This is a genomic window from Paenibacillus sp. GYB003, from assembly GCF_036577625.1.
GTDB lineage: Bacteria > Bacillota > Bacilli > Paenibacillales > NBRC-103111 > Paenibacillus_AB.
In genome coordinates, this window is record NZ_JARBDC010000011.1 from 1 (window position 1) to 57,671 (window position 57,671).

The window sequence follows — 57,671 nt, forward strand, 5'->3', positions numbered from 1 at the left end:
CGAAATATCCGCATATTACGGTCGAGAACGTCGTATCGAAGGAAGACCTTACGAAGCTGATCGCCGCCGGAGAAACGGTCGATTTTTATGTAACCTACAACGGAAACATGGCGGCTTACACGGATCTCGGCGTTTACGGGGACCTTACGCCGATGGCCAAGCAGATGAATTTCGATTTGACCCAATTCGATCAAGGCGCGCTTGACGCGATCAAGGTGTTGTCGGACAAAGGCGAGCTGTACGGACTGCCTTACGCCATAAACCTGAACGCGCTCTATTATAACAAGGACCTTTTCGACAAGTTCGGCGTCGCTTACCCGAAGGACGGGATGACCTGGGAGGATGCGATTGAGCTTGCCAAAAAGGTAACCCGCTTCGACGGCGGCACACAGTATAAAGGGCTGGACGTTGACGGACTTGTCCGTTTGACGTACCCGTTGTCGTTGACGTATATCGACGGCAAGACGAACGAAGTGCAGGTCGATTCGGAATCTTTCAAGAGAGCGTTCGATATCGGCAGACAAATCTACGGCATACCGGGCAACGATTTTATCGCGGCGGGGGCCAAGTCCTACGATCGGTTTTTAAAAGACCGGGTCACGTCCATGATCGCTACGGTCAACTTGTTTTCGCGCATCAAGGAACATCCGGACCTGAACTGGGATGTGGCGCAGTTCCCGAGCTATAAGGATAAACCGAATACGTACGGCATGTACGACGTCCACTTGATGATCCCGCTTCAGACGAGCAAGCATCGCGAAGACCAGATGCGCGTCATGGAAGTTCTGTTTTCCGACGAGGTGCAGACCAAAATGGTCAGAAAGACGGGACGGGTTTCCGCGCTGAAAGATCCGAAATATGCGCAATTGTTCGGAAAGGACATGCCTATTTTGGAAGGCAAGCGCATTGAAAGCATTTTCAAAAGCAAATCCGCCCCAGCGCCCAAATTCTCCTTATACGAGTCGAAAGCGAACGGGGTCATGAATGCGGAGTACACGAAGGTCGTAAAAGGCGAAAAAGACAGCAATACCGCGCTGCGCGATGCCGCCGAAAGTATCCGGCAGCTCATAAACGCCCAGACCGGCAAATAACACTCCGTTCCGCCGCCAAGCCCTCATTGGATGAGGGCTTTTTTGTACGAATCGGCGGCGTCTTCGACTGCCGTGCCCGCGGGGAGGCGGCCGTTTCGCCGAACATCGGCGCCAAAAAGGGCCCGTCCGGAGCAGAAGCTCCGGCGGGCCGCGCCTTCCGCATCGAACGCTACGCGCTGCGGTCTCCCAGAACGAACACTTTGACGTTCTTTTTCACTCCGAACTCGACGGCCTCCTTCAGATCGTTCATGAACACGTCGATGCGCGCCCCCTTGATCGCGGAGCCGGTGTCTTCCGCTTTGCGCAGGCCGATTCCTTCGATCAGCACGGTCGAGCCGAGCGGAATGATCGACGGGTCGACGGCGACCGTGCGCCCTTCCTCCGCTTTGCTGCCGCTGCGCGTAATGCCGTAGGCGGGGTGCGACGGCGTTTTGCCCGTCGACTCCTTCCCCGCCGTATAGGCGGTCAAGGTGGAGCTCAGCACGCGCTGCACGACGGGGCGCTCCCCGCCGGTACCGCCGCCGAAGCCCGTCCCGGCTTGCGGGATGTCGAGCATTTGGCCGACGGTCAGCCGGTTCGGATTTTGCAGCGAGTTGGCCGCGAGCAGCTCGTCCACGGTCAGGCCGAACGCGCGGGATATTTTATATAGCGTATCTCCGGAATGGACTTGATACTGGTAAATGGCGATTTCCGGTACGTCGGCTTCGGATTCTTCCGTCGGCGCGGCGGCCGATTCGGAACTGTCGGCGGCATCCGCCTCCCGTTCCGCTGGCCGGTACGCCCAGCTGCCGCCCCCCTCGTATATCCAATTGTCGGCCATCGCGAGCTCCTCTTCCTGGCTAATATACGCGAAGGCCTGCGTTCCCGCGCTTGCCGCGATGGCGATCGCCGCCGCCGACAAGGTCAATCGTTTCGTCCAGTTTCGCATTCTAGCAACATCCTCCTCGTTTGTTCCCCTGATAGATTTGGATGTTACTAGAGTTGCCCGGATGCGGAATTTCTAAACGTCCCCGCCGTTTCAACGAATCCGGCGCGATGCGGAAATTCACTTAATTACGGCTGTCGGCCGCTAATTGCAGCCTGCCCGCATGCCGAAACCGCCGTCCGACAGAAAAAGGCGGCGATGCCTTCTCGGCATTGCCGCCCGTCTTTCCGTCTTCGCTTTCGTTTCCGCGCTCATGTGCCCGCTCAGTGCAAATTGTCCTCGATCGTTTCCCGGATAAAATCGGTCAGCCGATCTTCGTCCTCGATATCGTCGTACGTCAGCGTAAACCGCGCATACCGCTCGTCGAGGTCGAACTGCTCCTCCAGCAGGCCGAGCAGTCCCCGCGCCCGGCGGTCGATCTCCATGTAAAACTCGACCTCGTCCTCGTGCACGATATAGAACAGCTCCAGCTCCTCCAGGTTGGACCGGTACTGCGGCTTCATCTCGAACTCCTGCACGAACGGAAAGTCCAGGCCGAGCCGCGGCACGTGCATGAGCGACACCTCCGTCGCCCGCAGCCCGAGGCGGGAAAGCGATTCGAACACGGCGCCCACGATCGGATGGGGCTGGATGTGGATGTAGTCTTTGTCCCGCTGGTCGATCGCCTTTTCGACGTCCAGCTCGGTCACGAGCCAAATTTTCGAGCTGCCGATCGTAATCGGCGTCGAGAACGGAATCGGGAAGCTGAACGCGAACTGCCGCTCCTCGCCGGGCTGGATCGTAAAATGCTCGTCCAGATGAAACCGCGCGATGGCGTCGCTCTCTTCGACGATTTGCCCGTCCCTCTCGCGGAAGTAGTTGGAATACAGGCAAAAATGAATTTTCGTGATTTCCTGCGCCAAATTGCCCCCGGTGACGTACACCGTGCCGTGCAGCTCGTCGCCGACCCGGACCCCGTGGCCGTTTTCCAGCTCCGCATTGACTTTGACCCCGCCGATGCCGACGCTGGCCATCATTTTTTTGAAAAAGGACATGGACTACCGCTCCTCTGCAGCATAAGTAGACGAATGGACCTATACCTAATGGTACGGATTTTGACTATAATTGGCAACGCTTTTTTAGAGGGCGCAGGCTCCATTCGGGCGAGTCCGCATCGGCCGGCGACGGTTACCCCGCAACGTCCCGCTTCGCAAACATGATCCAGGCGACAAGCTGGAACAGCAAGTAGTAGCCGGCCAGCATGGCGACGGAAAACGGCAGCGTCATTTCCGGACGGAGCGGCGTGCCGTCCACATGCTGGCTCAAGTCGACGTTGGCGAACAGCACGTATTTGACCCATTCGTATCCCGACAGCAGGCCGACCAGCGTATTGCCCATCAGGATGAACAGCAGCGAAAAGGCGATCGCCATCGACGAGCTGCGGAACGAAGCGGAAATCATGAACGCCATCGTGACGTACATGATCAGCTGGACGACGCCGAAGCCGTATTGTTGCAAAGCGTTCAGCAGCATCGAGCCTTCGTGCACGCTGCCGTCGGCGCCGATCCGGACAAGCGGCTGCGTCAAGCCGTCGCTCCCTTCGAGAGCCGCCCCGAGCGCGAAAGCGACGGCGAAGCACAGCACGAGCAAAAACAAGGCGAACAGCAGCGTCGCCGCATATTTGCTGAGCAGCACCTTCGTTCTGGACGCCGGCCCGACGAGCAGCAGCTTGATCGTCCCCCACGAAAATTCCGCCGCGACCATATCGGCGGCCACGACGACCGTCAGCAGCGTCACGAGAACGATGAGCGCCGACGACGCGTTCACGACGGTCCAGAGCGAATTGTCATACGGATTGATGTCGTGCTCGATATAATAGTCGTTCAGCTTGATGCGCTCTTCCATCCCCTTTCGCGCTTCGGGGTTCGCCGCGATTTCCTTCTCGGCCATGTCCTGCTTGAGCCGTTCGTTCGTTTGAGCGACTTCCTGCTTCCAGTCGGCGCTAGCCGCGCGCTTCTGCTCCTCCCATTTCAACAGCCCGGCCAGCAGCGCGAGCGCCGCGAGCAAAATGCCGACCATCGCCCATGTTCGCGGCCGGCGGTATATTTTCAAATTTTCGTTGCGTACGAGCATGCCGAAACTAGACAACTTGCTCCCCCCTCGTCAGCTCCAAAAATTGATCCTCCAGCGAAGCGCTCGCCGCCCGTATGCCGTACACGTCGATGTCGGCCATGACGAGCCTGCGGTTCAGCTCCGGAATGAGCCCCCGCTCGGCGGCCACCTCCAAAGCCCCGTCCCGTACGGTCATGCTCCCATCGGGCAGCCCGAGCGCGGCGGCGAGATATTCCATCGCCCGCTCGGGGTCGTCGACCTCGATCCGGACCGTTTGCTTGCCGGCCGCGCCCTTCAATTCGCTCATGCTGCGAACGTCGACGAGCTTGCCGGCCTGGATGATCGCGACCCGGTCGCACATCAGCTCCATCTCCGACAGCAGGTGCGACGACACGATGATCGCGATGCCTTCCCGCTGCGCCAGTCCGCGCAAATAATCACGCAGCTCGCGAATCCCGGCCGGATCGAGCCCGTTCGTCGGCTCGTCGAAAATGAGGACGGACGGCTTGTGCAGCAGCGCCTGCGCCACGCCGAGCCTTTGCCGCATGCCGAGCGAGTAGCGCTTCACCTTCTCGTGGATGCGGGTTTGCAGGCCGACCAGCTTGACCACTTCGTCGATCCGCTGTTTCGTCACGCCGGCATGCCTTCTGGCAAACAGCTTCAAATTTTGGTAGCCGGTCAAAAATTTATACATTTCCGGGTTTTCCACGATCGCCCCGATATGCGTCATCGCCAGTTCGAAATGGTTGCGCACCGATATCCCTTTGACGAACACTTCGCCCTTCGTCATCGAGATCAGTCCGACGATCATGCGGATCGTCGTCGTTTTGCCGGCGCCGTTCGGCCCGAGGAAGCCGAACACTTCCCCTCTCGGCACGTCGAACGTCAAGTTGTCGACGATCGTGCGACCGCCGATTTTTTTCGTTACGTTGCGAAGCTGCAAAACCGCTTCATCGTTCATTGTCCAAAAAGCCTCCTTGCCGTCGTTTGGTCCAGTATACCGGACCCGGCCGTTTTGTCGAATGGTCTCGGGTTCGGGCGGAAACTGGACCAAAGTCTAAAAAGTCGGGGACGGCGCCGGCTGGAGGAATTAAAAAAAGTCTGTCGACGTATTTCGAGAATGAGCGAAAACCGACGGCTTCCGAAACGTAACGGACACCACGGCGCTTATTTCGCGAAAATCGGCCGTTTTCCGATCGTAACGGACACCACCTGCGCTTATTGGCTCCGAACAGCCGTCCAAATGGGAGTTTTTCGCCAAAAAGCTGCGCCTGTGTCCGTTACAAAAAAAATAAGCCGAAATGAGGCTCATTAGCGGCCGCCATGTCCGCTAGACGCTTGGAACCGCCCCGCAGCAGGCCGCAGCTTCCGCCGAGAGCCATGTCCGCTCGCAGCCCGCCCGCGCGCCGCCCAAGGGCATGTCCCGACGGCGTCCCTTGCTCGCCCCCCCGCTACAACTCCCGACGGCGCCGACGCAGGCCTTACGAGCCGTTATCGCCGTTTCCGGCAGCAGGAAACCCGCTCCGGCTTTGCCGCTTAAACGAAGGTCGGGACGGACGGTCTTTTCTGTGCAAACCGATTTGCACGCCGAAGCGACGGCGCATCGGGAAACGAGCTGGAAATGCTCCCGCTAATTTCGGTCGTTCCCGTTTCCGGGCAAAACAACGGGAAAACGTCCCGCTAAAATCGTCCATACCGTGCATTTCGCCGATATGTCGCCATTTTAACCGGAGGTTTTCCCGATACTTCGAAACGTTACCTATAGGAGAGCGAGTTAACAGGAGGTTTTCCCGTTCGTTCGATTCCATTGACCCGGCGGGATCAGGACATCGCCCATGTCCGTTAGAGCTTTCCGCCGGCCCAACTTCCGCCCGATAACAAAATATTACCCGTCCCCGAACGTAATCCGGATATCGAGCAGCTCCGAACGGCTGCCGATTCGCAGCGGCGGTCCCCACGTGCCGAAGCCGCACGAAACGATCGCATGCATCGCGCCTTTGCGCATATAGCCCCAATCGAGCTCAAACAGTCGTCTCGTGATCAGATGGCCCGGCATGAGCTGACCGCGATGCGTATGCCCCGAAAGCAGCAGATCGACGCCGGCCTCCGCCGCTTCGCCCAGCTCGCGCGGCTGATGATCGAGCAGCACGATCGGCAGCGACTTGTCCGCATCCGCCAGCAGCTCGCTTACGGCGAGTCTGCCGCCGGAACCGGGGGCGAATCGCGCGACCGCCGCGTCTTTGCGGCCTGCGACGCAGAACGCCTCCCCGATCCGGACGACGCGGTCGACCAGCACCTCGATGCCGATCGCCTTCATCCGCTCGACGTACTCGTCGATATGTCCGCCGATATATTCGTGGTTGCCGAGCGAAGCGTATACGCCGAGCGGGGCTTTCAGCGAGCGCAGGACGTCCGCCATCTTCTCGCGGACGAACGGCTCGATGCTGTCGTCCAGCACGTCCCCCGGCAGAAGAATGAGATCGGGCCGCAGCGCTTCCACCTGACCGATGAGCCTGCGAATATGCCGCTTCCCTACGATCGTCCCGAGATGCAAGTCCGACGCCGCCGCGATGCGCAGCTCCTTGCGCCCCCCGGCCCGCTTGGCGACAGCGATGTCGTAGCGGCGTACGACCGGGCTCCAGGCGTTGCGGGAGCCGACGGCGACCATGACGGCGAGCAGCAGCAGGACGACCGTCCCGATCGCCCGCACGGCAGTGTCCGCCTCCACGCCGCCCAGCCGCAGCAGGAGGAAAGCCAGGTCCGCAAACGGCAGCGTCAGCAGCGAGTACATGAGAACGGCCAAGCCGTAAGAGCCGATCAGCTTGACCCCAACGTACAGCCGGTACGGCAATGCGCGCCGAAGCAGCATGGCGCCCAAGTAGCCGTAGGCGAGCCAGGCGTACGCGATCCAGTAAACCCAATCCGCCGATTCGGTAACGGCCGCGCGCCAAAACGCGAAGCCGTTCCAGCCGATATAGGCCGAAAACGCCACATAGGCCGATAAAATCGCAACAATAAGCAGTACCGTGCGGCTTTTCAAAACGTCCCCCGTCCCTTCAACTCTTTCTCCTCCCACTATTTTCTCACAACAGGGAGCCGGGGAAAAGTTTCGCAGCGCGTCACGGCCGCAGCCGCTCGTCCTTCGTGAACCAGAGGCGGTCGCTCAATCGTCCGAGCAGCATCGCGGTCAAGGCGGCCGACGAGGCGAGCGTAAACATGATCAATATTTGATACCGCACCGCCTCGATCGGATCGGCGCCGGCCACGATCATGCCCGTCATCATGCCCGGAAGCTGGACGAGCCCGACCGTCTTCATCCCGTCGATCGTCGGAATCATGCTGGCGCGCACCGAACGCTTGCTCGCTCCCCGAATCGCCTGCCGGGCGGTCGCCCCGAGCGCCAGCAGCGCCTCGATCTCGCCTCTCGACGACTCCATTTCCCGCTTCATCTGGTTCAACAGCAAGCCGCATACGATCATCGAGCTTCCGATCGTAATGCCGCTCACCGGGATGATGTACTGCGGCGTCGGGCCGATGATCCGGAAGCCGAGCATGAGCGCCATCGTGACCGCTTCGGTGCACGCCAGCGATATGGCGATGCGCAGCCGGATACCGGGTATATGCCCGGCCCGCGCGCCGGCGTTCCGGGAGGCGACTGCAATCATGACGGCAACGATCAGTACGATGAACAGCGGATGATTCGCGTCGAAAACGAAATGCAGCACATATCCGACCAGCAGCAGCTGGACGGCGGTGCGGATCGTGCCGACGGCGATATCTTTTTCCAAGCCGAGCTTTTGCCGCAGCGAAAGCACCACCGTAACGGCCACGAAGACGAGCGTGGACGCGAGCGCCCAGTTAGACAACGGCCCCTCCCCCCTTCCCGGCCTGCGGAGACTCGATGAAGCGGCGGGCCTGCTCCGTGGCCGGGCCCCGGAAAAAATCCGCGGTCCGGCCCGTTTCGAGCAGCCGATTCTCATCCATATACCATACCGTATCGCTTATAAGACGCGCCTGCTCCAGATCGTGCGTCACCCATAGCACGGCCGTCCCCCTGTGGCTCGACCATTCGCCGATCCATTGTTCGACCGCCCGCTTGCTCGCAGGATCGAGCGCCGCGGTCGCCTCGTCCAGCAGCAGCGCATCCGGCTCCAGCAGCAGCGAGCGGACGAGCGCGGTACGCTGCTTCTCGCCTCCCGACAATTCCGCCGCCGGCTTCTTCAGGTCGAGCGCCTCCAAGCCGACGGCGTTCATGCAGCGCCGCGCCAGCCCGGCGTCGAACGGCCGCGCGTGCAGCTCGCTGACCGTTCTCAGGTTTTGCTCCACCGTTCCCGGCAGCATCACCGGCTGCTGGGCGACGTAGCAGACGCGCTTGCGCCAGTCGGCGGGCTTCCACTCCCCGGCGTCGCGCCCCGCCAGGCGGATCGTTCCTTCGCTCGGCGCGTCGAGCCGGGCCAAAATCCGCAGCAGCGTGCTTTTTCCTTGCCCGGAGGCGCCGAGAACGGCGATCCGCTGCCCCGGGGCGATGTCCGTCGTAATATCCCGAAACAAATAATCGCCGGGCCGGTCCGGGCGAAGCTTCGACAATCGTTCCATCCTAAGCAGCGCGTCCAATCCGTCACTCTCCCGCATCCGTCGTAAGCAAAGCGGATCGGCCTCCTTCGGGGTCGATCCGCTTTCGCAGCCAGCTCTATTGTAGCAGAACGCCCGTTATCGTTCACGGCCTAACCGTAACGGAAGCCATGCGGTTAACCGGTTTCAACCTTTCGTTTTTTAAGCTTCCTTTCAGCATCCGTTCACATAAGCGTCATAATGGTCTGTCATAATGCGTTAGCAGCGGAAAAAGAAAGAAAGGCCGGAAGCGATCATGAAACGAAATTCGAATATCCAGCTGATTCAAGCGTCCCGCGGGGCCGCCGTTTTTTTGGTTATGCTGTTTCACGCCTCCCAAACCGGGCAGCGTTATTTCGGTTACGATTTTTTGGGCGTAAGCGGAATGGGGCGGTCCGGCGCCTATACGTTTTTTTTCGTGCTGACCGGCTATTTGATGGTCGCGATTTATCGGCGGGACTGGGGAAAGCCGCAGGCGTTCGGGACGTTTTTGCTGAAGCGGTTCAGCCGCATTTACCCTTTATATTGGCTCGTTACGGCCGCGGTTATCCCCGTTTATTTCATGATTCCTTCGTTCGGGCTCGGGTTCGAACGGGAGCCGTCCGCCATCGTCCGCTCGCTGCTGCTGTGGCCGCAGTCGCACGGCCCGATTCTCGGCGTCGCCTGGTCGCTGAGCTATATCGTCCTGTTCTATGCGGTATATTCGCTGGCGTTTCTGATCAAGGAAAACGTGCTTGTCGCGATTTATTCGTCCTGGATGACGATCATCGCGCTTCATATGGCCGGGTTGATCGATATCAAGGAGAACGAGCTGCTGCAGTTTTTGTTCGCCCCTTATCATCTTCAGTTCGTCATCGGAATGATGGTCGCCGTCTTGGTGCGGCGGTTCGACATCAAGCGGTCCGCCTGGTGGATCGCCGGCGGTGCTGCGGCCTATGTCGCTTTATGGGTCATGAGGCATGCGCTCGGAACGATTCCGCTCGGCGATTTTGCGCATACGGCAGGATCGGCCATGCTGCTGATCGGCATCGCGGCGAGACGAGACAAGGAACGCCGGCTGCTCAAGCCGCTCGCCGCGATGGGCGACGCGTCTTACTCGATCCTGCTCGTCAGCCTGCCGGCGCTGTCGATCGCGTTCAAGCTCGCCCGCGCGGCGCATGCGCCCGAGACGATCGGCGCGCCATGGGCGATCGCCGTTTGCTTGTCGGCCGCGCTCGGAAGCTGCTTGCTGTTTTACCGCTGGGTCGAAACGCCGCTCAACCGGTTCATTCGCGAGCGAATGATCGACAAAGCTCCGGCCGCGCGACCGCTGCTGGACAGGCCCTACTCCCGCTAAACCCGCTGCATCGCATGCGCTATCGTTCGATGGCGCATGTTTTTTTGCCCATGCCGGGCGGTTGACTTAATTGGTTGTTGTACTTATAATTGTTTAGACAACAAATCGAGCCGAAAGCGGTGATTCGAAATGGCGAACGAGCCGACCTCCTCCGGCATTTTGGACCGGTCCGCCGGTTTTATGATGGGCCTCACGTCGCGGAAAATGTCCCATCTGTTTACGAACCGATTGAAGCCGTACGCCATCACGCCGGAGCAGTGGATGGTGCTGTACTGCGTTCAAGAGCGCGAGGGAATGATTCAAACCGAAATCGCCGCCCGTTCCGGAAAAGACAAGCCTACGACCGGACGCATTCTCGATGCGCTCGAGGCGAAAGGGTTCGTGACGAAGCGGACGGGTCCGACCGACAGACGGTCGTACCACGTGTTCATAACCGAAACGGGCCGCGAGCTCGTTCGGCAAACGGCGCCTATCGAACGCCAGGCCGTGAAGGACGCTACATCCGTCTTGAGCGAGGCCGAATACGAGCAGCTGCTCGCGCTGCTTCGCCGCATCGGCGATCATATCGATCAAATTACCGCCAACGAATAGGAGATGCAGCCGGAATGCCGGATCGACAACAAGAGCTGCACCTGCAGCGAACGGGCGAGGCGGGACCGCGATTGTGGACCCGCTCGTTCGTCGTCATTACGCTATGTTACTTTTTACTGTTCCTCTGTTTGCAAATGCTGCTTTCCCCGCTCCCGACCTATACGAAGGAGCGGTTTCATCCCGGCGATTTCACGGTCAGCCTCGTGACGAGCGTGTTCGCTTTGGCGGCGATCGTCGCCCGAATCGTAACCGCCCGATTGATGAAAAAGGTGCACCGGAACGTGCTGCTGTTCGGCGGACTCGCAGTCGGGGCTTTGGCCACGGCGGCGTATTCGTTTGCCGATTCCGTTCAAACGCTGCTCGCTCTTCGCGTTTTGTTCGGCATCGGATTCGGGGTAGGCAGCACGATCATGCCGACGATCGTTTCGCAAATTATTCCGCACGACCGGATCGGCGAAGGCATCGGCTATTTCGGCTTGTCGACGAGCCTTGCCATGTCGTTCGGACCGATGATCGGCCTGTCGATGCTCGACGAGTACGGCTTCGCGTCGCTGACGGCGCTCGGCACCGTCTCGGTCGCGCTGATCGTTCCGCTGCTGCTCGGCTTCCGTTCCATTCCGGCGCAGCCGGCCAAGCCGCGTCCGTCCCGGACGGCGACCGGAAGCAAGACGCCGTTTAACTACAAAATCATCGTTCCGGCTCTGCTGAACACGCTGCTTTCGGTTACGTACGGCGGCCTCTTGAGCTTCATCGCCCTGTTCGGCAAAGAAGCGCAATTGCCGCAAGTCGGCCTGTTTTTTTTGTTCAACGTATTTACGGTATTGATCATTCGCCCGATATCCGGCCGGCTGTTCGACAGCAAAGGGCATGCGGCCGTACTGCTGCCGGCGTCGGCATTCGTTTTCGCCGGCCTGACGATTCTTTCGTTCGCGCACAATACGGCTTTATTGATCGTTTCCGCCCTCGTGTACGGCATCGGCTTCGGTGCGATTCAGCCGACGCTGCAGGCGTGGATGCTGCGCGATTCGCCGCCCGAGCATCACGGCTCCGTGAACAGCCTGTACTACAACGCGCTCGATTTCGGCGTCGCCGTAGGCGCCATGGTGCTCGGCGTCATCGCGTCGCACAGCTCCTATGCGCTCATGTACCGGTATTCGGCTTGCTTCATGATCGCATTTTTTGTCGTCTACCTCGTATCGGTTGTTGTTCGGGGAAAAAAGAGCGGCCGCGAAGCCGCCTCGGCTACGAAAGCTTCGTAAGCCGGGGCTTTTTCGTTTCGCACTTAATAAACTTAAATATTGACCATGTATACGTAAAGAGCTACAATGGAAAGTCGAAGAAAGGAATGAGTTATGATGAAACAATATCGAATATTGCTGTTCTATAAATATATTCCGATCCCGGATCCCGAGTCGTTCGCCGCCGAGCATCTCCTCTTTGCGAAGGAGCTTGGCGTCAAAGGCCGGATCCTGATCGCGAGCGAAGGCATCAACGGCACGCTGTCGGGGACGATCGAACAAACGGAACGCTATATGGCGCACATGCGCGAAAACCCGCTTTTCGCCGATATGGTATATAAAATCGACGAAGCCGACGGGCACGCGTTCAAAAAGCTGTTCGTGCGCCATAAGAAGGAGCTGGTCACGCTGCGCTACCATCGCCGGCTCGACCCGATGACGGAAGGCGGCGAGCGTCTCGCGCCGAAGCAGTTTCACGAATATATGCAGCGCGACGACGTCGTCATTCTCGACGGCCGCAGCGGGTACGAGTACGATCTCGGCCATTTCCGCAACGCGATCCGGCCGGACGTCGATTCGTTCCGCGAATTCCCGGAATGGATCCGGGACCATATGGCGGAGTACAAAGACAAGAAGATTTTGACGTACTGCACCGGCGGCATCCGCTGCGAAATGTTGACCGCGGTGCTGAAAGAGGAAGGGTTCCGGGACGTCTATCAGCTCGACGGCGGCATCGTTACGTACGGTCAAGATCCGGACGTTCGGGGCCGAGGCTTCGACGGCAACTGCTACGTGTTCGACGAGCGCGTTTCCGTGCGGATCAATCAGACCGACGAGCATGTTCTCGTCGGCGAATGCTACCATTGCGGCGCGAAGACGGACCGGTACGTCAACTGCGCGGACGACAGCTGCCACCGGCAGCATCTGTGCTGCGATGATTGCCTGACGGCGAAGCGCGGCTACTGCTCGGCCGAATGCGAGGCGCACGATCGTGCGGTCGCGGCGAGCGGAGCGTAAGCAAGCGAAACGCAAAACCCCCGAAAGGATTCTCGTACCGGAGAATGCTTTACGGGGGTTGTTTTTTTGCTTGAATCGATTTGAAATACCGGGAAAAGCCCCCGGTAAATGACCTTCGCACCTACATCCCGCTAAGCTTCTCGACAAGCCGGTGCGTCTCGATCACGCGGTCCGCGCTGACGAGACAATCGCCCGGCCGGTCGAGCGAGGCCAGCACATGGTCCACAATGCCGGCAAAGCCGCGGCGATGCGAAACCGAGTCCCAGCTGCCGAACCGCAGGGCGCGTTCGCCTTCCGTCTTGTCCCGCAGCACGCCCGATTCCATGTTGACGATTTCCGCGGACCGCCCGCCCCCGTGCAGCTCCAGCTTCTCGAGATCCGCACCGGCTCTCCGGTTCATACTGACGAGAGCGGCGGCGCCGCCGAGACGCAGGCTGCCTGTCGCGTGCAGCAGCTTTCCGTCCGCGTCCGTTTCGCTCAGCCAGCCCGTCACGTCGTACGGCCGAGCGCCGAGCCACAGCAGCAAATCGATCGTATGGATCATGTCGTCGTACAGCGTTTGCTTGGCGGAAAGCTTCTGCCGGCCGGTCCGATGCTTCTGCGCGATGCACAGATCGAAGCCGCCGGCTTCCTCGAGCCATCGCTTCGCCTCAACGTACATCGGGGCGAACCTGCGGTTGAAGCCGACGGCGAGCAGCTTGCCGCGCTTCAGCGCCAGCTCCGTCATCCGCTCCGACTCGTCGATCCGGTACGAGAGCGGCTTGTCGACGTAAACGTGCGCGCCGCGCTCCAAACAGCGGGTCACGATATCCGCATGCGTCTCGGTCGGACTGTGCACGAACACCATGTCCGGCTCGCGCGCAAGCACCTCGTCCAGCTCGGTCGTGCCCCCCGGCAGCCGATACGCGCTTCCGACGCGCTCGACCGTTTCCTTCGAACGGCTCATGACCGCGACGATGTCGATGCCGGGCAGCGAAGCCATCGCCGGCAAATACGCTTTCACCGCGATATCTCCGAGTCCGACGATCGCGATCCGTTTGTTCATGCTTGTTTCCTCCATCCGGCAGTCCCGCCGCCTGAGCGGCGCGCCTTTTTTCCCGAGTCCAGCAGCACGTTCGTGCCGATCAGCCCCGCCACGGCGAACAGCGCGGCGCCGACGCCGAGCGACACGCCGAACAGCTGCACCCAATTCGGCAAGCCGAGGGCGAACCGGTACGCCGCTCCTCCGAGCAGCGGTCCGGCAAAGCCGGCCAGCCCCGTAATCGCGTAAAAGACGGCGATGAACGCCGGGCGTTCGCTTTTCGGCGTATCTCCGACGACGAAGTTGAACATCAGCTGATTGAAGCCCCCGACGCCGATGCCGATCAGCAGATGAACGAGCAGCAGCACCGCATTGTCCGGGGCGACCGGCAGCAGCCCCCAGCCCGCGCAGGCGGCGGCGATAACCGGCAGCGTCCAAAACAGCAGCGTTTTCGAGCCGTATTTCGCGTTCAGGTTGCCCCATATAAAATAGCCGGCCATCATCGCCACGTTTTGCGTCATCGTCGCGATCGCGACGAGGTTATAGCTCGCATGCATGACGTTCAGCATCACATACGTGAAAAACGGAACCGCCAGCCCTTGCAGAAACAGCCAGAGCGAGATGAACAGCATCGCCTTCAGAAAAGGACGATGCCGGAGCGGACCGGCCAGCATGGCGAGCGAGCCGCTTTGCTCCGATTTCTCGAACGGCGGGTTCGGGTAGCGGAGAAACAGGACGATGTCGAGCGCCGCGCAAACGGCGGCGACCGCGTACAGCAGCCGGAAGCCGTCCGGCTCGGGCAGCCGATCGAGCAGCTGGCCGAACGCCAAAATGGCGATGCAGCCGCCCGCCCACAAAATCGTATTGCGAATGCCGAAGTAGCGCCCGCGCACTTTCGCCGGCACCATGTCGGCGATGAGCGACGTCCAAAACACCGAGCCGATCGCCTGTCCCATAAACGCCAGGATGCAGACGGCGATATAAACGGGCACCCCGCTAGGCTTCGGGAGCAGCATCGGCACGATGCCGGCGACCAGCCACAGCACGCGGTGCGTCCCGCATAATACCGAAAAAAGCAGCTTCCGGTTCGTAAACCGCTGGATCAGCAGCGCCCCGGCGATTTGCAGCATATTGGCGAGGCTCGGCACCGCCAGCACGATGCCGACCTGAAGCGACGAGGCGCCCAAATAGAGCAAATAGCCCGTCACGAACGGTCCGCCCAGCAGTTGAAACATAATGATCGCCGGTATCCCCTCCAAGGTGGCGGCCGTCATGCCGCTTCGGTAAGAGGATCTTTTCCGGCCCGTCCGGCGTCCCGTCATCAGCCCCATGGCCTGTGCCCCGCTTTGCTCAAGTTCCTCCGTCCCAGGCAGCCGAGTAACTGCATCTTCAAACGATTTCGCCCATATGCTATAATAGATAGCGTATTTTGGCGAACGCTCGACTAGATATGGAGGAACTCAGTAGAATGAAAAACAAATGGATACTGCTGATCGGCCTGCTCGCGTTTTGTGCGTTTTTCATTTCCAGCATCGTTCGGGAATCGCCCTTGCTGCTTTATATCGCTAGTAGTATCCCGATTTTTATCGTTCCGTTTTTGCCCGACCTGAAGACGTCCCAGCGGCTTCATCCGCAGCGGAAGGGCGTCGACATCGTCAAGTTCGGCGGCAGCGCCGGCAAGCCCGATTGGCTCGTCGTCTCGTTCAAGCCCGGCACCGTCTACTGGACCCGCAAAAAAACGTTGGTCATTTCCTACGAAGACGCCCCGTTCGTCGAAACGGTGCCTACCGATGATTATACCGCGGCTTTGACCGTGTTGAAATACGATTTGCGCGTCCGACCGAAATCGGGGCGCATCTCCGTATCGCTGGCCAATTTGTCGGAACGTGTCGCCGGCCTGCCGTATACGGTGAACGAAGTGAATCGGCTCGTCATCCCGCTCGGCGACGCGACCGAGTTGGAGCCGGCGAACCCCCCGGCGTCCGTCGCCTCCCGCAGCGTCGAGCTGCAAGCTTGACGAAAGCGCCGATCCGTTACAGCCTAAAGCCCGCCTTCCGTGGCGGGCTTTTTTTAACGTTTCAAAGCGATGAAGTTCGGTCAATAGCTGGCCGCGGCCGCCTGGACGACCGATTGCATCGGCAAATGGTACGGGCACTGCTTCTGGCAAAGCGGCGTTTCCTTGCACGGCTCGTAATCGGCGCACGACATGATCTTCTCTTTATGCTTTTCGTAGAAGCCGTCGCCCTTCGCAAGCAGCCCGAACTCCCGGCGCACGACGCTGGAGATCATGACGTCGGGAATCGGGATGCCGAGCGGGCACGAGCAATAGTTGCATCGCCGGCAATTATGCGCGCCCAACTTCTGCGCCAGCCGCTCCAGCTCGCGGCGCTCTTCCTCGTCGACTTCCCTCTCCATCGCCGCTATGTTTTGCTTCACTTCGTCGACGCTCACCATGCCCGATATGATCACGTGCACGTCCTGGCTGTACGGATAACGGATCGCCTTGTCCACCGGACGAATAAATCCGCCCGACAGCGGCTTCATCGCCACGCGGGCCATATCGCGCTCGACCATTTCCGGAATCAGCTCGTTCAGCGCGAACGGCTGCGCCAAATTCAAATGAAACAGCACCTGCTCGAACCGTCCGTTCCGGATCCACTTCGCCAGCAGCTCCGGCCGGTGTCCGGTAATGCCGATATGGCGCACTTTGCCCGCTTCCTTCGCCTCGAGGGCGGCGCGGTACGCCCCGTCCTCCTCCATCGCCGCCTTGAACTCGTGCACGTAATTGACGTAATGGATTTGCAGCAAATCGATAACGTCCGTCTTCATGCGCGTCAAGCTTCGTTCGATTTCCGCTTTGGCCGAAGCGTAGTCGCGCTTGTTCGTCTTGGTCGCCAAAAAATATTCGTCACGCCGGTGCGAGATGGTTTCCCCGATTATTTCTTCGCTGTTCCGATAGCCCGCCGCCGTATCGATATAGTTGATGCCGTGATCGAGCGCGTAATTGAGCGCTTCGCGAGCTTGCTCCAGCGGAACGCCGGGCAAATTCATCGCTCCGAATCCGAGCGACGACACGTTGTAGCCGATTTTGCCGAATGGCCGGTATCTCATCGCCGTACTCCTCTCCGCCGAAAACTAGATTCCTCTCTGTATTTTAGCACATGCGGTCAACAAAGCGGCAGCGATATTTTAAAGCGGGTGCCCTGCCCGACGTCGCTGTCGACCGCGATATGGCCGCCGTGATTTTTGATGATCCGGTAGCAAACGGCCAGTCCGAGCCCGGTTCCTTCCAGCTTCGTCGTGAAAAACGGGTCGAACAGCTTCGACTGGGTATGGAAATCCATCCCCGCCCCGTTGTCTTGAACGGTGATGACAACCTGCGAGTTTCGTTCGGCCGCCGAAATGCGGATCATGCCTCTTTCCCGCCGCGCTCCGCCGTCGATCGCCTCGAGCGAGTTGCGCACGATATTGAGCAGCGCCTGCTTCATCTGCTTGACGTCGACGCAGACGACGAGCCCGGGATCGATCGGAGAAAGCTCGATGTCGCACCCTTTCAAAATCGCCTCGCTGTCGAACAAAAGCCGCACTTCCCCGAGCAAGCTGTCCACATGAACCAGCTGTTTATCGGGCGTCGACGGCTTCGACGAATTCAAAAACTCGTAAATGATATCGTTCGCCCGGTCGATCTCCTCGATGACGATTTTCGCGTACTCCTCCTTGCCGAATTGCACGAGCTGCGGCCGCAGCAGCTGAATGAAGCCGCGAATCGATGTAAGCGGATTCCGGATTTCGTGCGCGATCGCCGCGGCGATTTTGCCGAGCATGGCGAGCTTGTCGTTTTGGTAGGCGGACTGCTCGATCTTTTTAAATTCCGTCACGTCCTTCACGCTGATCAAAATATCCCCGTCCAGCTCTTCCCCGTACGTGGCCGTGACCAAGTAATGCCGGCCGTTCTCGTCGATCACTTCGTGATAGCGCAGCCGGTACAAAATCATTTCGCGGTACAGCTTGACGATAAGCCTCCGATACGTGCGGGACAGTCCGGAAAACGAGGCGAGCCCCTTGATGTCGAGTCCGATGATCGACTTGCGCGGCACGCCCAGAAAACGTCCCATCAGCACGTTGACGAACGAAATATAGCCCTCGCAGTTGAACAAAACGATGCCGCAATCCATATGCTGCAGCACGTTTTCGTACTTGCTGGCGACCGCCTGGAACGAGCTGTGCGTCCTCGCGAGCGTATCCTTCAGCTCCTCGAGCGCCCGTTCCCGGTTCGGCACGTGCTCGAACTTGAACCGGTAATGCGCCAGCAGCTCCATCAAAAAAACGAAGGACAGCCTGTAATAGCGAAGCGCCTCCTCCGGTTCCACACTGGCGGTGATCGTATGAATGCTCTGCTCGTGCAGCTGGACGATTTCCTCCGGCGCGACCGTTTGCAACGCGGCGCCCAATGCCGCCGCCGGATGATGAGAGCCGCTGCTGCCGTTTTCGAAAAATTGGGTCAGGGCTCGCAAGTATTGCTTCCTCAACTGAGACATAAGCACACCTCTACCTGATTGTTAACGTGCAGCCGGCCTTTGCCGGACGAAATCCCCGGCGAGCTACCAGTATCATAGAGTCAATCCGCCGCTCCCGTCAATCGCAAATAAGCGCTAAAAAGTGGGAACGATGTCGAAAAAATACAAAAGCGTCCCGCAGTCCCAAAGCGTTGGAACTACAGGACGCATTCCGCCAACAAAAGTCGACAGCTTTTAAGCGCAGAAGACTCTTATCGTCTATCCTCGTCTCTTTTATTCTCGTTCTCTTGTCTCTTTTTTTCGTCCTCTTGCTTCTTTTTCTCTTCTTCTTGCCGTTTTTTGTCGTCTTCCTGCTTCTTCTTGTCGTCCGGCCGGTTCTTGTTCTCTTCGGCTTGCTTCCTCGCTTCCGCCTGCTTCCTTGCTTCTTCCTGCTTCTTCTTCTCTTCCTCGAGCTTTTTCTTCTCGTCCTCTTGCTTCTTCAGCTCTTCCTGCTTCTTTCGTTCGTCCTCCAGCCGTTTGCGTTCCTGCTCCTGCTGCTGTCTTTTTTTCTCTTCTTCCTGCTTCTTTTTATCCAGCTCCTGCTGTCTTTTTTTTTCTTCTTCCTGTTTGTTCTTGTCGTCGTTTTTAGACGGCGGCGGCGTCCCGGTCCTTTGTCCGACGTTCGTCGCCCCGCCGGTCGCACTTTTGTTGTCGTTCTTGCTGTCGTTCTTGCTGTCGTTCTTGTTATCGTTCTTGTTATCGTTCTTGTTATCGTTCTTGTTATCGTTCTTATTATCGTTCTTGCTGTCGCTCCTGTTGTCGCTCCTGTTGTCGCTCTTGCCGTCGGTTTTGGACGGAGACGCCGTTACCGGCTTCGAGGACGGCTTGTTTTTTTCCTTGACCTTGGCGTCGAGCTCGCCGTTTCTCTCCTGCTCCAGCAGAGCGGACAACGTTTCTTTTTTCGGCAAATTGCTCGAGTTGATCAGCTTGCCGATTCCTCCCGCCTCTCTGGCGATTTTATGTACCGAATCGTCCTTCAGGGCGTTCAGATCGATTTCGTTGCCATTGTCCTTGGCGCTTAAATAAATGGCGTATTTGCCCGCGGAAACGCCTTTGGAAAGCGCCTCCTCGCGAATCGTCGGCGGCGTTACGAAGGATGTGACCTGGATATTCGAAAACGTTGTCGGATGGGTCGTCTCGATATGCTTCGAGACCGTATCCATTACGATTTGCCCGAGGTTGCTCTCGTCTAGTTTCGCTTCCTCGTATACTTTCGTGCTGGATATGATGATATCCCCCTCGTCTTGCTTGAGATACCCCTTTTGCTCGATTTGACTCATAATAACTTCCGTAGCGGCCGATAGCGGCTTCCCTACGACGTCGATGCCCGACAGCAGCAAAGTGCCGTCGTCGTTTAATCCTCGCGCCTCTTGTACCTCGCTATCCTTATCGATGCCGAGCTCCACGCTCGGGTTAATGTCGAGCGTCACGTAAGCGACGATCGGCTTGACCCCTTCCAAATTGCCCCCCAGACCGGTAAACAGTACGATGCAAAAGAGGACAGCGGCGCTCAAAGCTAATACGGCGGATAAAACGGGCCTTTTCAGGCGAAACGGAGGAGCGGAGAACAGCACTTCTTCTCCGATTTGGCATGCACGTCCCATACGGGGAATTTTCTTGAATTGACCGTCCGGTGTTAGCACGACCAGATCCGCCTCGGTCAATTCCATCACAATGCCTTTATGCATGCTCGCTCACTCCCCTCCTTGGTGAACTTCCGGGATATTCAGGTAATGCTTCAAATACGGGTAGGGCCCGCTGTGGATGAGGGCGACCGCGATAATAAACTTCCGGTTGCGCTCCAGCGTCTTTCGGGACACGTTGACCTGCTCCAGCAGCTCCTTGATCGGCAGCATTTTTTTGACGAGCACGATCGACATCATCGTTTGATCGCGCGCCAAAAGAGCCCCTATTTCGAATAACGCTTCTCTGGAATCGCTATGTTTGGGAGAAGCCTCGACCAGGTCGCCAAACGAAATCCCGAAATCCTGCAAACAGCGGTTGAAGTCCACAATTTCACTTCGGCGTTCTTCAATTGTCTTTTCCTTTTCGTATTGTTCAATCGCCTGATGAACCTCGACCGGATTGACAATACTGTCCTCATCATCCTCCACTTCGAATGAACTGTACGGGATTTGCCCGGTAAAACGAGACTCTTTGCGTATGAAATCGATCAGCCTTCGACGTATGACGGTTTCGGCGAAGCTCAAAAAAGACCTTCCCGACTCCGGCGAAAACTGATTGATGGCTTCGTTGAAGGCGCCGAGCGCGATGCTGAACTCGTCGTCTCTGGACGGATCGATATATCGTTTGCAAAAACGGCTCGTTACTTTGGCTACATAAGGCTGGTAATCGGTAATGAACTGATTGCGCAGCCGGATGTTCCCCTCCTGAATTTGCAGTACTTTTCGTTCGGGCGAATCGGGTATATCGGAATGATCGTGAGACTGGCGTTTTCCGAGAAACTTCTTGAATAAGACGAGCAGCAAACGTTCCACCTCACACTACATGTTTCGAGTTGACCCCAGTAGATATGGGGGTAACGCCAACCCGATTCTTGTATTATACCATACATTTTTACGGCTGTAGAAAACGCGCCGTTCGCGCGCGCATATTGGGGCCCTCAGCCGTTCCGCGGCGCCGGTCGGGCCGCAGGCGGGGCATAGGCCAATCGAAGCCGTCCGCGGCGTCAAGCCCGGCGGGACCGCGAAACGTCCGCCTTCTAACGAAAGACGCCTCTCCCGGAGGAGAGGCGTTTGGGGTGTCACCGTTACAAATTGCCGCCGGACAACGCTTTTTTGCGCATTTTGTTGCAGCGTTCGCTCAGCGCGGTCAGCCGCTTTATCAGTTGCGCCTCCCATTCGTCGTCCTGAAGCAGCCTCGCGACGGGCAGCAGATCGAGCGCCATGTCGATCTGGTTCAGCACGACGTCGGCCGGCTCCTCGGATTCGACGTTCACGCAATTTTCGTACAGCCCGCTGCCCGACTTGTCTTCCACGTAATCCTGGAAATCGACCTCCGGCGCTCCGTCGCCGTGGGCGTATTCGGCCAATATTTCATACTCGCTTTCAACCATATAATGAACTTCGACGCGATGGCAAACGGGACAAAACAACAGCGGAACGTTATGGATATGCGTTCCGATATGCCGCAGCGTTCCTTTCGTGCCGATCATGCTCGCTCCGCAGCAAAAGCTCATCGCCGCGCATCCTCCTTCTAGGTCGCCCGAAGGGCTTACGATTTTATCCTTAACGTATTCGACCCCGTCAGCGAAAATTCCTTTTCTCCGCACCCGCCATTATCAGGAAATTTGGCCGGTTCGAAGTCCGGCTCAACGAAAAAAAAGGACGCGAGCCGGTCCGCTTCTCCTGCCAGCGAACCTTCCCGCGTCCCTGCTTGCGGCGCCGTAACCGCGCCGTCAGCCTTGTCCGTACGTTTCCTTGTACTTGTCCGCACTCCACAGCTTGTCCAGCTCGGACACGTCGTCCATCTCCACGACGATCATCCAGCCTTCGCCGTACGGGGATTTGTTGACATGCTCCGGCGAATCCTCCAGGCTGCCGTTGACTTCCACGACTTTGCCCGTTACCGGAGCGTACAGCTCGGATACCGTTTTGACCGATTCGACGCTGCCGAACGGCTCGCCGAATTCGACCTTGTCGCCGACCTTCGGCAGCTCCACGAAGACGATATCGCCGAGCTCGCTTTGGGCGAAATCGGTAATCCCGATCGTAACGCGGTTTCCTTCCACTTTCGTCCATTCGTGCTCTTCGCTGTACTTCAGCTCTGCTGGTACGTTCACTAAACATTCCCTCCCGGAATATGCGGACTCGTCCGACTGCGCGGACGTCGGGCGTTGTCCGACGAAGCTGAAATCGTTCCGCCGGACAAGCGCTCAGCGGTCCTTCGATTATTCTTTCGGCCCCAAAATTTTATGGAGCCGTTGCTCCACCATGCCGATCGCTTTCTCGCCGGCGCCGAAGAAACGCATTTGGCCTTCGCCGTCGAACAAATAGTAAGCCGGCACGTATTCGTTCTGATACGCATCGGTTACCGCGTGATCGTTGTCGATCGCGATCGGATGCTTCATCTCGTACTGCCCGATCGTCGCCCGAACCGTTTCGAGATCGGTATCCTTCTCCGAACGGGGCATATGAACGCCGATCATTTTCAAATTGTACTGCTCGGCATACTTGTCTCTCCATTCGTTCAAAACAGGCAAGCTTTCTTTGCACATATAGCAGCTGACCGCCCAAAAATGGACGAGAACCGGCTGTCCTTGCAGCTGCGACTTGCTGACTTCGCCGTTGACCCATTCGGTAACGCCCTGGAATTCGGGCATTTGCTCGCGCAAACGCATCGGCATCGTCGTTCCCCCCTCGATTCGTAATGACGCGCTTCCTTCGGAACCCCTTCTTGCAAAAACCCCCCACCTGCATGCGGCAGACAAGGGGGAGCTTGTACAACGTTAAAGGTTAACTTGCTTGATTACTTCGCAACCAGATGCTTTTGCCCCGGTTTCCAGTTCGCCGGGCACAAGCCGCCGGATTGCAGTGCTTGCAGCACGCGGATCGTTTCGTCGACGCTGCGGCCTACGTCCAGATGGTTGACGACTTGGTATTTCAATTCGCCTTCCGGATCGATGATGAACAAGCCGCGCAGAGCGACGCCTTCTTCTTCGATCAGAACGCCGTAGTCGCGGGCGACCGACTTCGTGTAGTCGGCGGCGAGCGGATAGTTCAGGCGGCCGAGGCCGTTCGAGTCGCGCGGCGTGTTGATCCAGGCGCGGTGGGAATGCTTGCTGTCCGTGCTGACGCCGAGAATTTCAGCGTCCAGGTCTTGGAATTGCTCGTATGCTTCGCTCATCGCGATAATTTCCGTCGGGCATACGAACGTGAAGTCGAGCGGGTAGAAGAACAGGACGAGCCATTTGCCCTTGTAGTCGTTCAAGGACACTTTGCCGAATTCTTCCCCGTTGCCCAGCGCGGTTTCCATTTCGAAATACGGCGCTTTTTTGCCTACCAAACGTTCTGCCATGATTGGTACCTCCTTATAATGGTGGATTCCTTGCCGATCGGGCAAGCATGTCCTATAGATGCAGTGGATGCATTATACGCGCGGACGCGTTCACGAGTAAAATCGTATCATCCTGAATTCGGAAAGTCAATAACGATACAAAATCGTAACTAATATTTATTATTAACAAATTGAAATTTCAAGCCGAAGCAAAAAAACATCCCTCCGACGACTTGCGGAGGGACGTTCGATACTCCATTTGACGCTTACTTGCTCATGGCGGCCACGATCAAATCTCCCATCGCGGTCGTGCCGATCGCCTTGCTCTTGTCGACGGCGATGTCGCCGGTGCGGTGACCCGCGTCGAGAACCGATTTGACGGCGCGCTCGATAACGTCGCCCGCCTCATGGTAGCCGAACGACAGCTTCAGCATAAGCGCCACGGACAAAATCGTCGCGATCGGGTTGGCGATCCCTTGGCCGGCGATATCCGGCGCGGAGCCGTGAACCGGCTCGTACAGGCCGAAGCTGCCTTCGCCGAGCGAAGCCGACGACAGCATGCCGATCGAGCCCGTCAGCATCGCCGCTTCGTCGCTCAAAATGTCGCCGAACATATTTTCGGTGACGATGACGTCGAAGCTGGACGGACGGCGCAGCAGCTGCATCGCGCAGTTGTCGACGAGCACGTGCTCGAGCTCGACGTCCGGATAGTCGGGCGCGATTTTGTTCACCGTTTCGCGCCACAGGCGGGACGTCTCCAGCACGTTCGCCTTATCGACCGAGCACAGCTTTTTGCGGCGGGTGCGGGCGATTTGGAACGCCTGATGGACGATGCGCTCCACCTCTTTCACGTTGTACACGCAGGTGTCGACCGCTTCCTGGCCGTTGTCCGTATCGCGGCGGAACTTCTCGCCGAAGTAAATGCCTCCCGTCAGCTCGCGCACGACGATCAGGTCCGTCCCTTCCAGCACTTCCGGCTTCAGCGTCGAAGCTTCCTTCAAGCAGTCGAAAATGACCGCCGGGCGAATGTTCGAGAACAGTCCGAGCGCCTTGCGGATGCCGAGCAAGCCCGTTTCCGGACGAAGCTCCTTCGGGTTGTTGTCCCATTTCGGTCCGCCTACGGCGCCGAGCAGCACCGCGTCGGCGCGCTTGCATTTGTCCAGCGTATCCTGCGGAAGCGGGGTCCCCGTTTCGTCGATCGCGATGCCGCCGAACAGGCCGGTTTCCGTTTCGAACCGGTAGCCGAACAGCTCCTCCGTCTTTTTGAGCACTTTGAGCGCTTCCGCAACGACTTCCGGTCCGATGCCGTCGCCGGGCAAAACCGCGATTTTTTTCGTATCAGCCATTATGAGTCACTCCTACAAAAGAATGGTATTGGTTCGGATGCCTGCTCCTGCCATACTCCCATTCTTGCATATTTCGGTCGGCAATACAAAGATATAAAATCTATCGTTCCTATAGGTAAACGCAATAACAACCCCGAACAGGCCGTCTCCGCCGTTACTTTTCGGCATGAAACGTTAACGACGTAGAATCGTCCCATGAAATGGAGTACAATACCCTATAAGTGCACGTGCATAGAAGGGAGCGTTCCGAATGAATTACACCTTTTCCAGCTTTGCGCACGGTCTGAAATCGTCGGCGGTGCGCGACATTTTGAAGCTGACCCAAGGCAATTCGATCATTTCGCTGGCCGGGGGACTTCCCGCCGAAAACTATTTTCCGATCGACGCGGTCCGGGAAGCGTTCGAGCGCGTCTTTGCGGAGGGCGGCAAAAGCTCGCTCCAATACGGTCTTACCGAAGGGTACTCGCCGCTTCGCGAAGCGATCTGCAAACGGATGGCGGCCCAAGGCGTCTCCGTGAAGCCGGAAAACATGCTGATGACGACCGGCTCGCAGCAGGCGATTTACTTGCTCACCCGCGTTTACCTCAGCGCAGGGGACGTCATTCTCGTCGAAAACCCGACGTATTTGGCGGCTTTGCAAATTTTCAAGGCGAGCGGCATTCAGGTCGTCGGCGTCGAAGCCGATCAAGACGGCATGCTGATGGACGATCTGGAGGCGAAGCTGAACCGGTACCGTCCGAAAATGGTGTACGTCACCCCGACGTTCGCCAACCCGACGGGCAAAGTATGGAGCACGGAGCGGCGCAAAGGACTGCTTGCGCAATGCCGGTCGAACAACGTGCTCATTTTGGAGGACGACCCGTACGGCGAAATCAAATTCGACGCGAACGCGACCTATCCGTCGATTTTCTCGCTCGACGAGCATCCCGAAGACAGCGCGGTGCTATATACGAGCACCTTCTCCAAAACGGTCGTTCCGGCGCTCCGCACCGGCTGGATCGTCGGCGATTCCCGCGTCATCGCGCAAATGGCCAAAGCGAAGCAGGCGGTCGACCTGCATTCGAGCACGCTGGATCAGCAAGCCCTGTACCAGCTGCTCGCTCATTTCGATCTCGATGCGCACATCCAGACGATCCGCGACGAATACCGGACCCGGATGCAGCTGATGAAGTCGCTGCTGCAGGACGCGCGCTTCTCCGACTTGCGCTGGGACGAGCCGCAGGGCGGCATGTTTTTTTGGGCCATGCTGCCGGAGGGCATCGACGCGTCCGAGCTGCTCAAAAAAGCGGTCGAGAAAGGGGTCGCCTTCGTCCCCGGCGTCGACTTCTACGCCGAAAACCCGCGCCGCAACACGCTGCGCCTGAACTTTACGCATACGGACAACGCCAGCATGAAAATCGGCCTGGACCGGCTCGCCGAAGCGCTGGTTGCTTATAAGCAGAGCGTGTGAGGAAATTTTGTTTGCAGCAGCGTCTGCCCGTCGTGCGCCGCTCCGCTTCATCCGACCGGGTGCCGGGCAATCGGTATCGAATAAGAAAGGACGAGCTTGCATCAAGCAAGTTCGTCCTTTTTATTACCGCGCGTCCTTCTCCACAAACTCGATCCGATTGCCGAACGGGTCGTTCACATGAAAACGGATCGCGCCCGGCAGCGGCGCATCCAGGGCGATCGGTACGCCCAACGCCTCCAGCTTGCCGCGCAGCGCTTCGATTCCGTTTACCTCAAACGCCGGATGCGCTTTGGAAGCCGCCGTGAAGTCGGACTGCACGCCGACGTGCAGCTGGTGCGCTCCGCATTTGAACCAAACGCCGCCCCGGCCGCGCAGCGCCTCCGGCTTTTCCATCTCCTCCATGCCGAGCCATTCGCCGAAAAAACGTCTCGCCTCCCGCTCGCAGCCGGGCGGGGCCGCCAGCTGGACATGATCGATGCCTATGAACCGATGCGTCATGACGGATCACCTCGTTGTTTCATTTAGTGAAACTAATTACCGTATTGCGAAACAACTATATGATACCATATGCCCCCATTCTCGTCACACGTATCCGTTCGATATATCGTTCGATAACGGTTCGGCCCAATAATGCTCCAGCATCACGAACGGAACGAGTCCGACCGACCTGGCCAACCGAATCGAAGCTTCGTTCGTCTCCAGCGTTTGGTAACGCGGCGTCAGCCCTTTTGCCAACACGTGTCCTACGGACGCGCCGACGACCCGCTTCGCCAGCCCGCGTCCTCTGTGCGTTTCCGCCGTATGGACGGCGCCGATTTCCCAAATGCTCTTATAGTTCGGGAATGCGAGACAGGTGCTGACCGGCCGCCCGTCCTCGCGGATCGTGAAGGACGCCGCCCCCGCGCGAAAATAGCGCTCGATTTCCTCCCGCTCGTAGCCGTTTTTCATCCAAAACGGCATCAAATCGTCGTCGGGCTTATCTCCGGCGACTACCCGAGCATCCGACGCATGGACATAGCGGTCTCCCGCTGCCGCGGTGTACGAAACGTAAGCTCGCGTCCGCTCCAGCCGATACAGCCCGGCCAGCATATTCGCGTGCTCCGGCCTGTTCAGCTTGAACACCGGCTTGGACCCGGCGGGTGCATGCCGGACAAGCTTGCGGAACAGCGCCTCGTCCTGGCAATCGATCATGACGATATAGTCTGCGTCGGGGTATGTCCGCCGATCGTAGGCGGACGCTTCCGTCGGCAGCGCAAGCAGCACCCCCGCCTGCCCGCGCTCCTCCAAAACGCGGCACTCGATCGTTTCCCCGTGCGCCTCGAGCATTTTTAGCGGCGTTACATTCGCCATCATTCGCCTTTCCAAAAGTTCGATCGCCCTCGAGTCCGGAGCCATGCAATCCCTCGCTTGGTTTTAGAAAAAAATATACATTATAACGCATGATTATTCAACGGAAACGCATCCGCGCGATCGACAAAAGCCAAAAAGCCCCCCGCCCGAAGGCGAGAGGCTGCGCAAAACGATTTACTTCACGATCACCCGGATCGACACCGTCTTTCCTCCGAATTTGGCGCTTACGGAGGCGGCGCCTTTTTCGTAGGCGGTTATCGTGCCGTCCATCGCGTCGGCCGTGTTTTCGCGGGAGCTTTTCCACTCCGCGAGCTCGGCGACGTCTCCGGTCGTGCCGTCCTTGTACGTGGCGGCGAGCGCGATTTTCTTTTTCTCGCCGACGCTCATCTCGATCGTTTTCACGCTCGTCTTCAAATATTTCAAGCTGTCGACTTCAACCGCGACGGAAACGCTCTTGCCGCCGAACTTGGCCGTAACGGCCGTTTTGCCGTAGCCGGCCGCCGTCACGAGACCGCCGGCGTCGATGTCCGCGACTTTATAGCTGCGTGCCGTCCACTCCGCTTCGCCGGTCACGTCGCGCGTCGAGCCGTCGGAGAACGTCGCCGTAAGCGTCAACTGCTCCGTGCCGCCCGATTTCAGCTGCACGTCGCGTTTGCTTGCGGTCAGCTTCACCGCATAGTCCACTTCCAGCGGAATGTTCAGCGTCTTGCTGCCGTATTTGGCGACGAGCGTCGTTTTGCCGCGTTCGTATGCCGTCACGAGACCGCCCGTCACATCGGCGATTTTCGACGACGTTACGGACCAGACCGCCTTGGACGTCACGTCCTCCGTCGACCCGTCGGCATACGTCGCCGTAAGCGTCACTTGGGCGGTTTGCCCTTTGCGCACGATAACGCTGCGGTGGCTGGCGGTCAGCTTGTCGGCCAGCTCGACCTGGGCCGACGCCGTCACGCTCTTCTCGCCGAACTTCGCGGTAATGGTCGCTTTCCCCGACGCGACGGCCGTCACGACGCCGCCCGATACCGTGGCGACCGACGCGGACGAGCTCGTCCAATCCGCATCGCGCGTAACGTCCTTGATCGTGCCGTCTTTATATTTTGCAGTGACGGTAAGCTGCTTGTTCTCGTCTTCCTTCATGACGAGCGTCTTGTCGCTGATCGTCAGCGTATCGAGCGCTCCGACGCTGACCGTAATCTTGACCGTCCGTTTGCCGTATTGCGCCGTAATGGTCGCTTCGCCCCGGTCCACCGCGATAATCGTTCCGTCCGAAACGGTGGCGAAAGCCGCGTTGCTCGTCGTCCAGACCGCTTTGTCGGTCACGTCCTCCGTCGTCTCGTCCGCGTACGTCGCCGTCAGTTTCACATGCACCGTATCGCCCGGCGATACGTCGAATTTCGTCTGATCGGCGGTCAGCTTCGCGGCCGGATCGACCTCGACCGGAACGGTTACGCTTTTGTCTCCGTACTTGACCGTAATCGTCGTTTCCCCGGAGCCGATCGCCTTGACGCTTCCTTTGGTGACGACCGCTATGCTTTGATCGTTCGATATCCACTCCGCTCCGTCGGTCACCGTTTCGCTCGAGCCGTCGGCATACGTCGCGTCCAGCTTCACCGTCTTCGTATCGCCCTTGCGCATGGAGAGCGACTTCGGCGAGGCGGTCAGCTTCCTCGCCACGCTGACGTCGACGATGACGGTCGCCGTCTTGGAGCCGTATGTGGCGGTAACGGACGCCTGCCCGGATTTGTAGGCGATAACGCTGCCTTTGTCCACGCCGACCACGTCGCCGTTATCCGAGCTCCATTCCGCCAAATCGGTGACGTCCGCCTTCGCCCCGTCCGCGTACGTCGCTTCCAGCTTCAGCTCGCCCGTTCCGTTCACTTTCAGGAACAGATCGCTTTTGTTCACGGTCAGCTTTTTGACGATTTCCACGTACGTCGGGATCGTCACCGTCTTGCCGCCGTATTGCGCCGTAATCGTCGCCTGCCCGCTCCGAATCGCGGTGACGAGCCCTTTATAGACGCTCGCCACGCCGTCGTTGTCGGTGCTCCATTCCGCCTGCGCGGTCACGTCCTCCGCGTTGCCGTCCGCGTACGTGACGGTCAGCTTCAGCTGGTGCGAAGCTTGCAGCTTCAATTCCAGTTTGGCGCTGTCCGCCTTTAGCGATTGGGTCGTATCGACGCTGACCGGGATCGTCACCGATTTGTCGCCGTACGTGGCCGTAATCGTCGCTTCGCCTTTTCCGTAGGCTTGGACGACTCCCTTCGACACGTAAGCGACCGATTCGTCGTCGGAAAACCAATCCGCCTTGCCCGTTACGTCCTCCGTCTTGCCGTCCGCGTACGTGGCGGTCAGCGTGATCGTTTCCGACTTGTTTTTGCGCATCATCAGGTCGGTCGCGCTCGCGTCGAGCTTTCGCGCCACTCCGGCGTCGACCGATATTTTCACGGACTTGCCGCCATATGTGGCCGTAACGTCCGCTTGTCCGACCGAGCCCGCGATAATGAGCCCTTTATCCACTTCGGCCACCGCATCGTCGCTGCTCTCCCAGTCCGCCTTGTCGGTAATCTCGGCGGTGGAGCCGTCCGCATAGGTGGCCGTCAGCTTCACCTGCTTCGATGCGTCGGGCTGCAGGAAAACGTCGGTAACGTCCGCCTCGAGCTTGCGGACCGTTTCCACGCTGACCGTGATCGCGGCCGTTTTGCCGCCGTACTGCGCGCGAATCGTCGTTTGCCCGGAGCCGTATGCCGTAATGACGCCTTTGAAAGCGTCGGCCACGCTTCCGTTGTCCGACGACCAGGTCGCCTTCTCGAACACGTCCTCCGTTATGCCGTTCTCGAACATCGCCATCAGCTTGACCGTTTTTTGCGCGCCGACGCGCAAGTCGACGCTCGTCGGATCGGGATCGAGGCGGCGCACCTTATCGACGCTGACCGGGATCGTGACCGTCTTCCCGCCGTACGTTGCGTTGATGTTCGTTTCGCCCGCGGCGATCGCCGTCACTTTGCCGTTGATGACGTCGGCCACGCTGTCGTTCTCGGTGGACCATTCCGCATTCGTCGTGACGTCGGCCACGTTGCCGTCCGTATACGTCGCGGTCAAATTGATCTGGTCCTCGCCTCCGACCCGCAGCGACAGCTCCTGCTTGTTTTTGCTGAGGCTTCTTACTTTCTTCACGACGCTGACGTTGACGAATTCCGTCTTGCCCATGTAAGTCGCCTTCACGAGCGCGGTGCCTTCCGCCTTGCCGACGATCGCTCCCGCATACGCGGTCGCCACGTTCGAGGCGCCGTCGACGCTCCAATCGGTTTTGATCGTCACGTCCGCCGTCGCGCCGCTTACGTAAATCGCCGTCGCCGTAATCGTATACGTATCGCCTACGGATATGTTGACCTCGTTTTTGGAAAGCACGAGGCGGGATATTTCGTCCGCGGCGAATACGCTCCCCGCGGCCGGGCCCAAAACGATCGAGACAATCAAAGCAAGCTGGACAATGAATCGATGTACCGTCTTCCCGAAAATCCAGTCATTTCGCGTTTTTCGCTGCCATGTTCCAGTCAAATCCGCCATTCCTTTCTCCCATCCTCCGAAACAACAAGAGGTTTTTATTTGGTCGGCCGTCGCCGCATGCGCCCGTTTCGCGGAAAAAGCCGCTTGCGCCGCGCCGCGCGACGCCGCCTCGAACCGGATCCGATCGATGCCCCTTTCGCGCTAATTTCCTTCTTCATATATCGACACCATGCCCGAAAAAATTTAGTCTCTTATTTCCAGAAAAGCTGCAACCTTTTTCCTGCGACCAGCGTCTAATATAGTTACTGTTTTCTATGACTTCCGAAGGTGGGCGTATCCGTGGAAGCGGCCGTACCGCGCAAACATTGGTTCGATTATGTCTTGACCGGAGCCCGGACGCTGTGGTTCGTGTCGGGCGTATGCTACATCGTCAACAACCGCGACGATTACGCGGTCATCCCGTGGCTCGTTTTGCTACTGCCGTACGCGCTCGCTTACGCGGTGCCGATGGCTTTGTTTTTGAGCGCCAAAGCGCCGCGCGCCCTGGCGGTTATGGCGGAACTGGCGCTAAGCGGCGGCTTCTTCTGCATCGTCGAAGCATACGGGGACGGGCAGTTCAATTTCTACAATTTTTCTTCCGTCATGCTGGGTTATATGAGCGCCGGGCGGACGGCCTTCTTCTCGGCCGTCGTCACGATCGTCGCCATTCCCGCGCTGACCGCGCGGGATATCGGGACTGGAGCGAGCACGGCGATCGAATTGGGCGTTTTGTTCGGAAGCGGGTTTTGCTTCCAGAAGCTGATCCGCTCTTTCCGACAAATCGAGCGCATGTACGGCATGATCGAAAATCAAAATCGGGCGCTGGAAGTGTACGGCAAACAAATCGAAGCCCTCGCATTGGAGCAGGAACGGAGCCGGCTTTCCCGGGAGCTTCACGATACGGTCGGCCATACGCTGACTACGGCCATTACGGGCATGGATGCCGTAAGCCGCCTGATCGACGATAAACCCGGCGAAGCGAAAGCTAGTCTGAGCGAGCTGCTGCTGGCGACGCGAAGCGGTCTTGACGAAGTGCGCAGACATATTCACCAAATCGCTCCGGTCGGCGGGGAGCGCTCGCTGGCGGTCGGCCTTTCCCGCGCTGCCGATCGGTTCGGGGCGCACACGGGAATTCGGGTACGGTTCATCATCGAAGGAGACGAATACGACGTCTCGGAACAAATTCGCCTGACCGCGCTGCGCTGCGTGCAGGAAGCACTGACCAACGCCGGCAAGCACGGCAACGCTTCGGCGGTGAACATCGCGCTCGCTTATTCGGCGGATTCGGTTCGAATCCGGATTGCCGACGACGGCAAAGGAGTGGATCCGCTGATCGAAGGATTCGGTCTGAAAGCGATGTCCGAACGAATCGCCAATCTGAACGGGGCGCTGACCATCGATTCACATCCTGAGAACGGGACGGTTATTGTATGCACGCTGCCAACGAATCGCCCCCGGTTATCCGGGTACTCGTAGCGGAAGATGAAGCCATCGTGCGGAACAGCTTGCGCATCATTCTCGATTCGGCGCCGGAGATCGAGGTCGCCGGGACGGCGGCGAACGGCCGGGAGGCGCTCGATGTCGCGATCGCGCTGCGCCCGGATGTCGTGCTGATGGACATCCGCATGCCGGTCATGGACGGCCTCGATGCCACCGTAGCCATCAAGTCGAGATTGCCGGAAACCAAAATCGTCGTTTTGACGACTTTCCACGATATGGACTACGTCGTCCGGGCTTTGCATGCAGGGGCCGAAGGGTATATTTTGAAGGCGATCGACCCTTTGGATTTGACGGCCGCCATCGGGCTCGTGCATCGCGGCGAAACGATGATTACGCAGGAGGTCGCCAAGGCGCTGTTCGCCGGCCCGTTCCGATCGGCGAAGCCCAAGGAATCGGAGTACGGGCTGACCGAAAGGGAGCTTCAGGTGCTGGCCCATTTGGCGGAAGGAATGGCCAACCGGAATATCGCGGAGCGGATGCACTTGTCGGAAGGTACGGTGAAAAATTACATATCCGGCCTTTATGCCAAATTGGGCGTGCGCAACCGGGCGCTCGCGGTGAAAAAAGCTTCCGAGGAGCGGCTGCTTTAAGACGAACGTGTGACTTTTTTTGGCCGAACGTCACTACCCGGCGTGACTTTCCTGGTTTACCTTGAAGAAGCGAATCCATCTTCGTCTTCAGGAGGAACCGAACCCCAATGAACCGTCGTACGTCTTCCCGTTCGTCCGCTTCGGCATCGGCCGCCCGGCCGAGCCGATTGACGCATCCCGCCGCAGCCGTCGCGCTCTCCTTCGTTTTTATGGCCGTCGCCATCCTGTGCGCCGAGCTGCTATCTTCTTTCCTCGGCCCCGCGCTGTCCTGGCTTCGCGATCGCGGCGAGCAGTCGGCCGTCCATTCCGCCCTGGCGAAAACGATCACCCTGTACAGCCTGTTCGTGCCGCTCCTCCTTCTTCTTTGGGCCTGGCTAGCCCGATTCGAACGCCGCCTCTTTCGCACGCTCGGCTTTTCGCGGCGCCGTTTGCCGTCGTACGGAACCGGCTGGCTCGTCGGCCTGCTCATGATCGGCGGCGCAGTAGGGCTGGCGACGGCGCTGCAAGTCGGACGCTTCGTCGCCGTTGCCGGCCCGGCGGAAGGCTGGTCCGCGCTTGCGGGGGTGCTGCTCGTCTATGTCGGATGGGCGGTTCAAGCGTCCGCCGAAGAAGCCCTGTATCGCGGCTGGCTGCTTTCGGCGATCGGCGGTCGCGCATCGTTCAAGATCGGCGCGCTCGTATCGTCTTTATGCTTTGCGGGGGCCCATGCCGTAAACAACGGCTTTTCCCTCCTCGTCTTCATCAACCTGTTTCTGTTCGGGCTGTTTCTCGCTTTGTACCGGCAGGCCGACGGCACGCTCTGGGGCGTGTGCGCCTGGCACACGGTATGGAACTGGGCGCTCGGCAACGTCTTCGGGGCCGATGTGAGCGGAAGCGCTCCGGAAGGCGGCCGTCTGCTCCATTTCGTGCTTGCCGGACCGTCCGAATGGCTGACGGGAGGTCCGTTCGGACTGGAGGGCAGCCTGGCGACAACGGCCGTCTTCCTGATCGGCATTGCGTGCGCAGCCTGGCGGCTTTCCCGGAGCCGAAACGAAAACCCCCGATCCGTTCGATGAACGGATTCGGGGGTTTTTCGCTCAGATCAGCGACATGCCGTGGCGGCCGGAGGAGCCCGGCGATTTGCGCTTGTCGATCAGACGGTTGATCGCGTCGATGTACGCTTTGGCGCTCGCCTCCAAAATGTCGGTGCTGACGCCGCGGCCGTGCACGGAAACGTCGCCCTGCTTCAAGACGACGTGAACGTCGCCGAGTGCGTCTTTGCCGTGCGTAACCGATTTGATCGAGTAATCTTCGAGCTCGACCTCTTCTTTCGTCGCCTTGTCGATCGCCTTGTAGATCGCATCGACGGAGCCGTTGCCGATCGCCCCTTCCTCCAGCATGCCGCCTTCGGCCTGAACGATGCGGACGGTCGCCATCGGCACCGACTGGTTGCCGTACGAAAGCTGGATCGTATCGAGCACGTACACTTCCGGCGTCTGGACGAGCTTCTCCTCGAGCAGCGCGCGAATGTCCTCGTCGGTGACGTTTTTCTTCCGGTCGGCGAGCACCTTGAACTTCGCGAACGCTTCGTTCACCTGGTCCTCGCTCGGCTCGTAGCCCATATCGATCAGCTTCTCGCGGAACGCGTGGCGGCCGGAATGCTTGCCGAGCACGAGCTTGCTTTCCTTCAGGCCGATCGTGTCCGGGGAGATGATTTCGTACGTCGTCTTCTCCTTCAGCATGCCGTCCTGATGGATGCCGGATTCGTGCGCGAACGCGTTGGCGCCGACGATCGCCTTGTTGCCGGGAACGATCATCCCCGTCAGCTTGCTGACGAGCCGGCTCGTGCGGGCGATCTCGTTCAGCACGAGCGACGTCTTCGCTTCGAACAAATGCTGCCGCGTCTCCAGCGCGAGCGCCACTTCCTCGATCGCGGTGTTGCCGGCGCGTTCGCCGATGCCGTTGATCGTGCCTTCGATTTGGTCGGCGCCGTTCAAAATGGCGGCGAGCGCGTTGGCCGTCGCCATCCCCAAATCGTCGTGACAGTGGGCGCTAAGCTGGATTTTTTCGATGCCGGGCACGTTTTCCTTCAGCGTCCTGAAAATGTTGCCGTATTCGCTCGGGTACAAATACCCGACCGTATCCGGAATGTTGACGACCGTCGCCCCGGCTTTGATGGCCATTTCCGTCACTTCGCACAAAAAGTCGAGCTCCGTCCGGCCGGCGTCCTCGGGCGAAAATTCGATTTTGCCAAAATATTTTTTCGCGTATTTGATCGCCGCCTCCGCCGTTTCGAGCACTTGATGCTTTTCCATGCGCAGCTTGTGCTTCCGGTGGATCGGCGACGTCGCGAGGAATAGATGCAGGCAAGGGTCCTGCGCGTTTTTCAGCGCTTCTCTCGCCGCTTCGATATCCTGCTCGCGGGAGCGGGACAGCGCCACGACGCTGACGTTTTTCACGGCGCGGGCCACCGCGTCGACCGCGGCCAAATCGCCCGGCGACGCCGCCGGAAAGCCGGCTTCCATCCGGTCGACCCCCAGCTTCTCGAGCTGAAGGGCGATTTCGACCTTTTCCTGGGTATTCAAATTGACGCCCGGAGACTGCTCCCCGTCGCGCAATGTCGTGTCAAACACGTAAATTTTCCGCATCCTGTCCACCTCCTATGTCGGAATCGGGGCGGCAGCCCCACATAACACAGAAGTTCAATCCCCCACGGATGGGGGATTGAACCCGTTTGTCGCTCCCGTTCAAAGAGCCGTTGCCTTCGTTAAAGCGCTAAAGCAGCGATCGGCGGCGGCGCTTGCCGAAAAACAAGCCGCCGGCGTCGTCTTACTTTTTGATCCAGTGCATCATTTCGCGAAGCTGACGGCCGACCGTTTCGAGCTGATGCTCGGACTCGCGGCGGCGCGTAGCGGTGAAGAACGCGCGGTTCGATTGGTTTTCGAGAATGAAGTTGCGCGCGAACGTACCGTTTTGGATATCTTCGAGCACCTTTTTCATTTCTTTCTTCGTTTCGTCCGTTACGATGCGAGGCCCGGTTACATAGTCGCCGTACTCGGCCGTGTTGGAGATCGAGTGGCGCATAGCGGCAAGACCGCCTTCGTACATCAGGTCGACGATCAGCTTCAGCTCGTGCAAGCATTCGAAGTAGGCGATTTCCGGCTGGTAGCCCGCTTCCACGAGCGTTTCGAAGCCGGCTTTCACGAGAGCCGACGTACCGCCGCAAAGAACCGCTTGTTCGCCGAACAGGTCGGTTTCCGTTTCTTCGCGGAACGTCGTTTCGATAACGCCCGCACGGGTGCAGCCGATTCCTTTCGCATAAGCGAGGCCGAGATCCTTCGCTTTGCCGGAAGCGTCTTGGTAAATGGCGATCAAGCCCGGAACGCCGAAGCCTTCGACGAACACGCGGCGAACGAGGTGACCCGGCGATTTCGGAGCGACCATGAACACGTCGGTGTCCGGAGTCGGAACGATTTGGCCGAAGTGAATGTTGAAGCCGTGCGAGAAGACGAGCGCTGCGCCTTTTTTCAGGTTCGGCGCGATTTCTTCGTTATATACTTTCGCCTGCGTTTCGTCCGGCATCAAAATTTGCACGAGGTCGGCGCGGCTTGCCGCTTCCGCGACGGATACGACTTCGAAGCCGTCGTTTTTCGCCTGTTCCCACGAGCGGCCTTGACGAAGACCGATAATGACTTTTACGCCGCTGTCGCGCAAGTTTTGCGCTTGAGCGTGGCCTTGGCTGCCGTAGCCGATAATCGCGACCGTTTTGCCGGAAAGCACGCTAAGATCTGCATCTTTTTCATAATACATCGTTACTGCCATTGGATAAGTTCCTCCTTGATCTTATTAACAACCCTGTAAGTGGGCGTCCGAACGGGCGAACGAGTCGGTTGCCGTTTCGTACATCGGGGGCTCGTCCGCTCGGACCCCCACTTACGGATTGCCTATGTTCGAGTGCAGCGAGGGCGCGAACGCATGCGCCCCAGCCGTCTTACTTCGCCGCGCCGCGAATCATCGCGGTGACGCCGGTTCTGGAAAACTCGCGGATGCCGTAAGGCTTGAGCAGCTCCGCCATCGCGTCGATTTTGTGCGTATCGCCGACGACCTGCACGACGAGCGACGACGGTCCGATGTCGACGACGGCGGCGCGGAACGTCTCGACGACGCCGAGAATTTCCGGCCTCATGCCCGGTTCGGCGCTTACTTTAATGAGCGCCAGCTCGCGGGCGACCATCGGGTGCGAGCTCAGATCGACCACCTTGATGACGTCGATCAGCTTGTACAGCTGCTTCTGCACCTGCTCCAGCGTCCGCTCGTCGCCGGTCGTCACGATGACCATCCGGGAAAGTCCGGGTTCCTCGGACTCTCCCACGGTAATGCTTTCGATATTGAAGCCCCGGCGTCCGAACAAGCCGGAAACGCGCTGCAAAACGCCGGGCTGATTGTTGACCAAAACGGATATCGTATGCTTCGTCTCGCTCATTCCGAATCCCCCAGTAACATCTGACTTAAAGTGCTGCCCTGCGTAACCATCGGGTAGACGTTCTCCCCTTTGCGCACGACGAAGTCGATGACGACCGGACCCGGCGTTTCAAGCGCCTCCTGCCATGCTTTGCGGGCTTCTTCCTTGTTCGTCGCCCGCAGTCCTTTCACGCCGTACGCCTCGGCCAGCTTCACGAAGTCCGGGCTGCCCGCCAGGTCGATATGGCTGTACCGGTTGTCGTAAATGATTTCCTGCCACTGCCGTACCATCCCGAGCACCTGGTTGTTGATGATGACGACTTTGACCGGAATGTTGTTGATGGCGCAAATCGCCAGCTCCTGGGCGCACATTTGCATGCCGCCGTCGCCGTTGATCGAGACGACCAGCTTATCCGGATTGCCCATTTGCGCGCCGATCGCGGACGGGAAGCCGAAGCCCATCGTGCCGAGTCCGCCGGACGAAATAAGCGAGCGCGGGTGCTGGAACTTGTAAAACTGCGCCGCCCACATTTGATGCTGTCCGACGTCGGTCGTTACGATCGCTTCGCCCTTCGTCGTTTCGCTGATCATTTCGATAACGAACTGCGGCTTCAGCTCCTCGTCCGAATCGCTGTACTTGAGCGGGAATTGCGTCTTGAGCAGGGCGATTTCGGCGATCCATTCCTTCGAGCGGGCCGGCTTCGCCTTCAGGTTGGCCAGCTGCAGCACCGCCTTGACGTCGCCGACGACCGGAATGTCCGTCTTGACGTTTTTGCCGATTTCCGCCGGGTCGACGTCGATATGGGCGATCGTCTTCGCGTTCGGCGCGAAGCCGTCCAGCTTCATCGTCACCCGGTCGTCGAAGCGCGAGCCGATCGAGATGAGCAGATCCGCGTTTTGGATCGCATGGTTCGCCGTATACGTGCCGTGCATGCCGGGCATGCCCATCCAAAGCTCGTGCGCGCTCGGGAATCCGCCCAAGCCGAGCAGCGTCGTCGTGATCGGAATATGCGTCTTGTTCACGAACTCGACGAGCTCCGGCGCGGCGTTCGCGTAAACGACCCCGCCGCCGGCGATGATGACCGGACGCTCCGCTTCCTCGATCGCCTGCAGCAGCTTGTCGATTTGCAGCTTGTTCGGCTGCACCGTCGGATTGTAGCCGCGAATGTTGACCGAATCGGGGTAAACGAACTTCGTTTTATGCGCCGACACGTCCTTCGGAATATCGATCAAAACCGGACCTTTGCGGCCCGTATTCGCGATGTGGAACGCCTCGTGAACGATGCGCGGCAAGTCTTCGACTTTGCGCACCAAGTAGCTATGCTTCGTAATCGGCATCGTGATGCCGGTAATATCCGCTTCCTGGAAGGCGTCGGTCCCAATGGCGCTCGTAGCTACGTTGCCGGTGATGACGACGAGCGGCACCGAATCCATATAGGCGGTGGCGATCCCGGTGACCAGGTTCGTGGCTCCCGGTCCGGACGTCGCGATGCAGACTCCGACTTTCCCGGTAGACCTCGCATATCCGTCGGCGGCGTGGATCGCGCCTTGTTCGTGGCGGGTGAGCAAATGCTTGAAATCCGGATTGCCGTGCATCGCGTCGTAAATGTACAACACGGCGCCGCCCGGGTAACCGAAGACGCAATCCACTCCCTCCAAAAGCAGCGAACGAAGCAAAATCTCCGAACCGGAGATGACGTCCGGCTGAAGCAGCTTATGGCGAAGTTGTTCCTTAGACAGTGTAGCTTCCATTTGAGCACACATAAGTGACCCTCCTCTCAAAGTTTAGACAAACGAGTGCGCGCAGGAACGAACAAAAAAACCCTTTCGCCCGCGGCGCACGAATGCGCGAACGGGACGAAAGGGTTATCTCTTCCGTGGTACCACCCAAGTTTGCCGCATGCCTCACGACATACAGCCTTAGCAAGTGCGGGACGCCTCGAGGTCGTCCGATACTTGCGGCACGGTAACGTGTGCCATCCCGATTTCCCCTAATAGCGCGGCATCCGGTCGGGACGGCCGTCGTTCAGGGAAACAGCTCCGAGGTGAGCTCGTCGACAAGGGATTATGGCTTAGGTTTCAGCACATCCTTAAGCTCTCTGGTACATAAGAGCCCTTATCACTTCGTCCTCTTCATAGCCGATAACGCAATGGTTTGAATAATGTTAGGTTTAATTATAACATTCGCGCCCGAATAGTCAATACCTTTGTTTTTCCCCCGGCGGCCCGGACTTATCACGAATCGGACGCGCCGGCTCCTTCCGCCGGCGAAGCGGGATGACCCGGCTCGCCGCCGCTGCAGGCCGGTTAACGGTCTCATGGGGCGGGGCCGCTAATTCGGCGACGGCAAGTCGCATTGCTTCATGCCGCCGCAAAACGAAAAAACCGCCCTCCCGGGCGGCTTCGATTGGCGTTACGCGTTCACTTTTTGCTTCGCGGCGTTGGCCAGGCTCGTGAATGCTTTCGAGTCGTTGACGGCCAGATCGGCGAGCATTTTGCGGTTCACTTCGATGCCGGCCAGCTTCAGGCCGTGCATCAGCTTGCTGTAAGACAAACCGTTCAAGCGGGCGGCCGCGTTGATCCGCACGATCCACAGCTTGCGGAAGTTGCGCTTCGTTTGACGGCGGTCGCGGTACGCGTACATCAGCGATTTGAGCACTTGCTCTTTCGCCGTTTTAAACAGTCTATGTTTGGAGCCGTAATAGCCTTTCGCGAGCTTCAATATTTTTTTGCGACGACGTGCGCGGACGATACCGCCTTTTACCCTTGCCATTTGTAAAATACCTCCTGATCGTTATTGAGCCTCGGCCGGCTCTCGGACATGTCGAATTTGCGCTTATTTCAGGTTGGCGATTTGCTGCTTCAGGCGAGCCACGTCGCCGGACGCCATGATCGGCGATTTGCCCAGGCGCTGCTTTTGGCTTTTGCCTTTGCCGAACATCAGATGGTTTTTGTACGCTTTGTATCTTCTGACTTTACCGGTACCGGTAACTTTGACGCGGTCTTTCAAGCTGCTGTGCGTTTTCATCTTAGGCATTATGGGAAGTCCTCCTCGTAGAAATTAGCTTTGCGGTTTCGGCGACAAAATCATGATCATGCTGCGGCCTTCCAGCTTCGGCCGGCGTTCGACGATCGAGTCGTTCTCGACTTCGGCCGCCATCCGCTCCAGCACCTTTTGCCCGATGTCGGCGTGCGTAATTTCGCGCCCGCGGAAGCGGACGGTCAGCTTCACTTTATCGCCGTCAGCCAAAAATTTAATGACGTTGCGAAGTTTGGTCTGGAAGTCGTGCTCATCGATCGTAGCCGTCAGACGAATTTCTTTGATTTCGACGATCTTTTGATTTTTGCGGGCTTCCTTCTCTTTCTTCTGCATCTCGTAGCGGTATTTGCCGTAATCCATAATGCGGCAAACCGGCGGTTTTGCGGTCGGAGCGACATTCACGAGATCGAGATTGGCGTCGGCCGCAAGCTGCATCGCCTCGCGGAACGGCTTGATGCCGAGCTGCTCTCCGTCGGGCCCGATAAGACGTACTTCCTTCGCGCGAATTTCGTCATTGATCAAATGGTCCTTACTAATCGTATTCCACCTCCTAGTAGTCCCCCAAAAGCGACGTGAAGCTTCGAAGGTTCGTCCGGGTACTTTGGGGTGCCCCCGGAAAACCCGTCAAACAAACAAAAAAGATGCGGACGACAAACGCCCACATCTTACGATGACAATAGAACACTGCAAAGGTTCCGTTCCGTCGTATATACCCGCCGATCGTGTCGGCCAAGGTGAGAAGCGGGCGCTTCTGCTTGTTTACGCTATGAACACCTTCATACTATACCATTGCCGCTATTATTTTGTCAACTTACACCTGCTTGCTCTTCACGTCTTCGAAGCGGATGACGCGGGTATGCTGCGTATGGCTCCACTGCTTGTTGTTTTGCGTGAAAAACGCGTACAGCGTAATCGGCCACCACGACGCCAAATAAACGGGGTACAAAATGAGCGACGCGTACATTTTCCACGACTTCACTCTCTCGAACGCCATCGCGAGCGGGAAACCGAGATAGACGAGCATCGTGACGACGACCATCAGCCAAGTCGGCAAATAATCGTAAAGCGACGTAAAGTGGCGCGTTCCCGGCAATGCGACGTCAACCCACAAAATGGCGCTGAAAATGAAGCCGAGCAGCACGTTGTAGACGTTGAACGTGTAAATGGCGGTGTCGATCTTCGCCCAGCTGCGCTCCCTGATGCCCTGCCACAGCAGCGGGAAGAAGTACCGGCGCGCGACGTCGAAATGTCCTTGCATCCAGCGAAGCCGTTGTCTGGCCGACGCCTTGAACGTCAGCGGCTTCTCGTCGTACACCTTCGCTTCGTAGCACATCGTCGGATTGATGCCGCGCTTCACGCAGCGGACCGTAAATTCCAAGTCCTCGACGAGGCTCGTCGCGCCCCAGCCCATTTCCTTGAGCAGGTTCGATTCGAAGCACATGCCGGTGCCGCCGAGAAAGTTGGCCAGCTTCAAATTCGTGCGGGGCAGCTGCCACAGCCGGTTGCAAAACCAGTACGTGATGGCGTAAGCGGCCGTAATCCACGAATCTCCCGGGTTTTTCGTGTCCAAATAAGCTTGAACGACTTTCGAGCCGGAGCACAGCTCGTTGTTCATATGCTGCAGGAAGTCCGGATTGACGAGGTTGTCGGCGTCGAGAATGACGACTCCGTCGTACGACTTCGGCATTTTCCAAAGCTCTTTCAGCATCCATTCGATCGCGTACCCTTTGCCGCGAAGGCTCGGATTGTTGCGGACGCAAGCGTATACGCCCATCTGTCTCGCAATGTCGGCCGTGCGGTCGGTACAGTTGTCGCAAATGACGAAAACGTCGTACAGTTCCTTCGGGTATTCGAGCTGCTTCAAATTGTCGATCAGCGCCCCGACGACCTTCTCTTCGTTGTGGGCGGCTATAAGCACCGCGAATCGTTTTTGGGCGTTAAAGTGCGCCGTCCGCTTTTTCCGGTAAAACCCGAAGAACGAGAAAAACAGCGAATATCCTCCGAGTAACGCCAGAAGCACCTGCACGGCAAGAATGATGATGTCCAGCATGATGTTGACCCCCTTACACCCGAATGTTCTCTCTGCAATATGGTTCGGTGTATGTTTTTGGTTTTCTGACGTAGCCGAATATGATTTTCCCCTGTTTGCAGCCATTTGTCAAAATCGTTATTCCGCTCGATTCTGTCGGATTGATGAGGAAAATCGGTATTGCGGCAGGAGGAAACGAAGGACTCGCGGGTTCCAGCAGATTCCTTCTTATTTTCATCCAATTGCGCTAATTTTACTATTCGATTACAGAAATGTTACAAAACCATTATTTGCCGCGTCGGGCCGTCGTCCCCCCTATTATACTTGGCAGCCCGTCCGGAACACAACCTCATGAAGGTCCTATTTTTGTTCATACAGTTCGGACCGATTCGACTTTTCCGGACGACTTCCCGCTTCTTGCGCCGGCGGCGTAGCCAGGAACCGGCATTACCCGACAGCCGGCAGCGCCAGGGATGCGCTGCCCGAACAAAACGGGGCAGCCGCATTCGAAAAAAAGCGGTCTACCCATAATAACGCACAATCCCCCCGAATGGTTACAAACAATATTTCGCCCGACCGGATTAAAGCGTTTTCGATCCGACTTTCGCATTTCCTTTCGATCCGCAAGGCCGATTTTATATTCCCCTAACAATTGTAGCTTACAATTAGCGCGAATATACTTTCGAGCCGCATTTTGTCCGGGAGGGATGAACCGCATGAGCCGCGTAGTCAGTTGGCTGCAAATTCGGGAGCAGCAGCTCTTCTATATCGTCAACCGTAAAATGAGGCATAGCGCCCTGGACCGTTTTTTCGCCGCCGCGACCCATCTGGGCGGAGCTTCGGTCACGATCGCCGCGACGCTTCTCGTCGCCTTGTTCGGAAGCGGGAGCTGGCGCCTGGCCGGGCTGGAAAGCTTGATCGCGCTGGCGGTCAGCCACGTGCCGGTCGCCGTCGTCAAGCGGACGTACCCGCGCAGACGCCCGTATCTCGTCCTGCCGGAAACGAACATTTGCAAAAATCCGCTCACCGACCACTCGTTTCCTTCCGGTCATTCGACGGCCGTATTTTCCGTCGTCGTGCCGTTCGTATGCGCCGCCCCGGCGCTCGGCTTCGTTCTGCTGCCGCTCGCCGGGCTCGTCAGCCTGTCGAGAATTTATTTGGGGCTGCACTACCCTTCGGATTGCGCGGCCGGCATAGCGCTCGGAACGTGCGCCGGTCTCGGGGCCGTCGCCTGGTTCGCTTGAATCGGTCCCACACCGGCTTTATCGCCCCGTTTTTACCAATCGAGGCAAAAACCGGATATCCTTTTCGCCGGTTCAAGCATCCGATTGCCATTTGTGGTATAATATCCTTGTACGTGCCCGTATTCATTTTTATTTCCTGAAGGTCAGGTGACGATCTTTGCGAAAGAAACGGATCTTGCTGCTTTCCGAAGGATTCGGAGCCGGTCACACGCAGGCGGCGCACGCTTTGTCCGTCGGGCTCCGCAAGCTTTCGCCCGATCTGCAGACGCGCGTTCTGGAGCTCGGCAGCTTCCTCCATCCGACGCTTGCGCGTTTCGCGGCATCGGCTTACCGGAAAACGATCACCTCTCAACCGAAGCTGTACGGCTATGTCTACCGCAAGCAGTATAAAAAATCGCTGAACCGGCTCGCCCGAATGGCGCTCCATCGGCTATTTTACGGACAGACCCTGGAAGTGATCAAGCAGCTCAGGCCCGATACGATCGTCTGTACCCATCCGTTCCCGAGCGCCGTCGTGTCGCGGCTGAAACGCGCCGGGCTATCCGTTCCGCTGTGCACCGTCATTACGGATTACGACGCGCACGGCACGTGGATCAATCCCGAAGTCAACAAATACCTCGTTTCGACCGAGGAAGTGAAGCGCAAGCTGCTGCAGCGGGGCGTTCCGGATTCCCATATCGAAGTGACCGGCATTCCGGTGCACCCGAACTTTTGGCAGCATCACAACAAGGAAGAGCTGCGGCTCCGGTTCGGCTTGCAGGCGATGCCTACCGTTCTCGTGATGGGCGGCGGCTGGGGACTCGTGCAGCATGACGACATGCTGCAGCATATGGCCCAATGGCGCGACCGTCTGCAGTTCATTTTCTGCATGGGCAGCAACAAAAAGGCGCTCGAGCGCCTGAAGGCCGATCCGCGCTTTACGCACCCGAACATTCGTCTGCTCGGGTTTACGCGGGAAGTCGACAAGCTGATGGACGTCTCCGACCTGCTCATTACGAAGCCGGGGGGCATGACGTGCACGGAAGGGCTTGCGAAAGGACTGCCGATGCTGTTCTACAGCCCGATTCCGGGCCAAGAGGAAGAAAATTGCCAATACTTTACCGAGATGGGGCTCGGCGAGCCAATCAAATCGCTGGCGACGCTCGACTACTGGTTCGAAAAGCTGACCGCCCCGTCCTCCGGTTCGACACGGCCGCATGGCGCGGCGCTCGATCCGATCGCGTACAATCCGAGCACATGCCACCAAGCGATCATGCAAATGTTGTCGTAGGAGCGACCCGGATCGATTTAAGGAATTTTCAACAATAAGAAAAGCTTCCGATCGAAGCCTTTTCTTGGCGGCAGCTTGTTCTTGGTAAAGAAGCTCGCACTCCGTTTTAGCACTTGGTTCTTTATCGATAAAAAAACGTCCCGTTTCCTGTCGGAGAAGGGACGTTTTCGTTTTCGGGGACGCGAAATCGCAGTATCCGCTCCGCCGTCCGCTGTGGTATTCTGGGGCTAGACTCGCGATGGGCGAAGGGGAGCGAACGCATCGATGGATTTCACTTGGGGGCAAATCGCGCTGGCCCTGCTGGCCGCCGTCATGACCGGATTTTCCAAAACGGGCGTGCCGGGCGCGGGCATATTCGGCGTTGCCATCATGGCCGCCGTCTTCCCCGCGAAGCAGTCGGTCGGCATGCTGCTGCCGATGCTCATAACGGCCGATATCGTCGCCGTCTCGTATTATCGGAAAGCGGTCGTCTGGAACCATTTGATCGTGCTGATCCCTTGGGTGCTGGCCGGCATCGTCGCCGGATTTTTCGTCATGGACCGCATCGGGGACGGACAGCTGTCGGTCATTCTGGGAGCGCTTATCGTCGCCCTGCTGGCGCTTCATATGGTCCGGGACCGGCTGGAGCGCAAACTGAACTACCCGTTCACGCAGACGGCGTATTTTCAGGCCGCGCTCGGCATTTTGGCCGGCTTTACGACGATGGTCGGCAACGCCGCGGGAGCGATCATGACCGTCTATTTGCTGTCCAAAGGGCTGCAAAAGAAAGAATTTATCGGAACCGGGGCATGGTTTTTCCTCGCCGTGAACGTGCTCAAAGTGCCGTTCAACGCATATCTCGGCTTGATTACCGCCGACACGCTCGTATTCGCCGCCTGGATGGCGGCGCCGATCTTGATCGGCACCTGGGCCGGCATCCGGCTCGTGCCGCGCATCCCGCAGCGATGGTTTCAAGCCGCCATACTGATTTTGACTTTGCTCGGAGGGCTCAGGCTGCTGTTCGCCTGACGTGAGGCGACAAGCTTGTCCGGCCGAAAGCCGGATCGCGGCCCCTCCGCGAAGCTTGGCGGCGATACGAGCCCGCCTTTGCCGAAATCTTGCGCTTACGGCTGCCGTTCGGCGAGCGCGAGCGACGCCTCGTGCTCCGCGAGCGCTTCTTGGCCGATAACGGCTTCCAGACGGTAAATCGGCATTTGCTGCTCGTAAAATTTGCTTTCGTACTCGGTCATCACGTTGTCCGGGGCCGGGCCGTCCTTATGAAGATCGAGCGAAATGCGGCGCAGCCGGATGTTGAGGTCGGCGAACGAATTCAGCGAAAACTCGAACAACGGCCGGGAATCGGTCTTGAAATGAATTTCCCCGCGGCTGTCCAGCAGGCGAACGTATTGGCGCACGAATCCGGCATGCGTCAGCCGCCGGCGGGCATGCCTTTTTTTCGGCCACGGGTCGCTGAAGTTCAAATAAATGCGGCGCAGCTCGCCCTCGTCGAACACGTCGGCGATCCGCTCGATATTGAACAGCGCGAGCGCAAGGTTGTCCGGGGCGCTTCCGTCTTCGCGGCCCGCCGCGGCCCGCGCCTTCTCGCTCGCCCGGCGGATCAGCTCGTCGTACATGTCGACGCCGATAAAGTTGCAATCCGGGTGCAGCACGCTCATCTCGCTGATGAATTTCCCTTTCCCCATGCCGAGCTCGACATGGATCGGCTTCTCGTTGCCGAACCTTTCGGCCCAGCGTCCTTTCCATTCCGCCGGATTCAAGACGACGAGATCGTGCTGGCTTTCGATCGTCTCGCGTATCCCTTTCCTGCCTCTCAAACGCATGCGGCTCTTCCTCCACGAATTCGTTTGCTACGTATACGAATACTCATCTTAGACGATTTCCCCGCAAAAGAAAAGAGCGCTGCCGTCGCCGCCGGGCCGGGCCCGGCGGTGATCAAGCGGCGCTCTTCGCAAACGAGCCTGCTTTTGCGGTTCGATTAAACGTCCAGCGAATGGTAATGCACGTGATCGCTGTGCGGGATCATTTTGCGTTCGAGCACTTTCCGCACTTTTTTCTTCGCGCTGAGCGCCACTTTGCTTTCCGGACGGAACCGGATGCCGCCGCCGAGCGCCATCGCTTCTTTAACCGTCAGTTCAATCGTAATCGTTTCGTCGCCGTTCGGAATTTCAAACGCTGCGTTCATGGACTTCACCTCGTCAAAGTATTTGGTACAAGTATGCCCTGAATCGACGAATCCCAGATCGAAAGCTGCGAAAAAGTGCTGCGGATTCAAGCGCTTTCTTCATGTTCAATAGTAACACATCATGTAAGGTTTCGCAAGAGAAAACGGCGTAATATCAAGCCTCTTTTTGCATCGGAAGCTTGCCAAATTGCAGCAAAATCGGCGTCGAAGCGGCACCGTCAGACACGGTGCGCGCTCCGGTATTGGGACGGGCTCGTCTTCATTTCCTTCGAAAAGACGCGGCTCAAATAAAACGCGTTCTGATAGCCGCACAGCTCGGCGATCCGCTCGAGCGGCTCGTCCGTTTCGGCCAGCATTCGCCTCACTTTGTGCAGACGGACGCCGGTCCAATATTTGACCGGGGAGATGCCCATTTCCTTCTGAAATTTACGGGTGAATTGCGACTGGCTCAAGCCGACGAGCGCGGCGACCGATTGCATCGAGATGTTTTGGCAGGCCCGTTCGGTAATGTAGCGGACCGCTTCGTCGATCACCGGATCCCGCGGCCTTCGCTCCTTGCGCCGGGCCGCGCGCTCCCCGATATATTGGTACAGCATGTCGCAGATCAAATGCTCCAAGTAGTGCAGCGACACATGGTCGCGGCCCTCGCGCAGCGCCGTCAAAGTCGACAGCAGGCGGGCCGTATCGCGAAACGGGAGCTTGCCGGAATGCGGAAACTCGAGCGGCCCTTCGGGCGACGAAACGCCGAGCCGGAACTGCAAATAATGGAAATCGAGCGTCCCGATCGCCTCCCGGCGAAACGGCACGCCCGGCGGACAAAGCACCGCTTCGCCCGCTTTCGCTTCCCCGGACTCGCCCGCCACTTCGAACTTGAACGTTCCTTTTTCGCTTGCGATGATCGCCCACCCGACGTACGTTTCCTCGGGCAGCCGGAAGCTCGTCCGGTTTTGGGAATAGGAGTGGGCGAGCAGCTTCGCCTCGATTTTCGTTATTTTCGCATGCAGCAACGTTCATCCCTCCGCACCTGCAAAAAAGTATAAGCAAATCAGCAATCCAATGCATGTTCTTCATCATTATAAAGGTATACGATACAAACAAGAAACGGTAACCAAACAAAAAAGTGAAGGAGCGAGCGGAATGAGCAACACGTTGACGTATGCCGGGCTGGACGAATTCAAACAAAAAGGGTATCTCGTGCTGCGGGGGGTGTTCAGCCGGGAAGAAACGCAGCTGTGGAAAGCCGAAACGAACCGGCTGCTACACCTGGACGACCGCATGATCAACCCGCTGAACGTTCGCGTCGGCTTCCGCAAAGTGGGAGACGCGAACCGGGTCGAAAAGTTCGATCCGCTCGTCGACATTTCTCCGGTTTTCGCCGAGCTTGCGAAAGACGAACGGATTTTGACGCCGCTGCGCGACATTTATCTCGACGAACCGCTGCTGTTCAAAGACAAGCTTATCTTCAAGCTGCCCGGGATGAGCGGTTACACGATGCATCAGGACGCGGCCTGGTGGCAGGGCTTCCCGATCGAAGGGCTCGTCTCGGTCATGGTCGCGGTCGACGGCGCTTCCCGCGCCAACGGCGGACTCGAGCTGTTTCCGGGCTATCACGACCGGCTCCGGTCCACGCCCGGCGAGCTGCGCAACTTAACCGAAGCGGAAATCGCCGAAATCGATCTCGCCGCGGGCGAGCTGGTCGAAACGGAGCCCGGCGACATCATTCTGTTCCATTCGTTCACCCCGCACCGCAGCGGCCCGAATACGGCCGATTACAGCCGGACGCAGCTGTACTTGACTTATTCGCCGTCCAAAAACGGCCAGCTGTATAAAGCGCATTATCAGCACTTCGTCCGGTACGGCTCGCGAAATAAAACGGACGATACGATCAGGCAAAGCTACTTTTTGTAACGAATCGGACGGAAACCGGCGTACCCCGCCGGTTTTTTCGTTCGTTTTGCGGACGTACAAAAAAGTATATGCACATTGCGGATTTAATGAATGTTCGAGGCGGCCGCGGCGGTTGTATGATGAGGAGGAATGGCCGAGCATTCAACTATTTGAATCGGAGGGGTGCCGCATGAGTGAACGGAACCGATGGAAAGCCGGAACGGCAAAGAAATGTATGGCGTTGGTTATGTGCGGCCTTTTGTCGCTCATGCTGCCCGCGTGCGGGGGGACGGGCGGAGGAGGCGGGGACAGCCCGGGAAACGCGGCGGGGAGCCAGGCGGGAAGCGCGGCGGAAGGCGGCGGCGGAACAAGCAAAGGACCGGTCAAGCTCGTCTTTTACTCGACGGCGGGCTGGACCCGGGAAGCGTTCGACGAGCGGTTCGGCGACGCCATGCGCAAACAGTTTCCGAACTATACGATCGAGTACATCCAGTCGGGCCAAGGAGCGACGCTCGCCGATTTGGTGGCCGCCGGTCAGCAGATCGACGTCTTTTGGCAGGCGGTCGACGTGACGATCCAGCAAATGCAGGAGTATAAGCTCGAATACGATATGAGCGGGCTGATCCAAAAGCACGGGCTCGATCTGAGCGCGCTCGAGCCGTCGTCCGTCGACGCGGTCCGGGCCATGTCGGGCGGTAAAATGTATGCGCTTCCACTGGTTATCAATACATCCGTCCTGTATTACAATAAAGATTTGTTCGACAAATTCGGCGTCGCTTATCCGAAGGACGGCATGACGTGGGACCACGTCATCGAGCTGGCGAAACGAATGGTCCGAACCGAAGGCGGCCAGCCGTATTACGGACTCGGCACGTCGATCACGCACAATTTCAGCCTGAACCCGCAATCGGTCCCTTACGTCGACCGCAAGACGGAGCGAGCGACCATTACGACCGATCCGCGATGGAAATCGATCTTCGAGGTGATCGTGGAAGCGTACAAGACGACCGGCGGCGGATCGATGGGGCCGCCCCAGTTCGTGCAGAACAAAAACATCGCCATGACCGAAGGGCTCGCCAACCTGTTCCTGAACCTGGACATGACGACGCTGAACTGGGATCTCGTCACGTACCCGACCTACAAGGAGGCGCCGGGCAAAGCGCCGCAGCCGTACCCGACCTTGTTCGGCATTACGGCGACGAGCAAATTCAAGGACGAGGCGTTTCAGGTGCTCCGGCATATGCTGACCGAGCGGGAGCAGCTGAGCTTGTCCGAAAGGGCGATCATCCCCGTGCTGAAAAAAGACAACGTGCTCCAAGCATTCGGCACGAAGAGCAAATATCAGGGGAAAAATTTCAAGGCGATCGTAGGCCGTACCTTTTCGCCGATTGCGGAAAAAACGAAATACGACTCCAAGGCTCAGCCGATCTACAACAAATACGTCCCGAACGTGGCGAAAGGAGAGCTCGACCTGAACTCCGCCTTCCGCAAAATCGATGAGGATATGACGAAGATGATCGCCGAGGAAAAAACGAAATGATCCGGCACGGGCTCGCTCGGCGGCCCGAATGCCGGAAAGCTTCGCTTGCCGCCGCGGCTTCTGGTACAATAGATGACGGGGCTACCCGCAAGCTTAAGCAAAGGAGCTCGAACGTTCGATGACCGCAACGACTTCCGCCGTAAAGCCCCGCCTGTGGGGCGACAAACGGTTTCATACGTGGAACGCCGAAATGCGCGAGCAGTTCGGCACGAAAGTGTTCAAAGTGATGCTCGATGCCGGCTTTACGTGCCCGAACCGGGACGGCCGCATCGCGACGGGCGGCTGCACGTTTTGCAGCGCCAGAGGGTCGGGCGATTTCGCCGGCAGCCGCCGGGACGATCTCGTCACCCAGTTTAACAACATTCGCGACCTCCAGCACCGCAAATGGCCGGAAGCGAACTATATCGGCTATTTTCAGGCATATACGAACACGTATGCTCCGGTCGAGGAACTGCGCGAATATTACGAAGTGATCCTGCAGCAGCCCGGCGTCGTCGGCTTGTCGATCGCCACGCGGCCCGACTGCCTGCCGGACGACGTGGTCGATTATTTGGCGGAGCTGAACGAGCGCACGTACTTGTGGGTCGAAATGGGCTTGCAGACGGTGCACGAGAAAACGTCCGCGCTCATCAACCGGGCGCACGATACGCAGTGCTACCTGGACGCGGTCGCCAAGCTGCGCCGACGCAACATCCGCGTATGCGCGCATATCATTTACGGGCTGCCCGGCGAAACGCACGAGATGATGCTGGACACCGCCAAAGCGGTCGCCGCCATGGACGTGCAGGGCGTCAAAGTGCATCTGCTCCATCTGATGCGCAAGACGCCGATGGTCAAACAGTACGAAGCGGGACTCGTCCGCTTCCTGGAAAAGGACGAATACGTGAAGCTCGTCGTCGACACGCTCGAGCTGCTGCCCCCGGACATGATCGTGCACCGGCTGACCGGCGACGCCCCGCGCGAGCTGCTGATCGGCCCGATGTGGAGCTTGAAGAAATGGGAAGTGCTGAACGCGATCGACGCGGAGCTCGTCCGCCGAAACACATGGCAAGGCAAGCTGTGGACGGGAGCGTAACGCCGTTTCCGCCCGAACCGCCTCCGTCCCGCTCTTGCGGCGACGGAGGTTTTTTCGTGCGGAAAAGCGAACGCGCGCAAGCCGGATGCGGCCCGGCGCAAGCTTCGACGAGACCGACGATCGGGGCGCTCACCCGTTTTACAAAGCAAAAAAAGCATCCGGTCGCGAACGACCAAACGCTTCTGCCCTGGCGTACGGCTGTATGGCGCTGCGCTCTCCCCATGGTTCCCCATGCTGCCTCCACTATGATCCGACGATTCGGAATAATATCAATCGACGATTTGCAGTTGGCGGCCGTCGTACCGGTTCGATTGGCCTTTCCGGTATTCCGACGGAGTCGTTCCGACGAATTGGCGGAACACTTTGCCGAAATAGCTGACGTTGTCGAATCCCGTCTGCCGCGACACTTCCTCCACGGAAAGCCCCGTATTGCGCAGCAGCCGCGCCGCTTCCTCGACGCGGATTTTCCGGAGATGGTGAATCGGGGTAACGCCCGTATGCGCCTTGTATACTTTGCAAAAATGATGCTTCGACATCCCCGCGGCCGCGGCCACGTCATCCAGCGTTACGGTGTCGCCGACCCGGCTCTCCATAAACAGCTTCGCTCGCCGCAGCGAGTCGGGCAGCGGACGGTCCCCCGCATCCCGGCCTTCGGCCATGCGTTCGAAGGCGAGCAGCCATTCGGTCAATCGAAGCGACATGCGGTATTTGTCGCGCAGCCCTTGCGCCCCCGCCTCGCGATACAGGCTCCATAGGAGGCGGACCGGCTCGGAATCCGGCCGAAACGCCGCAACATGGCCGAAGACGCGGATGAAATGCCGCCAATGATCGGACATCGGTCCGCCCTTCGCGCGAATCCATACAAATTCCCACGGCTTCCGGCCGTCCGGCGGGTAATAGTACCGGTGATCGCTCGGGATCGTCGCGAAAAAACCGTGGTGCTTCGGAACGCGATACGTCTGTCCGGCAACGGTTATCGCGCCTTCGCCGGCCAGCGTGTACTGGAACAGATGTCCGCTCCCGGCCCGCCGCAGTCCGTCCTGACCGTAGCCGGCGTCGACCGCCTCTCCCCAGCCGACCGATTCGAGGACGCACAGCCGCTCGGGGATCGGTTCGTTAAAGTGGAACCCGTACGATGTCCGCATAATATTTTACTGCTCCGATCTCAATTAATTACTGTTGAATCGCCGGTTGCGGCGGAGTACCTTTAATATAGACCTGACATGAAACGACAATATTGAAGCATTCACCGAAATTATACCATCTTCCGAAAGGACGTTAAACATCGTGCAAAATCAAGCGCAAGCCGAACATCCGACGACCCGCCCGCAATCCGCCCGTTCGCCCCTCCCTTCGACCCGCCCCGTGCAAGCGGTCATCGTGGGGGCCGGCCACCGCAGCCTGCTGTACGCCTCCTACGCCCAGAAGCATCCCGACGAGCTGCAGATCGTCGGCGTCGTCGAACCGGATCCGGTCCGCCGCGGGCTGACGGCGCAACGGTTCGGGATGGCCGATGATATGCTCTTCGCTTCGGTGGAGGAACTGATCGCAGCCCCCAAGCGTGCCGACGCCGCGATCAACGGAACGATGGACTCGCTGCACGTTACGACGACGATTCCGCTTCTGCGGGCCGGTTACGACGTGCTGCTCGAGAAGCCGATCGGGGTCAGCGAGGAGGAAGTGCTGGGGCTGTACGAAACGGCGCAAACGCACGGACGAACCGTCATGATTTGCCACGTGCTGCGGTACGCGCCGTTTTACGCGGAAATCCGCAAACGGATCGCCGCCGGAGATATCGGGGACATTATCGCCATCCAGACGGAGGAAAACGTCAGCTACCACCATATGGCCACCGCGTTCGTCCGGGGCAAATGGAGCAACGTGCGCGAAGGCGGGTCGTCGATGCTGATGGCCAAATGCTGTCACGACCTCGACTTGATCGCATGGATGAAAGGAGACGTCCGCCCGACCAAAGTGAGCAGCTTCGGCAGCCTGTTCCAGTTCCGTCCCGAGAAGGCGCCCGAAGGCTCCGGCACGCGCTGCCTCGCCGATTGTTCGATCGAAAATTCGTGCACGTATTCGGCCAAAAAAATGTACATCGAGCAGAAGCTGTGGGGCGCATACGCTTGGGACAATATGCATCTCGGCCAAACGCCTTCGGAGGAAGAGAAGCTGGAGTCGCTGCGCACGGACAATCCGTACGGCCGCTGCGTCTGGCGGAGCGGCAACGACGTCGTGGACCATCAGACGGTTATCGTCGAATTCGCGGACGGCAGCACGGCATCGCACAACTTGACCGGCGCTACGTCCAAGCCGTGTCGGACGATTCATATTACCGGCACGAAGGGCGAAATCGTCGGTACGATGGAGGACGGCAGCTTTGCGGTTCGCCATCCCGATGCGCGGGCGGGACATACGTTTAAAGAGGAGAAGGTCGAGCTGAACGTGTCGCGCGACATGCACGGCGGCGGCGACCTGAGGCTGGTCGCGGATTTCATCCGGACGCTGCGCGGCGAAACGCCGTCGCTGTCGTCCACCTCGCTCGACAAGTCGATCTACGGCCATCAGATCGGATTTGCCGCCGACCGGGCCCGGCTCGAAAGCCGCGTCGTGGAAATCGCCGATTTGGCGCGAGGCTGAGCAGCGCAAAGGCAGACGAACGGGGCGTCCCGTCGCCTGCCTTTCCCGTTTTTTATCGACGCGCGGCCGTCAAACCGATCGTTCGCCGTCTTCGTTACCTGAGTAGAAGACAGCGGCATCCGGTTCTTGCAGCGAACGATATCAAACGGGAGGTTGCATGATGAGAAAATCGATATTGTTGCCGGCGGCGCTGGCCGTCGCTCTGTCGCTGGCCGCGTGCGGACAAAAAGAGGCGGCCGCTCCGGCGGGCGGCACGGCTCCGGCAAGCGGCTCCGCTCCCGCAAACGGCGCGAGCTCCGGCGGGCAAAGTCAAACGGCGCAATCCGGGTCGCAAACTCCGGCCAAACCCGAGGCTCCGAAAACAGAGGCTCCGAAGACGGAAGCTCCGAAGACGGAGGCTCCGAAGACGGAGCCCGCCAAGACAGAGCCGCCCAAGACGGAGGCTCCGAAGACCGAAGCTCCGAAGACCGAAGCTCCGAAGACGGAAGCTCCGAAGACGGAAGCCCCTAAGCCGGAAGCTCCGAAGGCCGAGGCCCCCAAGACGGAGCCGGCTAAAGACGCCGTTGCCGTAAAGGCGGAAGAACTGTACAAAACGAACTGCATGTCGTGCCACGGCGCCAACCTCGAGGGCAAGCCCGCCCCGAATTTGCAAAAAATCGGCGAAACGAAAACGAAAGATCAAATTATGACGCAAATTACGAAGGGCGGCACGAGAATGCCCGGCTTCGAGAAAAAAATGGAAGCCGCCGACATCGAAACGTTGGCCGCTTGGCTCGCCGCCAAAAAATGACGCGCGATTCGATTTGGCAATAAAAGAATAGGGAGGGCGCCTCGGCGTCCTCCCTTGTTTCGTTCCCGGAAACCGCGGGTCGGACGACCAGCCTTCGAACTAGCGGCCGACGGACGGGGCGGGTTGGAGCCGGTGCGGCATTTGTCGTAAACGGCAGTTGGCCCGGCAGAAAAGCGTTCGCGGTGCTAGGGTTTGGTTGGGCCCGGCTGCGTCTCCCTGCATTAACGGAATCACACTCCGTTATTCCAATTATTTCCTGACCTTTCCCGGAATTAAGGAACCGGATTCCGTTATTCCGGGGGCAAACGCGGTTACGCGCCATGTTTTCGCTGATTAACGGAATGCCGTTCCGCTATGCTTCTCGCGCATGGCGGATTTGTATCAATAGCGGAAACCGGTTAAACCGGTTCCGCTAATACGGATGGAAAATGCGCGAAAGCTTGAGTTCCGCAGCCGGATATGGTATCGTTTCGCTGGAAAATTCACAGCGTTAACGGAGGGTGCCATGGGCTTTTTATCCGTCTTAAGCTTCGCTCACCGCTGCGTCTCGGAACGGCTCCGGCCCGGCGACATTGCGGTGGACGCCACGGCCGGCACCGGAGCCGACACTTTGTTTTTGTGCAGGGCGGTCGGGGCGAAAGGCACCGTCTACGCCTTCGACATTCAGCAGGAGGCACTCGACCGGGCCGCCGGGCGCGTCGCCGGGGAGCCGGACGCCCCGAAGCTCCATCTGCTGCTGCGCAGCCATGCCGACATGCGGGAAGCGCTCCCCCTTTCCGTTCATGGACGCGTATCCGCCGTCATGTTCAACCTCGGCTATTTGCCGGGCGGCGATCCGCGCATCGTGACGCGTCCCGAATCGACGCTGCCCGCGCTGGACGCCGCGCTTTCCGTGCTGAAGCCGGAAGGCGTCGCGACCGCCGTCCTGTATCCGGGGCACGCCGGAGGACGCGAGGAAGCGGAGCGCGTCGAACGATGGGCGGAAGCGCTGCCGGAATCGGACTACCAGGCGATCGTGTACCGGTTCGCCAATCGGGGCGGCCATTCGCCGTATGTCGTTGCGGTGCAAAAAAGAAAGGTGTACATTGGATACAGACGCGACAACAATGAAAGCGAGGCGCAACAACGATGAAATCGTATCCTCTTCGGTTTAAACCGGAAATGAAAGAACGGGTTTGGGGCGGCCGTGCGCTCGAACAATTCGGCCTCAAGCTGCCGGACGGTCCGATCGGGGAAGGCTGGATGATCGGCGACCATCCGAACGGCACGACGAAGGTCGTAAACGGCGAGCTGGCCGGCATGGGCCTTGACGAGCTGCGCGCAAAATACGGCAGAAGGTTGTTCGGCGCGAAAGCGAACGCCGCTCCGGACGCCCGATTCCCGCTGCTCGTCAAGCTGCTCGACTGCAACGACGATTTGTCCGTACAGGTGCATCCGGACAACGATTACGAGGGGCTGCCCGAAGGCGAGCTCGGCAAAACGGAGATGTGGTATGTGCTGGACGCGAGGCCCGGCGCGAAAATCATATACGGGCTGCAGCCCGGCACGACGCGCGAGACGCTGGCGCAAAGCATCGCCGAAAACCGGATCATGGACTGCCTGCAGGAAGTCGAAGTGCAGGCGGGCGATTCGTTCTATATTCCGGCCGGAACGGTGCACGCACTGTGCGCGGGCGTGCTCGTCGCGGAAATTCAACAAAATTCCGACACGACGTACCGGCTGTACGATTACGACAGACCCGGTCTGGACGGAAAACCGCGGGAGCTGCATATCGAGCACTCGTTGAACGTCGCCGCCTATGAAGGGAGCGGGGCGACCCGGATGAAGACGGACGTCGCCGCCCCGAACGAGTGGCTGCGCCTGGCCTCTTCCCCGTACTTCATCGTCGAGAAAGGCGTTTCCGCGGGCAGCTGGAAGCTGAACGCCGCTCCGGACAGCTTCACGATTCTCGTCGTGTGCGACGGCGCGGGCACGCTCGATTGGGCCGACGGCTCCGTTCCGCTCGAACGCGGCAACTGCTTCCTGATCCCGGCCGATCTGGCCGAATATACGCTGAACGGCGCCATGACGCTGCTTCGCAGCTATTTGCCGTAAAAAATAAAAAAAGCGGGCTTTCCCGCATAGGAGCGAAACCGTGGATCATCCTACCGTCGAAATGATCATCTTCCTAGTTTCCATCGGCTTCGTCGCTTCATTCGTCGATTCCGTCGTCGGCGGGGGCGGACTTATATCCGTCCCCGCTCTTTTGTCGACCGGCCT

Annotated in this window: 54 protein-coding genes and 1 other annotated feature (1 of these 55 running past the window's edge); of the genes, 21 read left to right on the top strand and 33 right to left on the bottom strand. The window is 58.7% G+C overall.

Features of this window, described 5'->3' with window-relative positions; translation table 11 throughout:
- Positions 1–1,091, top strand: a 1,091-nt coding sequence (locus PV407_RS06465; protein ID WP_332089079.1) for an extracellular solute-binding protein, incomplete at its 5' end; no start/stop codon positions are given.
- Positions 1,092–1,260: 169 nt separating this feature from the next.
- On the opposite strand, the gene PV407_RS06470 is transcribed toward PV407_RS06465, so the two are convergent.
- From PV407_RS06470 to PV407_RS06500, 7 genes are all read right to left on the bottom strand, one after another.
- Complete coding sequence (locus PV407_RS06470) at positions 1,261–2,019, bottom strand: 3D domain-containing protein (RefSeq protein ID WP_332089080.1); 759 nt, start codon at positions 2,017–2,019, stop codon at positions 1,261–1,263.
- A gap of 260 nt (positions 2,020–2,279) precedes the next feature.
- Positions 2,280–3,050 carry a sporulation protein gene (locus tag PV407_RS06475; protein WP_332089081.1) on the bottom strand — a complete coding sequence of 257 codons (771 nt, stop codon included), beginning with the start codon at positions 3,048–3,050 and terminating at the stop codon, positions 2,280–2,282.
- A 133-nt stretch (positions 3,051–3,183) separates the two neighbouring features.
- Positions 3,184–4,143 (bottom strand): ABC transporter permease, encoded by a 960-nt coding sequence (locus tag PV407_RS06480; protein ID WP_332089082.1) that lies wholly within the window; start codon positions 4,141–4,143, stop codon positions 3,184–3,186.
- Positions 4,136–5,068: an ABC transporter ATP-binding protein gene (locus tag PV407_RS06485; RefSeq protein ID WP_332089083.1), complete on the bottom strand. Its 933-nt coding sequence runs from the start codon at positions 5,066–5,068 to the stop codon at positions 4,136–4,138. Before PV407_RS06485 ends, PV407_RS06480 begins: the two co-directional genes overlap by 8 nt.
- Before the next feature lie 924 nt (positions 5,069–5,992).
- A complete protein-coding gene (locus PV407_RS06490; protein WP_332089084.1) occupies positions 5,993–7,147 on the bottom strand; it encodes a metallophosphoesterase in 1,155 nt (384 codons plus the stop codon).
- Positions 7,148–7,226: 79 nt separating this feature from the next.
- Positions 7,227–7,973: an ABC transporter permease gene (locus tag PV407_RS06495; RefSeq protein WP_332089085.1), complete on the bottom strand. Its 747-nt coding sequence runs from the start codon at positions 7,971–7,973 to the stop codon at positions 7,227–7,229.
- Entirely contained in the window at positions 7,966–8,721 is a 756-nt protein-coding gene (locus tag PV407_RS06500; RefSeq protein WP_332089086.1) for an ABC transporter ATP-binding protein, read from the bottom strand. The genes PV407_RS06495 and PV407_RS06500 overlap by 8 nt, the downstream gene beginning before the upstream one ends.
- 253 nt (positions 8,722–8,974) lie before the next feature.
- On the opposite strand from PV407_RS06500, the gene PV407_RS06505 reads away from it, so the two are divergent.
- From PV407_RS06505 to trhO, 4 genes are all read left to right on the top strand, one after another.
- A complete protein-coding gene (locus PV407_RS06505; protein WP_332089087.1) occupies positions 8,975–10,054 on the top strand; it encodes an acyltransferase family protein in 1,080 nt (359 codons plus the stop codon).
- Positions 10,055–10,183: 129 nt separating this feature from the next.
- Positions 10,184–10,645, top strand: a complete 462-nt coding sequence (locus tag PV407_RS06510) for a MarR family winged helix-turn-helix transcriptional regulator (RefSeq protein WP_332089088.1) — start codon at positions 10,184–10,186, stop codon at positions 10,643–10,645.
- A 14-nt stretch (positions 10,646–10,659) separates the two neighbouring features.
- Entirely contained in the window at positions 10,660–11,904 is a 1,245-nt protein-coding gene (locus tag PV407_RS06515) for an MFS transporter (protein ID WP_332089089.1), read from the top strand.
- Between the two features lie 96 nt (positions 11,905–12,000).
- The gene (gene trhO, locus PV407_RS06520; RefSeq protein ID WP_442951632.1) at positions 12,001–12,900 is read left to right on the top strand and encodes an oxygen-dependent tRNA uridine(34) hydroxylase TrhO; all 900 of its coding nucleotides are present in this window, start codon (positions 12,001–12,003) and stop codon (positions 12,898–12,900) included.
- Positions 12,901–13,021: 121 nt separating this feature from the next.
- Here the strand turns inward: trhO and PV407_RS06525 are convergent, their stop codons facing one another.
- Positions 13,022–13,945 carry a Gfo/Idh/MocA family protein gene (locus PV407_RS06525; RefSeq protein WP_332089091.1) on the bottom strand — a complete coding sequence of 308 codons (924 nt, stop codon included), beginning with the start codon at positions 13,943–13,945 and terminating at the stop codon, positions 13,022–13,024.
- On the bottom strand, positions 13,942–15,252 hold the full coding sequence (locus PV407_RS06530) for an MFS transporter (RefSeq protein ID WP_332089092.1): 1,311 nt from the start codon (positions 15,250–15,252) through the stop codon (positions 13,942–13,944). The genes PV407_RS06525 and PV407_RS06530 overlap by 4 nt, the downstream gene beginning before the upstream one ends.
- A 137-nt stretch (positions 15,253–15,389) precedes the next feature.
- Here PV407_RS06530 and PV407_RS06535 point away from each other — a divergent pair, with 137 nt between their 5' ends.
- Positions 15,390–15,938, top strand: coding sequence for a hypothetical protein (locus PV407_RS06535; RefSeq protein ID WP_332089093.1), 549 nt, complete (start codon positions 15,390–15,392; stop codon positions 15,936–15,938).
- An 80-nt stretch (positions 15,939–16,018) separates the two neighbouring features.
- On the opposite strand, the gene PV407_RS06540 is transcribed toward PV407_RS06535, so the two are convergent.
- The 9 genes from PV407_RS06540 to leuB form a co-directional block, all read right to left on the bottom strand.
- Positions 16,019–17,032: an aldo/keto reductase gene (locus tag PV407_RS06540; protein ID WP_332089094.1), complete on the bottom strand. Its 1,014-nt coding sequence runs from the start codon at positions 17,030–17,032 to the stop codon at positions 16,019–16,021.
- A gap of 56 nt (positions 17,033–17,088) precedes the next feature.
- On the bottom strand, positions 17,089–18,435 hold the full coding sequence (locus PV407_RS06545; protein WP_332089095.1) for an ATP-binding protein: 1,347 nt from the start codon (positions 18,433–18,435) through the stop codon (positions 17,089–17,091).
- Positions 18,436–18,689: 254 nt separating this feature from the next.
- Complete coding sequence (locus tag PV407_RS06550; protein WP_332089096.1) at positions 18,690–20,165, bottom strand: anti-sigma factor domain-containing protein; 1,476 nt, start codon at positions 20,163–20,165, stop codon at positions 18,690–18,692.
- 6 nt (positions 20,166–20,171) lie between these two features.
- The gene (gene sigI / locus PV407_RS06555) at positions 20,172–20,966 is read right to left on the bottom strand and encodes an RNA polymerase sigma factor SigI (protein ID WP_332089097.1); all 795 of its coding nucleotides are present in this window, start codon (positions 20,964–20,966) and stop codon (positions 20,172–20,174) included.
- 281 nt (positions 20,967–21,247) lie between these two features.
- Positions 21,248–21,676: a hypothetical protein gene (locus tag PV407_RS06560; protein WP_332089098.1), complete on the bottom strand. Its 429-nt coding sequence runs from the start codon at positions 21,674–21,676 to the stop codon at positions 21,248–21,250.
- A 219-nt stretch (positions 21,677–21,895) separates the two neighbouring features.
- On the bottom strand, positions 21,896–22,279 hold the full coding sequence (gene gcvH, locus PV407_RS06565; RefSeq protein WP_332089099.1) for a glycine cleavage system protein GcvH: 384 nt from the start codon (positions 22,277–22,279) through the stop codon (positions 21,896–21,898).
- Positions 22,280–22,387: 108 nt separating this feature from the next.
- A complete protein-coding gene (locus PV407_RS06570; protein ID WP_332089188.1) occupies positions 22,388–22,837 on the bottom strand; it encodes a redoxin domain-containing protein in 450 nt (149 codons plus the stop codon).
- Between the two features lie 128 nt (positions 22,838–22,965).
- Complete coding sequence (locus PV407_RS06575) at positions 22,966–23,514, bottom strand: peroxiredoxin (protein ID WP_332089100.1); 549 nt, start codon at positions 23,512–23,514, stop codon at positions 22,966–22,968.
- Positions 23,515–23,759: 245 nt separating this feature from the next.
- The gene (gene leuB, locus PV407_RS06580; protein ID WP_332089101.1) at positions 23,760–24,839 is read right to left on the bottom strand and encodes a 3-isopropylmalate dehydrogenase; all 1,080 of its coding nucleotides are present in this window, start codon (positions 24,837–24,839) and stop codon (positions 23,760–23,762) included.
- 250 nt (positions 24,840–25,089) lie between these two features.
- Between leuB and PV407_RS06585 the strand changes: the two genes are divergently transcribed.
- Positions 25,090–26,289 (top strand): aminotransferase-like domain-containing protein, encoded by a 1,200-nt coding sequence (locus PV407_RS06585; RefSeq protein WP_332089102.1) that lies wholly within the window; start codon positions 25,090–25,092, stop codon positions 26,287–26,289.
- 123 nt (positions 26,290–26,412) lie between these two features.
- Here the strand turns inward: PV407_RS06585 and PV407_RS06590 are convergent, their stop codons facing one another.
- The 3 genes from PV407_RS06590 to PV407_RS06600 all read right to left on the bottom strand — a co-directional run bounded on the left by PV407_RS06590 (position 26,413) and on the right by PV407_RS06600 (position 31,206).
- Positions 26,413–26,787, bottom strand: coding sequence for a glyoxalase (locus PV407_RS06590; protein WP_332089103.1), 375 nt, complete (start codon positions 26,785–26,787; stop codon positions 26,413–26,415).
- Positions 26,788–26,871: 84 nt separating this feature from the next.
- Positions 26,872–27,642 (bottom strand): GNAT family N-acetyltransferase, encoded by a 771-nt coding sequence (locus PV407_RS06595; RefSeq protein ID WP_332089104.1) that lies wholly within the window; start codon positions 27,640–27,642, stop codon positions 26,872–26,874.
- Between the two features lie 171 nt (positions 27,643–27,813).
- Positions 27,814–31,206, bottom strand: coding sequence for an Ig-like domain-containing protein (locus PV407_RS06600; RefSeq protein WP_332089106.1), 3,393 nt, complete (start codon positions 31,204–31,206; stop codon positions 27,814–27,816).
- 279 nt (positions 31,207–31,485) lie between these two features.
- On the opposite strand from PV407_RS06600, the gene PV407_RS06605 reads away from it, so the two are divergent.
- The 3 genes from PV407_RS06605 to PV407_RS06615 all read left to right on the top strand — a co-directional run bounded on the left by PV407_RS06605 (position 31,486) and on the right by PV407_RS06615 (position 34,330).
- Entirely contained in the window at positions 31,486–32,661 is a 1,176-nt protein-coding gene (locus tag PV407_RS06605) for a sensor histidine kinase (RefSeq protein WP_332089107.1), read from the top strand.
- A 17-nt stretch (positions 32,662–32,678) separates the two neighbouring features.
- Positions 32,679–33,275 carry a response regulator transcription factor gene (locus PV407_RS06610; protein WP_332089108.1) on the top strand — a complete coding sequence of 199 codons (597 nt, stop codon included), beginning with the start codon at positions 32,679–32,681 and terminating at the stop codon, positions 33,273–33,275.
- Between the two features lie 107 nt (positions 33,276–33,382).
- Positions 33,383–34,330: a CPBP family intramembrane glutamic endopeptidase gene (locus tag PV407_RS06615; protein ID WP_332089109.1), complete on the top strand. Its 948-nt coding sequence runs from the start codon at positions 33,383–33,385 to the stop codon at positions 34,328–34,330.
- A gap of 21 nt (positions 34,331–34,351) precedes the next feature.
- Here the strand turns inward: PV407_RS06615 and PV407_RS06620 are convergent, their stop codons facing one another.
- The 8 genes from PV407_RS06620 to PV407_RS06655 all read right to left on the bottom strand — a co-directional run bounded on the left by PV407_RS06620 (position 34,352) and on the right by PV407_RS06655 (position 42,805).
- Positions 34,352–35,902, bottom strand: coding sequence for a 2-isopropylmalate synthase (locus PV407_RS06620; RefSeq protein ID WP_332089110.1), 1,551 nt, complete (start codon positions 35,900–35,902; stop codon positions 34,352–34,354).
- A 181-nt stretch (positions 35,903–36,083) separates the two neighbouring features.
- Entirely contained in the window at positions 36,084–37,076 is a 993-nt protein-coding gene (ilvC, locus tag PV407_RS06625; RefSeq protein ID WP_332089111.1) for a ketol-acid reductoisomerase, read from the bottom strand.
- A gap of 169 nt (positions 37,077–37,245) precedes the next feature.
- Positions 37,246–37,737: an acetolactate synthase small subunit gene (ilvN, locus tag PV407_RS06630; protein WP_332089113.1), complete on the bottom strand. Its 492-nt coding sequence runs from the start codon at positions 37,735–37,737 to the stop codon at positions 37,246–37,248.
- Positions 37,734–39,479 carry a biosynthetic-type acetolactate synthase large subunit gene (ilvB, locus tag PV407_RS06635; RefSeq protein ID WP_332089115.1) on the bottom strand — a complete coding sequence of 582 codons (1,746 nt, stop codon included), beginning with the start codon at positions 39,477–39,479 and terminating at the stop codon, positions 37,734–37,736. The genes ilvN and ilvB overlap by 4 nt, the downstream gene beginning before the upstream one ends.
- Positions 39,480–40,128: 649 nt before the next feature.
- Positions 40,129–40,488 carry a 50S ribosomal protein L20 gene (gene rplT, locus PV407_RS06640; protein ID WP_332089116.1) on the bottom strand — a complete coding sequence of 120 codons (360 nt, stop codon included), beginning with the start codon at positions 40,486–40,488 and terminating at the stop codon, positions 40,129–40,131.
- A 63-nt stretch (positions 40,489–40,551) separates the two neighbouring features.
- Positions 40,552–40,752: a 50S ribosomal protein L35 gene (gene rpmI / locus PV407_RS06645; RefSeq protein WP_332089117.1), complete on the bottom strand. Its 201-nt coding sequence runs from the start codon at positions 40,750–40,752 to the stop codon at positions 40,552–40,554.
- A 24-nt stretch (positions 40,753–40,776) separates the two neighbouring features.
- Positions 40,777–41,277 (bottom strand): translation initiation factor IF-3, encoded by a 501-nt coding sequence (infC, locus tag PV407_RS06650; protein ID WP_332089119.1) that lies wholly within the window; start codon positions 41,275–41,277, stop codon positions 40,777–40,779.
- 107 nt (positions 41,278–41,384) lie between these two features.
- Positions 41,385–41,518 (bottom strand) — a sequence feature (ribosomal protein L20 leader region).
- Positions 41,519–41,566: 48 nt separating this feature from the next.
- Positions 41,567–42,805, bottom strand: coding sequence for a glycosyltransferase family 2 protein (locus tag PV407_RS06655; protein ID WP_332089120.1), 1,239 nt, complete (start codon positions 42,803–42,805; stop codon positions 41,567–41,569).
- A gap of 695 nt (positions 42,806–43,500) precedes the next feature.
- On the opposite strand from PV407_RS06655, the gene PV407_RS06660 reads away from it, so the two are divergent.
- The 3 genes from PV407_RS06660 to PV407_RS06670 all read left to right on the top strand — a co-directional run bounded on the left by PV407_RS06660 (position 43,501) and on the right by PV407_RS06670 (position 46,306).
- A complete protein-coding gene (locus tag PV407_RS06660) occupies positions 43,501–44,028 on the top strand; it encodes a phosphatase PAP2 family protein (RefSeq protein WP_332089121.1) in 528 nt (175 codons plus the stop codon).
- 157 nt (positions 44,029–44,185) lie between these two features.
- Positions 44,186–45,298, top strand: a complete 1,113-nt coding sequence (locus PV407_RS06665; protein ID WP_332089122.1) for an MGDG synthase family glycosyltransferase — start codon at positions 44,186–44,188, stop codon at positions 45,296–45,298.
- A 264-nt stretch (positions 45,299–45,562) separates the two neighbouring features.
- Entirely contained in the window at positions 45,563–46,306 is a 744-nt protein-coding gene (locus PV407_RS06670; RefSeq protein ID WP_332089123.1) for a sulfite exporter TauE/SafE family protein, read from the top strand.
- Between the two features lie 95 nt (positions 46,307–46,401).
- Here the strand turns inward: PV407_RS06670 and trmB are convergent, their stop codons facing one another.
- The 3 genes from trmB to PV407_RS06685 all read right to left on the bottom strand — a co-directional run bounded on the left by trmB (position 46,402) and on the right by PV407_RS06685 (position 48,487).
- The gene (gene trmB, locus PV407_RS06675; RefSeq protein WP_332089124.1) at positions 46,402–47,118 is read right to left on the bottom strand and encodes a tRNA (guanosine(46)-N7)-methyltransferase TrmB; all 717 of its coding nucleotides are present in this window, start codon (positions 47,116–47,118) and stop codon (positions 46,402–46,404) included.
- A gap of 155 nt (positions 47,119–47,273) precedes the next feature.
- Complete coding sequence (locus PV407_RS06680; protein WP_332089125.1) at positions 47,274–47,480, bottom strand: hypothetical protein; 207 nt, start codon at positions 47,478–47,480, stop codon at positions 47,274–47,276.
- Between the two features lie 218 nt (positions 47,481–47,698).
- Positions 47,699–48,487 (bottom strand): AraC family transcriptional regulator, encoded by a 789-nt coding sequence (locus PV407_RS06685; protein WP_332089126.1) that lies wholly within the window; start codon positions 48,485–48,487, stop codon positions 47,699–47,701.
- 130 nt (positions 48,488–48,617) lie between these two features.
- Between PV407_RS06685 and PV407_RS06690 the strand changes: the two genes are divergently transcribed.
- From PV407_RS06690 to PV407_RS06700, 3 genes are all read left to right on the top strand, one after another.
- Positions 48,618–49,388 carry a phytanoyl-CoA dioxygenase family protein gene (locus PV407_RS06690; RefSeq protein WP_332089127.1) on the top strand — a complete coding sequence of 257 codons (771 nt, stop codon included), beginning with the start codon at positions 48,618–48,620 and terminating at the stop codon, positions 49,386–49,388.
- A gap of 169 nt (positions 49,389–49,557) precedes the next feature.
- Positions 49,558–50,907 carry an ABC transporter substrate-binding protein gene (locus PV407_RS06695; RefSeq protein ID WP_332089128.1) on the top strand — a complete coding sequence of 450 codons (1,350 nt, stop codon included), beginning with the start codon at positions 49,558–49,560 and terminating at the stop codon, positions 50,905–50,907.
- A 118-nt stretch (positions 50,908–51,025) separates the two neighbouring features.
- Positions 51,026–51,982: a TIGR01212 family radical SAM protein gene (locus PV407_RS06700; protein WP_332089129.1), complete on the top strand. Its 957-nt coding sequence runs from the start codon at positions 51,026–51,028 to the stop codon at positions 51,980–51,982.
- 269 nt (positions 51,983–52,251) lie between these two features.
- Here PV407_RS06700 and PV407_RS06705 read toward each other — a convergent pair whose 3' ends face one another.
- Positions 52,252–53,127 (bottom strand): AraC family transcriptional regulator, encoded by an 876-nt coding sequence (locus PV407_RS06705; protein WP_332089130.1) that lies wholly within the window; start codon positions 53,125–53,127, stop codon positions 52,252–52,254.
- A 142-nt stretch (positions 53,128–53,269) separates the two neighbouring features.
- On the opposite strand from PV407_RS06705, the gene PV407_RS06710 reads away from it, so the two are divergent.
- The 5 genes from PV407_RS06710 to PV407_RS06730 form a co-directional block, all read left to right on the top strand.
- Positions 53,270–54,622, top strand: a complete 1,353-nt coding sequence (locus tag PV407_RS06710) for a Gfo/Idh/MocA family protein (protein ID WP_332089131.1) — start codon at positions 53,270–53,272, stop codon at positions 54,620–54,622.
- 160 nt (positions 54,623–54,782) lie between these two features.
- Positions 54,783–55,412, top strand: a complete 630-nt coding sequence (locus PV407_RS06715) for a c-type cytochrome (protein WP_332089132.1) — start codon at positions 54,783–54,785, stop codon at positions 55,410–55,412.
- 505 nt (positions 55,413–55,917) lie between these two features.
- The gene (locus PV407_RS06720) at positions 55,918–56,544 is read left to right on the top strand and encodes a tRNA (mnm(5)s(2)U34)-methyltransferase (RefSeq protein WP_332089133.1); all 627 of its coding nucleotides are present in this window, start codon (positions 55,918–55,920) and stop codon (positions 56,542–56,544) included.
- A complete protein-coding gene (locus PV407_RS06725) occupies positions 56,541–57,506 on the top strand; it encodes a type I phosphomannose isomerase catalytic subunit (protein ID WP_332089134.1) in 966 nt (321 codons plus the stop codon). The genes PV407_RS06720 and PV407_RS06725 overlap by 4 nt, the downstream gene beginning before the upstream one ends.
- A gap of 40 nt (positions 57,507–57,546) precedes the next feature.
- A protein-coding gene (locus PV407_RS06730) for a sulfite exporter TauE/SafE family protein (RefSeq protein ID WP_332089135.1) crosses the window boundary here: on the top strand, positions 57,547–57,671 show its 5' portion. 640 nt of this gene lie beyond the right edge of the window; 125 of the gene's 765 nt are visible here — the first part of the coding sequence; it begins with the start codon at positions 57,547–57,549; its stop codon lies beyond the right edge, outside the window.

Excerpts from the sequence above, each read along its gene's own strand:
- PV407_RS06470 (WP_332089080.1), bottom strand. The coding sequence starts at position 2,019 with ATGCGAAACTGGACGAAACGATTGACCTTGTCGGCGGCGGCGATCGCC.
- PV407_RS06475 (WP_332089081.1), bottom strand. The coding sequence starts at position 3,050 with ATGTCCTTTTTCAAAAAAATGATGGCCAGCGTCGGCATCGGCGGGGTC.
- PV407_RS06485 (WP_332089083.1), bottom strand. The coding sequence starts at position 5,068 with ATGAACGATGAAGCGGTTTTGCAGCTTCGCAACGTAACGAAAAAAATC.
- PV407_RS06505 (WP_332089087.1), top strand. The coding sequence starts at position 8,975 with ATGAAACGAAATTCGAATATCCAGCTGATTCAAGCGTCCCGCGGGGCC.
- PV407_RS06510 (WP_332089088.1), top strand. The coding sequence starts at position 10,184 with ATGGCGAACGAGCCGACCTCCTCCGGCATTTTGGACCGGTCCGCCGGT.
- PV407_RS06515 (WP_332089089.1), top strand. The coding sequence starts at position 10,660 with ATGCCGGATCGACAACAAGAGCTGCACCTGCAGCGAACGGGCGAGGCG.
- trhO (WP_442951632.1), top strand. The coding sequence starts at position 12,001 with ATGAAACAATATCGAATATTGCTGTTCTATAAATATATTCCGATCCCG.
- PV407_RS06525 (WP_332089091.1), bottom strand. The coding sequence starts at position 13,945 with ATGAACAAACGGATCGCGATCGTCGGACTCGGAGATATCGCGGTGAAA.
- PV407_RS06530 (WP_332089092.1), bottom strand. The coding sequence starts at position 15,252 with ATGGGGCTGATGACGGGACGCCGGACGGGCCGGAAAAGATCCTCTTAC.
- PV407_RS06535 (WP_332089093.1), top strand. The coding sequence starts at position 15,390 with ATGAAAAACAAATGGATACTGCTGATCGGCCTGCTCGCGTTTTGTGCG.
- PV407_RS06540 (WP_332089094.1), bottom strand. The coding sequence starts at position 17,032 with ATGAGATACCGGCCATTCGGCAAAATCGGCTACAACGTGTCGTCGCTC.
- PV407_RS06550 (WP_332089096.1), bottom strand. The coding sequence starts at position 20,165 with ATGCATAAAGGCATTGTGATGGAATTGACCGAGGCGGATCTGGTCGTG.
- PV407_RS06560 (WP_332089098.1), bottom strand. The coding sequence starts at position 21,676 with ATGAGCTTTTGCTGCGGAGCGAGCATGATCGGCACGAAAGGAACGCTG.
- PV407_RS06570 (WP_332089188.1), bottom strand. The coding sequence starts at position 22,837 with ATGCGTTTGCGCGAGCAAATGCCCGAATTCCAGGGCGTTACCGAATGG.
- PV407_RS06575 (WP_332089100.1), bottom strand. The coding sequence starts at position 23,514 with ATGGCAGAACGTTTGGTAGGCAAAAAAGCGCCGTATTTCGAAATGGAA.
- leuB (WP_332089101.1), bottom strand. The coding sequence starts at position 24,839 with ATGGCTGATACGAAAAAAATCGCGGTTTTGCCCGGCGACGGCATCGGA.
- PV407_RS06585 (WP_332089102.1), top strand. The coding sequence starts at position 25,090 with ATGAATTACACCTTTTCCAGCTTTGCGCACGGTCTGAAATCGTCGGCG.
- PV407_RS06590 (WP_332089103.1), bottom strand. The coding sequence starts at position 26,787 with ATGACGCATCGGTTCATAGGCATCGATCATGTCCAGCTGGCGGCCCCG.
- PV407_RS06595 (WP_332089104.1), bottom strand. The coding sequence starts at position 27,642 with ATGATGGCGAATGTAACGCCGCTAAAAATGCTCGAGGCGCACGGGGAA.
- PV407_RS06600 (WP_332089106.1), bottom strand. The coding sequence starts at position 31,206 with ATGGCGGATTTGACTGGAACATGGCAGCGAAAAACGCGAAATGACTGG.
- PV407_RS06615 (WP_332089109.1), top strand. The coding sequence starts at position 33,383 with ATGAACCGTCGTACGTCTTCCCGTTCGTCCGCTTCGGCATCGGCCGCC.
- PV407_RS06620 (WP_332089110.1), bottom strand. The coding sequence starts at position 35,902 with ATGCGGAAAATTTACGTGTTTGACACGACATTGCGCGACGGGGAGCAG.
- ilvC (WP_332089111.1), bottom strand. The coding sequence starts at position 37,076 with ATGGCAGTAACGATGTATTATGAAAAAGATGCAGATCTTAGCGTGCTT.
- ilvN (WP_332089113.1), bottom strand. The coding sequence starts at position 37,737 with ATGAGCGAGACGAAGCATACGATATCCGTTTTGGTCAACAATCAGCCC.
- ilvB (WP_332089115.1), bottom strand. The coding sequence starts at position 39,479 with ATGTGTGCTCAAATGGAAGCTACACTGTCTAAGGAACAACTTCGCCAT.
- rplT (WP_332089116.1), bottom strand. The coding sequence starts at position 40,488 with ATGGCAAGGGTAAAAGGCGGTATCGTCCGCGCACGTCGTCGCAAAAAA.
- rpmI (WP_332089117.1), bottom strand. The coding sequence starts at position 40,752 with ATGCCTAAGATGAAAACGCACAGCAGCTTGAAAGACCGCGTCAAAGTT.
- PV407_RS06655 (WP_332089120.1), bottom strand. The coding sequence starts at position 42,805 with ATGCTGGACATCATCATTCTTGCCGTGCAGGTGCTTCTGGCGTTACTC.
- PV407_RS06660 (WP_332089121.1), top strand. The coding sequence starts at position 43,501 with ATGAGCCGCGTAGTCAGTTGGCTGCAAATTCGGGAGCAGCAGCTCTTC.
- PV407_RS06670 (WP_332089123.1), top strand. The coding sequence starts at position 45,563 with ATGGATTTCACTTGGGGGCAAATCGCGCTGGCCCTGCTGGCCGCCGTC.
- trmB (WP_332089124.1), bottom strand. The coding sequence starts at position 47,118 with ATGCGTTTGAGAGGCAGGAAAGGGATACGCGAGACGATCGAAAGCCAG.
- PV407_RS06680 (WP_332089125.1), bottom strand. The coding sequence starts at position 47,480 with ATGAACGCAGCGTTTGAAATTCCGAACGGCGACGAAACGATTACGATT.
- PV407_RS06690 (WP_332089127.1), top strand. The coding sequence starts at position 48,618 with ATGAGCAACACGTTGACGTATGCCGGGCTGGACGAATTCAAACAAAAA.
- PV407_RS06695 (WP_332089128.1), top strand. The coding sequence starts at position 49,558 with ATGAGTGAACGGAACCGATGGAAAGCCGGAACGGCAAAGAAATGTATG.
- PV407_RS06700 (WP_332089129.1), top strand. The coding sequence starts at position 51,026 with ATGACCGCAACGACTTCCGCCGTAAAGCCCCGCCTGTGGGGCGACAAA.
- PV407_RS06705 (WP_332089130.1), bottom strand. The coding sequence starts at position 53,127 with ATGCGGACATCGTACGGGTTCCACTTTAACGAACCGATCCCCGAGCGG.
- PV407_RS06715 (WP_332089132.1), top strand. The coding sequence starts at position 54,783 with ATGAGAAAATCGATATTGTTGCCGGCGGCGCTGGCCGTCGCTCTGTCG.
- PV407_RS06720 (WP_332089133.1), top strand. The coding sequence starts at position 55,918 with ATGGGCTTTTTATCCGTCTTAAGCTTCGCTCACCGCTGCGTCTCGGAA.
- PV407_RS06725 (WP_332089134.1), top strand. The coding sequence starts at position 56,541 with ATGAAATCGTATCCTCTTCGGTTTAAACCGGAAATGAAAGAACGGGTT.